52 protein-coding genes and 3 pseudogenes (2 of these 55 running past the window's edge) are annotated in these 56,519 nt (G+C 73.1%); 40 read left to right on the top strand and 15 right to left on the bottom strand.

All coding sequences use genetic code 11. From position 1 onward, the window contains the following. The 7 genes from ACQP0U_RS23655 to ACQP0U_RS23625 form a co-directional block, all read left to right on the top strand. A protein-coding gene (locus ACQP0U_RS23655; protein ID WP_433310881.1) for a potassium/proton antiporter crosses the window boundary here: on the top strand, positions 1 to 456 show its 3' end. Its footprint begins 1,044 nt before the window's first position; the window shows 456 of its 1,500 coding nt (coding positions 1,045-1,500); its start codon lies off the left edge, out of view; the stop codon is at positions 454 to 456. Positions 457 to 682: 226 nt separating this feature from the next. After that, entirely contained in the window at positions 683 to 1,102 is a 420-nt protein-coding gene (locus tag ACQP0U_RS23650; protein ID WP_184177075.1) for a TraR/DksA family transcriptional regulator, read from the top strand. A 64-nt stretch (positions 1,103 to 1,166) separates the two neighbouring features. Beyond that, positions 1,167 to 1,781 carry a signal peptidase II gene (lspA, locus tag ACQP0U_RS23645; RefSeq protein ID WP_433310876.1) on the top strand — a complete coding sequence of 205 codons (615 nt, stop codon included), beginning with the start codon at positions 1,167 to 1,169 and terminating at the stop codon, positions 1,779 to 1,781. Continuing rightward, positions 1,778 to 2,722, top strand: a complete 945-nt coding sequence (locus tag ACQP0U_RS23640; protein WP_433310873.1) for an RluA family pseudouridine synthase — start codon at positions 1,778 to 1,780, stop codon at positions 2,720 to 2,722. The genes lspA and ACQP0U_RS23640 overlap by 4 nt, the downstream gene beginning before the upstream one ends. 42 nt (positions 2,723 to 2,764) lie before the next feature. Then, positions 2,765 to 3,790: a hypothetical protein gene (locus ACQP0U_RS23635; protein ID WP_433310869.1), complete on the top strand. Its 1,026-nt coding sequence runs from the start codon at positions 2,765 to 2,767 to the stop codon at positions 3,788 to 3,790. A 74-nt stretch (positions 3,791 to 3,864) separates the two neighbouring features. Beyond that, positions 3,865 to 5,523 (top strand): AAA family ATPase, encoded by a 1,659-nt coding sequence (locus ACQP0U_RS23630; RefSeq protein WP_433310866.1) that lies wholly within the window; start codon positions 3,865 to 3,867, stop codon positions 5,521 to 5,523. A gap of 56 nt (positions 5,524 to 5,579) precedes the next feature. Then, a complete protein-coding gene (locus tag ACQP0U_RS23625) occupies positions 5,580 to 6,410 on the top strand; it encodes a DUF2567 domain-containing protein (protein WP_433310863.1) in 831 nt (276 codons plus the stop codon). On the opposite strand, the gene ACQP0U_RS23620 is transcribed toward ACQP0U_RS23625, so the two are convergent. Continuing rightward, positions 6,325 to 7,029, bottom strand: a complete 705-nt coding sequence (locus tag ACQP0U_RS23620; protein ID WP_433310860.1) for an LON peptidase substrate-binding domain-containing protein — start codon at positions 7,027 to 7,029, stop codon at positions 6,325 to 6,327. The genes ACQP0U_RS23625 and ACQP0U_RS23620 overlap by 86 nt on opposite strands. 106 nt (positions 7,030 to 7,135) lie before the next feature. Here ACQP0U_RS23620 and hisD point away from each other — a divergent pair, with 106 nt between their 5' ends. The 12 genes from hisD to hisF all read left to right on the top strand — a co-directional run bounded on the left by hisD (position 7,136) and on the right by hisF (position 15,343). Continuing rightward, positions 7,136 to 8,458, top strand: coding sequence for a histidinol dehydrogenase (gene hisD / locus ACQP0U_RS23615; RefSeq protein WP_433310858.1), 1,323 nt, complete (start codon positions 7,136 to 7,138; stop codon positions 8,456 to 8,458). Then, positions 8,455 to 9,528, top strand: a complete 1,074-nt coding sequence (locus ACQP0U_RS23610) for a histidinol-phosphate transaminase (RefSeq protein WP_433310855.1) — start codon at positions 8,455 to 8,457, stop codon at positions 9,526 to 9,528. The genes hisD and ACQP0U_RS23610 overlap by 4 nt, the downstream gene beginning before the upstream one ends. Then, positions 9,525 to 10,136 carry an imidazoleglycerol-phosphate dehydratase HisB gene (gene hisB, locus ACQP0U_RS23605; RefSeq protein WP_433310852.1) on the top strand — a complete coding sequence of 204 codons (612 nt, stop codon included), beginning with the start codon at positions 9,525 to 9,527 and terminating at the stop codon, positions 10,134 to 10,136. Before ACQP0U_RS23610 ends, hisB begins: the two co-directional genes overlap by 4 nt. 58 nt (positions 10,137 to 10,194) lie before the next feature. Further along, on the top strand, positions 10,195 to 10,365 hold the full coding sequence (locus ACQP0U_RS23600) for a hypothetical protein (protein WP_167362522.1): 171 nt from the start codon (positions 10,195 to 10,197) through the stop codon (positions 10,363 to 10,365). Between the two features lie 13 nt (positions 10,366 to 10,378). After that, the gene (gene hisH / locus ACQP0U_RS23595) at positions 10,379 to 11,011 is read left to right on the top strand and encodes an imidazole glycerol phosphate synthase subunit HisH (RefSeq protein ID WP_433310849.1); all 633 of its coding nucleotides are present in this window, start codon (positions 10,379 to 10,381) and stop codon (positions 11,009 to 11,011) included. Between the two features lie 36 nt (positions 11,012 to 11,047). Further along, positions 11,048 to 11,371 (top strand): hypothetical protein, encoded by a 324-nt coding sequence (locus ACQP0U_RS23590; protein ID WP_433310847.1) that lies wholly within the window; start codon positions 11,048 to 11,050, stop codon positions 11,369 to 11,371. A gap of 14 nt (positions 11,372 to 11,385) precedes the next feature. Further along, a complete protein-coding gene (gene priA, locus ACQP0U_RS23585; RefSeq protein WP_238661682.1) occupies positions 11,386 to 12,111 on the top strand; it encodes a bifunctional 1-(5-phosphoribosyl)-5-((5-phosphoribosylamino)methylideneamino)imidazole-4-carboxamide isomerase/phosphoribosylanthranilate isomerase PriA in 726 nt (241 codons plus the stop codon). Then, complete coding sequence (locus ACQP0U_RS23580) at positions 12,108 to 12,497, top strand: RidA family protein (RefSeq protein ID WP_433310843.1); 390 nt, start codon at positions 12,108 to 12,110, stop codon at positions 12,495 to 12,497. The genes priA and ACQP0U_RS23580 overlap by 4 nt, the downstream gene beginning before the upstream one ends. 79 nt (positions 12,498 to 12,576) lie before the next feature. After that, positions 12,577 to 13,023, top strand: coding sequence for a MarR family winged helix-turn-helix transcriptional regulator (locus ACQP0U_RS23575; RefSeq protein ID WP_433310840.1), 447 nt, complete (start codon positions 12,577 to 12,579; stop codon positions 13,021 to 13,023). Between the two features lie 5 nt (positions 13,024 to 13,028). Next, positions 13,029 to 13,460 (top strand): organic hydroperoxide resistance protein, encoded by a 432-nt coding sequence (locus ACQP0U_RS23570; protein ID WP_433321067.1) that lies wholly within the window; start codon positions 13,029 to 13,031, stop codon positions 13,458 to 13,460. Positions 13,461 to 13,506: 46 nt separating this feature from the next. Continuing rightward, complete coding sequence (locus ACQP0U_RS23565; protein WP_433310837.1) at positions 13,507 to 14,502, top strand: NADP-dependent oxidoreductase; 996 nt, start codon at positions 13,507 to 13,509, stop codon at positions 14,500 to 14,502. Positions 14,503 to 14,575: 73 nt separating this feature from the next. Further along, positions 14,576 to 15,343, top strand: a complete 768-nt coding sequence (gene hisF, locus ACQP0U_RS23560; RefSeq protein WP_433310834.1) for an imidazole glycerol phosphate synthase subunit HisF — start codon at positions 14,576 to 14,578, stop codon at positions 15,341 to 15,343. A gap of 5 nt (positions 15,344 to 15,348) precedes the next feature. Here hisF and ACQP0U_RS23555 read toward each other — a convergent pair whose 3' ends face one another. Continuing rightward, positions 15,349 to 15,810, bottom strand: coding sequence for a hypothetical protein (locus ACQP0U_RS23555; RefSeq protein WP_091407765.1), 462 nt, complete (start codon positions 15,808 to 15,810; stop codon positions 15,349 to 15,351). 101 nt (positions 15,811 to 15,911) lie between these two features. Continuing rightward, positions 15,912 to 16,583 (bottom strand): YczE/YyaS/YitT family protein, encoded by a 672-nt coding sequence (locus tag ACQP0U_RS23550; protein WP_433310829.1) that lies wholly within the window; start codon positions 16,581 to 16,583, stop codon positions 15,912 to 15,914. Between the two features lie 59 nt (positions 16,584 to 16,642). On the opposite strand from ACQP0U_RS23550, the gene ACQP0U_RS23545 reads away from it, so the two are divergent. Beyond that, positions 16,643 to 18,097, top strand: a complete 1,455-nt coding sequence (locus ACQP0U_RS23545) for a PLP-dependent aminotransferase family protein (RefSeq protein ID WP_433310827.1) — start codon at positions 16,643 to 16,645, stop codon at positions 18,095 to 18,097. Positions 18,098 to 18,162: 65 nt separating this feature from the next. Here the strand turns inward: ACQP0U_RS23545 and ACQP0U_RS23540 are convergent, their stop codons facing one another. The 3 genes from ACQP0U_RS23540 to ACQP0U_RS23530 all read right to left on the bottom strand — a co-directional run bounded on the left by ACQP0U_RS23540 (position 18,163) and on the right by ACQP0U_RS23530 (position 21,831). Then, positions 18,163 to 19,989: an AMP-dependent synthetase/ligase gene (locus ACQP0U_RS23540; RefSeq protein ID WP_433310824.1), complete on the bottom strand. Its 1,827-nt coding sequence runs from the start codon at positions 19,987 to 19,989 to the stop codon at positions 18,163 to 18,165. Positions 19,990 to 20,126: 137 nt separating this feature from the next. After that, positions 20,127 to 21,002, bottom strand: a complete 876-nt coding sequence (locus tag ACQP0U_RS23535) for a terpene synthase family protein (RefSeq protein ID WP_433310821.1) — start codon at positions 21,000 to 21,002, stop codon at positions 20,127 to 20,129. 199 nt (positions 21,003 to 21,201) lie between these two features. Continuing rightward, entirely contained in the window at positions 21,202 to 21,831 is a 630-nt protein-coding gene (locus ACQP0U_RS23530; RefSeq protein ID WP_433310818.1) for a TIGR03085 family metal-binding protein, read from the bottom strand. 173 nt (positions 21,832 to 22,004) lie between these two features. Between ACQP0U_RS23530 and ACQP0U_RS23525 the strand changes: the two genes are divergently transcribed. From ACQP0U_RS23525 to ACQP0U_RS23515, 3 genes are all read left to right on the top strand, one after another. Next, positions 22,005 to 23,888: an ABC transporter ATP-binding protein gene (locus tag ACQP0U_RS23525; RefSeq protein WP_433310815.1), complete on the top strand. Its 1,884-nt coding sequence runs from the start codon at positions 22,005 to 22,007 to the stop codon at positions 23,886 to 23,888. Between the two features lie 55 nt (positions 23,889 to 23,943). Continuing rightward, complete coding sequence (locus ACQP0U_RS23520) at positions 23,944 to 25,731, top strand: ABC transporter ATP-binding protein (protein ID WP_433310812.1); 1,788 nt, start codon at positions 23,944 to 23,946, stop codon at positions 25,729 to 25,731. A gap of 84 nt (positions 25,732 to 25,815) precedes the next feature. Further along, the gene (locus tag ACQP0U_RS23515; protein ID WP_433310809.1) at positions 25,816 to 26,565 is read left to right on the top strand and encodes a DUF2470 domain-containing protein; all 750 of its coding nucleotides are present in this window, start codon (positions 25,816 to 25,818) and stop codon (positions 26,563 to 26,565) included. A gap of 36 nt (positions 26,566 to 26,601) precedes the next feature. On the opposite strand, the gene ACQP0U_RS23510 is transcribed toward ACQP0U_RS23515, so the two are convergent. The 3 genes from ACQP0U_RS23510 to ACQP0U_RS23500 form a co-directional block, all read right to left on the bottom strand. Next, entirely contained in the window at positions 26,602 to 27,198 is a 597-nt protein-coding gene (locus tag ACQP0U_RS23510) for a TetR family transcriptional regulator (protein ID WP_433310807.1), read from the bottom strand. A gap of 90 nt (positions 27,199 to 27,288) precedes the next feature. Further along, positions 27,289 to 28,044, bottom strand: a complete 756-nt coding sequence (locus ACQP0U_RS23505) for an ABC transporter permease (protein ID WP_433310804.1) — start codon at positions 28,042 to 28,044, stop codon at positions 27,289 to 27,291. Further along, positions 28,041 to 28,796 carry an ABC transporter ATP-binding protein gene (locus ACQP0U_RS23500; protein ID WP_433310801.1) on the bottom strand — a complete coding sequence of 252 codons (756 nt, stop codon included), beginning with the start codon at positions 28,794 to 28,796 and terminating at the stop codon, positions 28,041 to 28,043. The genes ACQP0U_RS23505 and ACQP0U_RS23500 overlap by 4 nt, the downstream gene beginning before the upstream one ends. A 598-nt stretch (positions 28,797 to 29,394) precedes the next feature. Between ACQP0U_RS23500 and ACQP0U_RS23495 the strand changes: the two are divergent. The 4 genes and pseudogenes from ACQP0U_RS23495 to ACQP0U_RS23480 form a co-directional block, all read left to right on the top strand. After that, positions 29,395 to 29,631: pseudogene (locus tag ACQP0U_RS23495) on the top strand (phosphoribosyl-AMP cyclohydrolase); the annotation flags it as partial. Positions 29,632 to 29,886: 255 nt separating this feature from the next. Beyond that, positions 29,887 to 30,321 (top strand): phosphoribosyl-AMP cyclohydrolase, encoded by a 435-nt coding sequence (hisI, locus tag ACQP0U_RS23490; protein ID WP_433321064.1) that lies wholly within the window; start codon positions 29,887 to 29,889, stop codon positions 30,319 to 30,321. Next, the gene (locus ACQP0U_RS23485) at positions 30,318 to 31,871 is read left to right on the top strand and encodes an anthranilate synthase component I (protein ID WP_433310798.1); all 1,554 of its coding nucleotides are present in this window, start codon (positions 30,318 to 30,320) and stop codon (positions 31,869 to 31,871) included. The genes hisI and ACQP0U_RS23485 overlap by 4 nt, the downstream gene beginning before the upstream one ends. A 114-nt stretch (positions 31,872 to 31,985) precedes the next feature. Beyond that, positions 31,986 to 32,573 carry a Trp biosynthesis-associated membrane protein gene (locus ACQP0U_RS23480; RefSeq protein WP_433310796.1) on the top strand — a complete coding sequence of 196 codons (588 nt, stop codon included), beginning with the start codon at positions 31,986 to 31,988 and terminating at the stop codon, positions 32,571 to 32,573. Between the two features lie 21 nt (positions 32,574 to 32,594). On the opposite strand, the gene ACQP0U_RS23475 is transcribed toward ACQP0U_RS23480, so the two are convergent. After that, positions 32,595 to 32,864: a hypothetical protein gene (locus ACQP0U_RS23475; protein WP_433321062.1), complete on the bottom strand. Its 270-nt coding sequence runs from the start codon at positions 32,862 to 32,864 to the stop codon at positions 32,595 to 32,597. Between the two features lie 487 nt (positions 32,865 to 33,351). Here ACQP0U_RS23475 and trpC point away from each other — a divergent pair, with 487 nt between their 5' ends. From trpC to trpA, 3 genes are read left to right on the top strand one after another with little or no spacing between them, the layout of a single operon-like run. Further along, a complete protein-coding gene (gene trpC, locus ACQP0U_RS23470; RefSeq protein ID WP_030334428.1) occupies positions 33,352 to 34,155 on the top strand; it encodes an indole-3-glycerol phosphate synthase TrpC in 804 nt (267 codons plus the stop codon). 38 nt (positions 34,156 to 34,193) lie between these two features. Continuing rightward, positions 34,194 to 35,432, top strand: a complete 1,239-nt coding sequence (gene trpB, locus ACQP0U_RS23465) for a tryptophan synthase subunit beta (protein ID WP_433310793.1) — start codon at positions 34,194 to 34,196, stop codon at positions 35,430 to 35,432. Between the two features lies 1 nt (position 35,433). Continuing rightward, a complete protein-coding gene (gene trpA, locus ACQP0U_RS23460; RefSeq protein ID WP_433310791.1) occupies positions 35,434 to 36,237 on the top strand; it encodes a tryptophan synthase subunit alpha in 804 nt (267 codons plus the stop codon). 42 nt (positions 36,238 to 36,279) lie between these two features. Here the strand turns inward: trpA and ACQP0U_RS23455 are convergent, their stop codons facing one another. Beyond that, positions 36,280 to 36,531: a hypothetical protein gene (locus ACQP0U_RS23455; protein ID WP_433321360.1), complete on the bottom strand. Its 252-nt coding sequence runs from the start codon at positions 36,529 to 36,531 to the stop codon at positions 36,280 to 36,282. A gap of 74 nt (positions 36,532 to 36,605) precedes the next feature. Beyond that, positions 36,606 to 36,899, bottom strand: a pseudogene (locus tag ACQP0U_RS23450) (NUDIX hydrolase); the annotation flags it as partial. A gap of 102 nt (positions 36,900 to 37,001) precedes the next feature. On the opposite strand from ACQP0U_RS23450, the gene lgt reads away from it, so the two are divergent. Continuing rightward, positions 37,002 to 38,180, top strand: a complete 1,179-nt coding sequence (lgt, locus tag ACQP0U_RS23445; protein ID WP_433310788.1) for a prolipoprotein diacylglyceryl transferase — start codon at positions 37,002 to 37,004, stop codon at positions 38,178 to 38,180. Between the two features lie 15 nt (positions 38,181 to 38,195). After that, a complete protein-coding gene (locus ACQP0U_RS23440) occupies positions 38,196 to 39,401 on the top strand; it encodes an FAD-dependent oxidoreductase (protein ID WP_433310785.1) in 1,206 nt (401 codons plus the stop codon). Here the strand turns inward: ACQP0U_RS23440 and ACQP0U_RS23435 are convergent. Then, on the bottom strand, positions 39,391 to 40,236 hold the full coding sequence (locus ACQP0U_RS23435; RefSeq protein WP_433310782.1) for a GNAT family N-acetyltransferase: 846 nt from the start codon (positions 40,234 to 40,236) through the stop codon (positions 39,391 to 39,393). The genes ACQP0U_RS23440 and ACQP0U_RS23435 overlap by 11 nt on opposite strands. 144 nt (positions 40,237 to 40,380) lie before the next feature. On the opposite strand from ACQP0U_RS23435, the gene gltB reads away from it, so the two are divergent. The 4 genes from gltB (at position 40,381) to ACQP0U_RS23415 (ending at position 48,748) form a co-directional block, all read left to right on the top strand. Next, positions 40,381 to 45,084 (top strand): glutamate synthase large subunit, encoded by a 4,704-nt coding sequence (gene gltB, locus ACQP0U_RS23430; RefSeq protein ID WP_433310781.1) that lies wholly within the window; start codon positions 40,381 to 40,383, stop codon positions 45,082 to 45,084. Next, positions 45,077 to 46,612: a glutamate synthase subunit beta gene (locus ACQP0U_RS23425; protein WP_433310778.1), complete on the top strand. Its 1,536-nt coding sequence runs from the start codon at positions 45,077 to 45,079 to the stop codon at positions 46,610 to 46,612. Before gltB ends, ACQP0U_RS23425 begins: the two co-directional genes overlap by 8 nt. 174 nt (positions 46,613 to 46,786) lie before the next feature. Beyond that, positions 46,787 to 48,184: an MFS transporter gene (locus ACQP0U_RS23420; RefSeq protein WP_433310775.1), complete on the top strand. Its 1,398-nt coding sequence runs from the start codon at positions 46,787 to 46,789 to the stop codon at positions 48,182 to 48,184. A gap of 69 nt (positions 48,185 to 48,253) precedes the next feature. Further along, positions 48,254 to 48,748, top strand: coding sequence for a hypothetical protein (locus ACQP0U_RS23415; RefSeq protein WP_433310772.1), 495 nt, complete (start codon positions 48,254 to 48,256; stop codon positions 48,746 to 48,748). Positions 48,749 to 48,853: 105 nt separating this feature from the next. On the opposite strand, the gene ACQP0U_RS23410 is transcribed toward ACQP0U_RS23415, so the two are convergent. Together ACQP0U_RS23410 and ACQP0U_RS23405 are read right to left on the bottom strand one after the other, a co-directional pair. Then, positions 48,854 to 50,386, bottom strand: a complete 1,533-nt coding sequence (locus ACQP0U_RS23410; protein ID WP_433310769.1) for a M1 family metallopeptidase — start codon at positions 50,384 to 50,386, stop codon at positions 48,854 to 48,856. Between the two features lie 193 nt (positions 50,387 to 50,579). Further along, positions 50,580 to 51,449 (bottom strand): hypothetical protein, encoded by an 870-nt coding sequence (locus ACQP0U_RS23405; protein ID WP_433310766.1) that lies wholly within the window; start codon positions 51,447 to 51,449, stop codon positions 50,580 to 50,582. 49 nt (positions 51,450 to 51,498) lie between these two features. On the opposite strand from ACQP0U_RS23405, the gene ACQP0U_RS23400 reads away from it, so the two are divergent. The 4 genes and pseudogenes from ACQP0U_RS23400 to ACQP0U_RS23385 form a co-directional block, all read left to right on the top strand. Further along, positions 51,499 to 53,229 carry a hypothetical protein gene (locus ACQP0U_RS23400; protein WP_433310763.1) on the top strand — a complete coding sequence of 577 codons (1,731 nt, stop codon included), beginning with the start codon at positions 51,499 to 51,501 and terminating at the stop codon, positions 53,227 to 53,229. Between the two features lie 98 nt (positions 53,230 to 53,327). Continuing rightward, positions 53,328 to 55,880 (top strand): annotated as a pseudogene (locus ACQP0U_RS23395) (FtsK/SpoIIIE domain-containing protein). A gap of 2 nt (positions 55,881 to 55,882) precedes the next feature. Then, on the top strand, positions 55,883 to 56,398 hold the full coding sequence (locus tag ACQP0U_RS23390; protein ID WP_433310761.1) for a hypothetical protein: 516 nt from the start codon (positions 55,883 to 55,885) through the stop codon (positions 56,396 to 56,398). Then, positions 56,395 to 56,519 carry the 5' end (the start) of a hypothetical protein gene (locus tag ACQP0U_RS23385; protein ID WP_433310759.1) on the top strand. 337 nt of this gene lie beyond the right edge of the window, so the window shows 125 of its 462 coding nt (coding positions 1-125); it begins with the start codon at positions 56,395 to 56,397; the stop codon falls past the right edge of the window. The genes ACQP0U_RS23390 and ACQP0U_RS23385 overlap by 4 nt, the downstream gene beginning before the upstream one ends.

Here is a 56,519-nt window from a genome sequence, read left to right as displayed (position 1 = left end):
CTCTCCGAGCGGGTGCCCGGCGCGGAGCGGCTCTTCGACGTGGTCTTCGTGCTGGTGGTGATCTTCACGCTGGTGCAGACCGGGACGCTGGGGCCGTTCGCCCGTCGGTTGCGGGTGACGGCGCCGGCCGAGGCCGCCGAGATCCACGTGGAGACCGCGCCGCTGGAGCGGATGCGCGCCGACCTGCTCCAGGTGGAGGTGCCGCCGGGCTCGCGACTGGCGGGCGTGCACGTCGACGAGCTGCGGCTTCCGCTGGGCGCGTCGGTGACCCTGGTGCTGCGCGACGGCGTGGGTTTCGTGCCCGCGCCGGACACCCGGTTGAAGACCGGCGACAGTCTGCTGATCGTGGCGACCGCCGGGGTGCGAGATGCCGCGGAACGGCGGTTGCGGGCCGTCAGTCGGCGGGGTCGTCTGGCCCGATGGTTTGGTGAGTACGGGGATGAGGTGGTCAATTGATCTGCTAGCGTTCCCTTTGCCCCAGTTAGGCAGGGCTAGGGGCTGTTAGACGGTGCGACGGTGCGGCACGTTGTCGGACGCCTGTACGTTCCGTATTCTTGCCAACCTCCGGAGTGCGCGGCCAACGTCGCCGCGCGCCCCTTTTCGTACATAGGGGACGCCCTGGTCGGCGCCCCCTGACCAGGCGCCGCGGACCGCGCGGTTCCGCCGGCCGAGGGAGCGACCCATGGCGAAGCCAGCCGACACCAGGACCGCCGGGCGCAAGCCGGCGGCCAAGGCCACCCGCAGCACGGCGGAGACCGAGAAGATCCGGGCGGCGCTGGCGGCGCGGCGGGACGAGCTTCGTGCCGAGTACGATCAGACGCTGAGTGAGATCACCGAGCTGCAGCGCGATCGGCTGACCGACTCGGCCGGGGACGACCAGGCCGACACGGGCACCAAGACGCTCGAGCGGGAGCAGGAGATCTCTCTCGCCAACAGCATTCTGGAACGGATCACGCAGGTGGAGCGCGCTCTGGAGCGCCTCGACGAGGGTGGTTACGGCTGGTGCGAGCGGTGCGGCAACCCGATCCCGGTCGAGCGCCTCGCCGCCTTCCCGTCGGCCACCCAGTGTGTGACGTGCAAGCAGCTGGAGGAGCGGCGCTGAGGTCCGTTCCCCGGCGGCGATGAGACGGTGAGCGATCACCGCCAAGACTGTCGATGGGGAGCGCATGACCGCAGTACCGTCCGCCGAACCCGGCCGCACCGACCCGGGCGGCGGCACACGCCGGCCCCGGGCCGTCGCGATTCTCGCCGGGGTCGCCCTGGTGGCCCTGCTGGCCGACCTGGTCACCAAGCACCTCGCGCTGGCCGCGCTGACCGACCGGGAGCCCGTCAAGCTGCTCGGCGGGTTCGTCTACCTGAGCCTGACCCGCAACAGCGGCGCGGCCTGGAGCATCGGCGCCGACCACACCTGGGTCTTCCCGCTGATCACCATCGGTGTGGTCGGCTGGATCGTCTGGATGGCACTGCGCCTGCGCTCGCTGCCCTGGGCGATCTCCCTCGGCCTGGTGCTGGGTGGCGCGTTGGGCAACCTCGTCGACCGGATCTTCCGGGCGCCGTCCCCCTTCCACGGGCACGTGGTCGACATGATCAGCCTCTTCGACCCGTACGGTCAGGTCTGGCCGGTGTTCAACCTGGCCGACAGCTCGCTGGTCTGTGGCGTGCTGCTGGCCGTCCTGTTGGAGCTGACCGGCCGCCAGCGTGACGGCCGGCGGGCGGGTCGCGACGGCGACCCGGCCACCACTGACGCCGCGTCGGGCGCCGAACAGAGGGAGCGGGCATGACCTCCGCGTTCGCCGCTGGCGGCGACCACCGTTCCCTTCCGGTTCCGGACGGCCTCGACGGCATGCGCCTGGACCAGGCGGTGTCCCGCCTGTTCGGGCTCTCCCGCACCGCCGCCGCAGCCCTCGTCGACGCCGGAGACGCGCTTGTCGACGGCTCCGTCCGGCCCAACTCGCACAAGGTCAAGGCCGGCTCCTGGCTGGACGTCACGCTGCCCGCCCCGGTCGCACCGCCGACTGTGGTGCCGCAGGCGGTGCCCGGCCTGCGGGTGGTCTACGCCGACGACGACATCGTCGTGGTCGACAAGCCGGTGGGGGTGGCAGCGCACCCCAGCCCTGGGTGGACCGGGCCGACGGTGATCGGCGCGCTCGCCGCGATCGGGCACCGCATCTCCACGAGCGGCGCCGCCGAGCGCCAGGGCGTGGTACACCGGCTCGACGTGGGCACCACCGGGATCATGGTGGTGGCCAAGAGCGAGCAGGCGTACACGGCGTTGAAGCGGGCCTTCAAGTACCGCGAGGTCGACAAGGGTTACCACGCGGTGGTGCAGGGTCACCTGGACCCGCTGCGCGGCACCGTCGACGCGCCGATCGACAGGCACCCCACCCACGATTACCGGTGGGCGGTGGTCTCCGGCGGCAAGCCGAGCATCACCCACTACGACACCCTGGAGGCGTTCCCGGCGGCGAGTCTGGTCGACGTCCGGTTGGAGACCGGCCGGACCCACCAGATCCGGGTGCACTTCTCCACCCTGCGGCACCCCTGTGTGGGTGACCTCACCTACGGCGCCGATCCCACCCTCTCGGCCCGTCTCGGCCTGGCCCGACAGTGGCTGCACGCCCGCGAACTGAGCTTTTTGCACCCCCGAACGGGGGACGAGGTCCGGTTCGTCAGCGACTACCCTGACGATCTGGACCGTGCGCTCCAGATCCTGCGTGACTGAGCGGCGACCGCCCGACACCGATCCACAGAGGGGATCCCGCCCGTGCGCGCCGGCAACCTGCTGCGGCAGCTGGACCAGCGGCTGCTGCCGCCGCTGACCCGGGCCGTGGCCCGGCTGGGCGACAGGTCGGCGCGGTCCGGCGTGCTCAGCTGGGCCGCTGTGCTCTCCGCGGCTGCGGTGCTGGGCACCGCCGTCTGGGCCGTCGACGACACGCCGGTCGGCGACCGGACGGTGGGCGAGGTGACCCGGGTCGGCGTTGCCGACGGCGACTCCGTCCCCGGCTACCTGCGGTCGGCCGCGGCCGACCTGGCCGCGCTGCCCGCTCCGGCCGCCGAGGGCGGCACGTACGCCCTGGTCACGCTCGACGCGTACCTGCCACCGCAGCGGCTGGCGACGGTGCTCGGCGACGTCGGGGTCTCGACCGTCTTCGGGCGGGTTCCGCTGCCCGGCCGGCAGACCGAGATCGTCAGGATCCCCGCGCTGCGGGTGCCCGACGATGTGGTCGCCGGGATGGGTGAGGTGGCGGTCCGCAAGGAGACCGAGGCCGCCGACTACCGGGCCAGGGCCGCCGCGGTCAACGGCGACGGGGTGGGCGAGCGGGAGCTGCGGGAGCAGTACGCCAGCGGCGCCGAGGTGGCCGCCGCCGAGGCGGCCGCGTACCGCACCGGCTGCGCCTGCGTCTACGCGGCGGTGGTCCGCGCGACGCCGGTGGCGCTGCGCGGTGTCGCGGCCCGGCCGGACGTGCGGGCGGTCGACCCCGCTCCCGAGGTGTACCGGCTGGACCGCACGGTCTTCACTCCGCCCCTGCCCGAGCAGCGCGACGTGGTGCGTCCGCCGGCCGACACCGGGCCGAGCGCCGTACCGACGCAGGGCGAGCGGCCAGCGCCGGCGATCAGCGCACCGGCGCCCTCGGCGTCCGTGGGCGAATCGTCGGAACCTGCACCAGTCGTGACGATTCCGTCACCCGAACCGTCGACGCCGGAGCCCACCGAGTCGGTGCCGCCGAGCGTCACCACCTCGCCGGACGCCACCGTCGCCGAGCAGTCGTCGCCACCGCCGTCGTCGTGATCTGCGCCGGCTGGTGTGCGCTCTGAGGTGTAGTCCGAATAGGGTTGGGTTCGTAGCCTGTCAGACGGAGATCGATGGCGCTGGGAGGGCGGGCCGTGGAGGGCAGTGAGACCGGCTGGGGCCGGCCGGCCGAACCAGCGCCGCGGTGGCGCGCGTTGTTGGACCGCGCCCGGCTGGGCGGTCGCGGCGCGGAGCAGACCGAGCCGGAACGGCGCGCCGACGAGCCACCACCGGACCCGCTGCCGCGGCGTGCGGCCCCCAACGGCTACGCCGGGCGGGCACCCGCCATCGGGCATCCGGCCGACCTGACGTACGGCGCGGAGCCTGGTTACCGGGCCGAGGCGACCTACCGGGTCGACCCCGCCTACCGGGCCGAGCCGGCGTACCGGGCCGAGCCGGACTATCGAGCGGAGCCGGCGTACCGGACCGAGCCGGGATATCGGGCCGAGCCGGACTACCGGGCCGAGCCGGCGTACCGGTCCGAGCAGCCCGGCTATCGCGCTGAGCCCGGCTACCGGGCCGAGCCGGGCTACCGTGCGGAGCCGGACTACCGCGCCGCGCCCGGCTACCGCGCCGAGCCGGACTACCGCGCTGAGCCGACGTACCGGGCCGAGCCTGAGCCGCCGCCACGCGGCCCCGACCCGGTCCCGTCGCGTTACGCGTTGCTGGACAACGGCTACCGGCCGGGCGACCCGCCGGTCGAGTCGCGGTACGCGCTGCTGGAGACCGGCTACCAGCCGGAGACCGGCTACCCGGCGGTCGCGCCACCGCCACCGCCTCCGCCGGTCGCCCCGCCGCCCGCGCCGCCGGTCGCCGCGCCAGTCGTGCCGCCCGTCCCGCCGCCGCCCACCCCGACGGTCGGCTCGGCGGTCGCCGAGCGTGCCTACCCGGCCCGCATCGAGTGGCGGCCACAGGCCGTCGACCAGGAGCAGGAGCGCGCCAACGGAGTGCTCCAACGGGACCTGGGCACGCCCCGGGTGTTCGCCTTCGCCAACCCCAAGGGCGGGGTGCACAAGACGACCGCCACCGTGCTCGCCGCGGCGACGGTCGGCAGCGTCCGCGGCAAGGGCGTGCTGGCCTGGGACGACAACGAGCTGCGCGGCACCCTCGGCCTGCGCGCCGGCAGCGCCCGGCACGCCCGGACGATCCGGCACCTGATCAGCGACCTGGCCCAGATCGAGATCCTGGAGGACGCGACACTGCTGGACCGGCTGGACGACTACCTGCGGCACGCCTCCGACGGCTCGTACGACGTGCTGGCCGGCGAGGAGAGCCCGCGCTTCGCCCAGCGACTGGACCAGTTCACCGTCCGACGTGTGCTGGAGCTGCTGCGGCGTACCCACGACGTGGTCTGCGTGGACACCGGCAACAACGTGGAGAGTCCCAACTGGCGCACGGTGATGCAGGCCGCCGACCAGCTGGTGGTGACCACCGTGCCCCGGGAGGACGCGGCGTTCAGCGCGGACTGGATGCTCGACCTGCTGCACGAGGAGGGCATGGGCGAGTTGGCGGACAACGCGATCACCCTCATCTCCTGCCCGACCCCGGGCCGCTCGACGCTCCAGGACGACCTGGAGCGGCACTTCGCCACCCGTACCCGTGGCGTGGCCGTCGTGCCGTACGACCCGGCGCTGGAGACCGGATCGTCGATCGAGTACCACCAGCTCCAGCCGGAGACCCGGCAGGCGTGGCTGCGGGCCGCGGCGATGATGGTGGAGCCGTTCGCCCGGTGAGCTGGTCTGCCGCCACCGGAGCCCCGCTCTCGCGCCGGGCCTGAGAGGATCATCGGGTGAGCCCGGACAACCCCGATCCTGAGCGGCCCGTCGACGAGCCCGACCAACCCGCGCCAACCCGTACGCCGGGCGCGCAACCGCCGGAGGTCGACCCGTCGGCCGGGACAGCGCCGGGCGGGTCCGACCCGGGCCAGGTGCCGCCCTCGGCGGCGTACCAGAGCTCGTTGGACCTTCGGTTCGACGAACCGCGCCGTCCGCTGCGTGCCGTGGCGACGGTGCTGGGCGCCGTGCTCGCGCTGGCCGCGCTGGGTGTCCCGCTCGGGCTGCTCTGGGCCGCGCTCGCGCCGGACACTCCGGTGCTCAAGACTGCCGAGGGGGCGATCTACGCCGAGCCGCAACCGGAGCAGCCGATCGCGGCCGATGGCTGGTTCAGCCTGCTCGGGCTCGCCTTCGGGCTGATCGTGGCGCTCGCCCTGTGGTTCGTGCTGCGTCGGCGGCGCGGCCCGATCGGGCTGCTCGCCGCGGTGCTCGGCGCCCTGGTCGCCGCGCCGGTGGCCTGGCAGGTGGGGCGGCGGATCGGCCTGGCCACCTTCGACCGGTTGCTGGACACCGCCCCGGCCGGGCAGGCCTTCAGCAAACCCGCCGACCTGCGGGCCGGTGGGGTGGACTGGCTGCTGGGCGTGCTGCCGGTGCCGCACGGCAACCTGCTGTTGCCGGCGTTCGGGGCCGCTGTCATGTACACACTGCTGGCCGGCTGGTCACGGTGGCCGGGCCTACGCCCGGAGCCCGAGCCGGCGGATTTCAGTTGGGTGTCGGCGGGGACGCCAGCTCCGCCAGCGGCACCGGAACCGCCCGCACCTGACGCAGCAGAGCCGCCTCGCGGTTGAGCAACCGCAGCTCGGCGCGGAGCCGGGAGGCGGTGTCGTCGATCGCCAGCAGCCGTTGCCGGTCGTCGACGGTGAGCGCCGCGGTCGCCGCCACCAGGTGCGAGAGCACCGTCGGGTCCTCCGGCAACTGCTCGGAGATCTCCTCCGGGTCGGAGCGGATCAGGCCGAGGTACTGCCGGAACACCGCGATCACCCGGGCGGCCAGCAGATCGGCCACCTCGTCCGGGCCGCCCGGGTCGGGCAGCCACTCGACGTCGGCGGTCAGGTAGGGCTGCGCGCTGTCGTCGACCTCGGCGATCCGGAAGCGACGGCGGCCGACCGTCACGATGTCGAAACCACCATCGGCGAGCTCGGTCACCTGGCGCAGCTCGGCGGTGCAGCCCACCTCGTGCAGCGTGACCTCGCCGACGCTCGGCGTCGCCCGCCCGCCGGGGCCGGCGGGCGCGACCTCCCAGCCGGCCTGAATGGCCACCACGCCGAACTCACGCGGGGCACCCTCGGGCAGGTCGACCAGGTGTCGGACCAGCGCCCGGTAGCGCTCCTCGAAGATGTGCAGCGGCAGCACCAACCCGGGAAAGAGCACCGTTGCGAGCGGGAACACCGGCAGCCGTGCGGTCACATGGTCGAGCCTAACCAATCCCGCCCCCGGGGGCGTGGCCCGGCTCACCGTCCCGGCGGACGGGCGGCTCGGGTGGACGTCGGGCCGGCCGCCTAGACTCGCAAGGGTGCTGAATCGGATCGACCTGCGCGACGGTCTCGGTGACCCGCGCCGCCTGCTGCCCCGTGCCCAGCTCGACGTGTCCGTCGCCGTCGAGCGCATCCGGCCGCTGGTGGAGGCGGTCCGTGCGCATGGGTACCCGGCGATCCGGGAGGCCAGCGAGCGATTTGACGGCATCTCGCCGGAGGTGCTGCGGGTGCCGGTCGAGGCGATCACCGAGGCGGAGGGGGTGCTCGACCCGGCGGTGCGTGAAGCGCTGCTGGAGTCCATCGCCCGGGCCCGTCGGGTGCACGCCGACCAGCGGCGCACCGACCACACCACCCAGGTGGTGCCCGGCGGCACAGTCACCGAGCGGTGGCTGCCGGTCGACCGGGTCGGCCTCTACGTGCCGGGTGGCCTGGCGATGTACCCGTCGACAGTGGTGATGAACGTGGTGCCCGCCCAGGCTGCCGGGGTGCGCTCGCTGGTGGTGGTCAGCCCGCCGCAGAAGGACAACGGCGGCCTGCCCGACCCCCGGGTGCTCGCCGCGTGCGCACTGCTCGGCGTCGACGAGGTGTACGCCGTGGGCGGGGCCCAGGCGGTGGCGATGCTGGCGTACGGCGCTGCTGTGGACCCAGCAGGTGACCTGCGGTGCGACCCCGTCGACCTGATCACCGGCCCGGGCAACATCTGGGTGACCGCCGCCAAGCGGCTGCTGCGCGGCGTGGTCGGCATCGACGCCGAGGCCGGGCCGACCGAGATCGCCATCCTGGCCGACGACACGGCCGACCCGGCGCACGTGGCCGCCGACCTGATCAGTCAGGCCGAGCACGACCCGCTCGCCGCGAGCGTGCTCGTCACCCCGTCGGTGGCGTTGGTCGAGGCGGTCGAGGCGGAGTTGGCCCGGCAGGTGCCGGCGACCAAGCACACCGAGCGGGTCACCACCGCGCTGACCGGTGAGCAGAGTGGCGTGGTCCTGGTCGACGACCTTGAGGCGGGGCTGCGGGTGGTCGACGCGTACGCGGCCGAGCACCTGGAGATCCAGACTGTCGACGCCCGGGAGTGGGCGCTGCGGGTCCGCAACGCCGGGGCGATCTTCGTGGGCGCCTGGTCGCCGGTGTCGCTCGGCGACTACTGCGCCGGGTCCAACCACGTGCTGCCCACCGGCGGCTGCGCCCGGCACTCGTCCGGCCTGTCCGTGCAGTCTTTCCTGCGCGGCGTGCACCTCATCGAATACACCGAGGCCGCGCTGCGCGACGTGGCCCCGCACGTGGTCACCCTGGCCAACGTGGAGGACCTGCCCGCGCACGGCCAGGCGGTCCAGGCCCGTTTCCCGGGAGGGGCGGCGTGAGCGGCTGGGACGACCTGCCGGTCCGCGATGATCTGCGCGGGCTGTCGCCGTACGGGGCGCCGCAGCTCGACGTGCCGGTGCGGCTCAACACCAACGAGAATTCCCACCCGGTGCCGGAGCCGGTGGTCGAGGCGATCAGCAAGGCGCTCGCAGCCGAGCTGCGCGAACTGAACCGCTACCCGGACCGGGACGCGGTGGCGCTCCGCGCCGACCTGGCCGACTATCTCGGGCACGGGCTCACCGTCGAGCAGGTGTGGGCGGCCAACGGCTCCAACGAGATCCAGCAGCAGCTGCTCCAGGCGTTCGGCGGGCCGGGGCGCAGCGCGCTCGGCTTCGTTCCGGCGTACTCGATGCACCCGCTGCTGGCCCTCGGCACCAGCACCCGGTGGGTGCCCGCCGAGCGCGGCGTCGACTTCGGTCTGACCGCCGAGGAGGCGGTCGCCCAGGTCCGCGAGCACCAGCCGGACGTGGTCTTCCTCTGCTCGCCGAACAACCCCACCGGCACGGCACTGGATCCGGCGGTGATCGCCGCGGTGCTCGACGTCGCGCCCGGCATGGTGGTCGTCGACGAGGCGTACGCGGAGTTCGCCCGACCGGGGACGATCAGCGCCCTCGCGGTGCTGCCCGGCCACCCGCGGTTGGTGGTCACCCGGACGATGAGCAAGGCGTTCGGCTTCGCCGGCGGCCGGCTGGGTTACCTGGCCGCCGGCCCGGCGGTGGTCAGGGCGGTGCAGCTCGTCCGTTTGCCGTACCATCTCTCCGCGCTCACTCAGGCCGCCGCGCGCGCGGCGGTGGCCCACCGCGATGCCCTTCTCGGTACGGTGAGCGCGATCATGGCGCAGCGGGACCGGATCGTGGCGACGCTGCGCGAGCGGGGGTTGCGGGTCGCCGACAGTGACGCCAACTTCGTGCTCTTCGAGGTGGGCGGCGACCAGACCATCGTCTGGAACGCCCTGCTGGCGCAGGGGGTGCTGGTCCGTGACGTCGGCCTGCCCGGCTGGCTGCGGGTGACCGCCGGCACCGCCGCCGAGACCGACGCCTTCCTTTCTGCAATGGAGACTTCGCAATGAGTCGGATCGCCCGGGTGGAGCGGATCACCAAGGAGACCAAGGTCCTTGTCGAGATCGATCTCGACGGCACCGGCGCCGCCGAGATCAGCACCGGCGTCGGCTTCTACGACCACATGCTGCACCAGATCGCCAGGCACGGCGGCTTCGACCTGACCGTGCGCACGGTGGGTGACCTGGAGATCGACGCGCACCACACGATCGAGGACACCGCGCTCGCCCTGGGTGCGGCGTTCGACCAGGCGCTCGGCGACAAGGCCGGCATCCGGCGGTACGGCTCGGCGACGGTTCCCATGGACGAGGTGCTGGTCCGGGCCGCTGTGGACCTTTCCGGTCGGCCGTACGTGGTGCACGACGAGCCGGTGCTGGCCCCCTACATCGGGCCGGTGTACGCGACAAGCATGACCCGGCACATCTGGGAGTCCTTCGGCCAGGCGGCCCGGGTCACGCTGCACGTCGATGTGCTGCGGGCGGCCCGGCCGGGCGGTCACCCGGACGCGCACCACGTGGTGGAGGCGCAGTTCAAGGCGGTCTCCCGCGCGTTGCGCGAGGCCACCTCGATCGACCCGCGTTCCGCCGGGTCGATTCCGAGCACGAAGGGCGCGCTCTGATGAGCGCGAGGAGTGCAGCGCGGCGGAGCCCCGCAGTCGCGAATGGAAGGGTGCTCTGATGGGTGCCGCGTTGCCGACGTTGCTGCTGATCCTGGCCGGGGTGCTGGTGGGTGGCACCTGGTCGCTCTACCGGCAGGGCGCGCCGAAGGCCGCCGTGCTGATCACCGCGGCGCTCGCGGTTCTCGCCACTGTCGCCGGGGTTCTGCGGCTGCTGCCGGAGAACGGGTGATCGGGGTGACGACATGAGTGATGTGGTGGTGCTCGACTACGGCTCGGGCAACCTGCGCTCGGCGGAGCGGGCGTTGGCCGCCGCCGGGGCGGATGTCCGGGTGACCGACGACCTGGCCGCCGCGGCCGCCGCCGATGGTCTGGTGGTGCCGGGTGTGGGCGCGTACGCGGCGTGCATGGCGGGGATCGAGGCGCTGGGCGCCGGCCCGGTGATCGCCGAACGGGTGGCTGCCGGCCGGCCGGTGCTCGGCATCTGTGTGGGCATGCAGGTGCTCTTCGAGCACGGCGACGAGCACGGCGTGGTGACCAAGGGGCTGGGGCTGCTGCCCGGCGGGGTGACCCGGCTGGCCGCCACCCGGTTGCCGCACATGGGCTGGAACACGGTCCGGGCTCCCCGGGAGTCGGTGCTGTTCGCCGGGTTGACCGAGCAGAGCCGGTTCTACTTCGTCCACTCGTACGCGATGGGCGACCCGGCGGCGCTGGCGGCCGCCGGTGCCACGGTGACCACCGCCCACCACGACACGGATTTCGTCGCGGCGGTGGAGCGTGGCCCGTTGTCGGCGGCCCAGTTCCATCCGGAGAAGTCCGCCGACACCGGTGCCGCGTTGCTGCGCAACTGGCTCGCCACGTTGTCCAACGGTGACTGAGGGTCGTCGCGCGGTGCCCGGCCAGCGGGTGTCGCGGTGAGCCGGGAGCGCGCCCGCCGACGGGCGGAGCGGGAAGCGGAGCAGGCCCGGGAGCGGGCGGTCCGGCAGCGCCAGGTCGCTCGCCTGCAGCGCCGTCGCGCGGTGGTCCGGGGCTTGACGCCGCGGCTGCGGCGGGGTCGTTCCGGGCGGCTGGCCCGGCACACTCGGGGTGAGCGGGCCGCGATCGTGCTGCTCACCGGCGCGGCGTTGATCCTGATCTGGACGTTCGTCGACAACCTGGCGTTGCGTATCGCGCTGATGGTGCTCTTGCTGCTCGTACTGCCGGCGATCGTCGTGATCGCCCTGGACCGTCGTACCTGATCGAGGAGAAGACCTTGAGCCTCACCCTGTTACCCGCCGTGGATGTCGCCGACGGCCGGGCCGTCCGGCTCGTGCAGGGCGCTGTCGGAAGCGAGAGCATCTACGGCGAGCCGCTGGACGCGGCGCTGGCCTGGCAGCAGGACGGCGCGGAGTGGATCCACCTGGTCGACCTGGACGCGGCGTTCGGTCGGGGCACCAACGCGCACCTGCTCGCGGAGGTGGTGCGCCAGTTGGACGTGAAGGTGGAGCTCTCCGGGGGCATCCGTGATGACGAGTCGCTGCGCGCGGCGCTGGGCACCGGGGCGGCCCGGGTGAACATCGGGACCGCCGCCCTGGAGGACCCGGTCTGGTGTGACCGGGTGGTCGCGGAGTACGGCGACCGGGTGGCCATCGGGCTGGACGTGCGGGGTCACACCCTGTCGGCGCGGGGTTGGACCCGGGACGGCGGTGACCTGTACGAGGTGCTGGAGCGGCTGGACAAGGCCGGCGCGAGCCGGTACGTGGTCACCGACATCACCAAGGACGGCACGATGCGCGGGCCGAACCTGGATCTGCTGCGCGAGGTGTGTGCCCGTACCGACCGGCCGGTGATCGCCTCCGGCGGGGTGTCCACCCTGGACGACCTGCGGGCGTTGGCGACCCTGGAGTCGGCCGGCGTGGAGGGTGTGATCGCCGGGAAGGCGCTGTACGCGGGTGCCTTCACGGTGGCCGAGGCGCTGCGGACACTGGCCGAGGCGTGACGACGACCCGGCTCGGGTCGGGTGGGCCGTGGGAGCAGCTCTACGGGTACTCCCGGGTGGTCCGGGCTGGTGAGCGGGCCTGGACGGCGGGTTGCACGGCGACGGTGGACGGCCGGGTGGTGCACGTCGGTGACGCCGCCGCGCAGACCGCGCAGGCGCTGCGGATCGGGCTGGCAGCGCTCGCCGAGGTGGGTGCGGAGCCGGGCGATGTGGTCCGGACCAGGATGTACGTGACGGACCGGCGGTACGCCGACGAGGTGGGCCGGGCGCACAACGCGGTCTTCGGCGCGGTTCGGCCGGCGGCGACCATGGTGGTGGTGGCTGGTCTGCTGGATCCGGAGCATCTGGTCGAGGTGGAGTTGGAGGCGTACCTCGGCGATCGCTGAGGGCGCGTCCGGGCGGCCTGCTGGTCGTCCCGCGGCCCGATAAGTTGTGCACAATCTAATTGTGGGCTACGGTTCAGCGGTGACCGATGACCTGGTGCTGCGCCGGCAGGTGTGCTTCGCGCTCTACGCCGCGTCGCGCGCACTCACCGACGTCTACCGGCCGATCCTCGACGAGGTCGGGTTGACCTACCCGCAGTACCTGGTGCTGCTGGTGCTCTGGGAGCGTCCCGACGACGCCCCCACGGTGTCCGAGTTGGGCGCCGAGCTGCGACTGGACTCCGGCACGCTCTCCCCGCTGCTCAAGCGGCTGGAGGGGGCGGGCCTGGTGGTGCGGCGGCGGTCGGCCCTCGACGAGCGGCGGGTCGAGGTCGGCCTCACCGAGCAGGGTCGGGCGCTGCGGGAGCAGCTCTGCGACGTCCCGCTGCGGATCGCGCAGGCCACCGGGCTGGGCCTCGGCGAGCTTGTCGCGCTGCGCGACACCCTCACCCGGGTCACCGACACCATCCACCGACAGAAGGAGCAGTGACCACCATGCAGGTTCTCTACACCGCATCCGCGACCGCCAGCGGCGATGGCCGGGACGGCCATGTCGAGACCTCCGACGGCACGTTCACGCTCGACCTGGCCGTGCCGAAGGAGATGGGCGGCGCGGGCGGCGCGGCCAACCCCGAGCAGCTCTTCGCCGCCGGCTACGCGGCCTGCTTCCACGGCGCGCTGCGGCTGGTGGCCCGCCGGGCCAAGGCCGACGTGACCGGCTCCGTGGTCGGTGCCGAGGTGGGCATCGGCCCGAACGGCAGCGGCGGCTTCGGGCTCACCGTGCAGCTCGTCGTCGACCTGCCCGCCGTGCCCCGCGAGGCCGCCGAGCAGCTGGTCGAGCAGGCCCACCAGGTCTGCCCGTACTCGAACGCCACCCGCGGCAACATCGACGTCACGCTGACCGTCCGCGAGACCCTGCCCGCGTGACATCGCGGCCCCAGGCCCCACCCGCGGACGAGAGGACGACCACCCCGTGACCAGCAACCGCGAGATCCACCTGGCCAGCCGCCCCCAGGGCTGGCCCACCGAAGACACCTTCCGGCTCGTCAAGACCGAGGTCCCGACGCCCGGACCGGGCCAGATCGTGGTCCGCAACCAGTTCATGTCCGTCGACCCGTACATGCGCGGACGGATGAACGACGTCAAGTCGTACGTCGCGCCGTTCGCGCTCGACGCGCCGCTCGACGGCGGCGCGATCGGCGAGGTGGTGGCCAGCGAGGCGGCGAACATCGCCGTCGGGGCCACCGTCCTGCACGGGCTGGGTTGGCGGGAGTACGCGCTGCTCGACGCCGCCGCGGCCCGCCCGGTGGACCCGAGCATCGCCCCGGTCAGCGCGTACCTGAGCGTGCTCGGCATGCCCGGGCTGACCGCGTACGCCGGGCTGCTGGAGGTGGCCGCGATGAAGCCCGGCGAGACGGTCTTCGTCTCCGCCGCGGCCGGCGCGGTGGGCAGCCTGGTCGGTCAGATCGCCAAGCTCAAGGGCGCCGGCCGGGTGATCGGCAGCGCCGGTTCGCCGGCCAAGGTCGAGCGGCTGCGGGCGCTGGGCTTCGACGCCGCCTTCGACTACCACGACGGGGTCCGCGAGTCGCTGCGGACGGCCGCCCCGGACGGCGTCGACGTCTACTTCGACAACGTCGGTGGCGACCACCTGGAGGCGGCGATCTCGGCCATGAACCTGCACGGCCGGGCCGCCATCTGCGGAATGATCGGGCAGTACAACGCCACCGAACCGCCGGCCGCTCCGCGCAACCTGGCGCTGGTCATCGGCAAGCGGCTCACCCTGCGCGGCTTCCTGGTCAACGACCACAACAACGTGCGGACGGCGTTCGTCCGCGACGTCGCGGGCTGGCTGCGCGACGGCACGCTGTCCTACGACGAGACGATCGTGGACGGCATCGAGAACGCCCCGGCCGCGTTCCTCGGCCTGCTGCGCGGCGACAACCTCGGCAAGATGCTCGTCAAGGTGTGACGCAGACCTCGTGTACGGCGGTCGACCCGATCGGGTCGACCGCCGTCGCGGGTGCGGAGGATAGGCTCGCGGCATGACGGTGGCGGTACGGGTGATCCCCTGTCTGGACGTGGACGCCGGGCGGGTGGTCAAGGGGGTCAACTTCCTCGACCTGCGGGACGCCGGTGACCCGGTGGAGCTGGCCGCCGCGTACGACCGGGCCGGCGCGGACGAGTTGACCTTCCTCGACGTCACGGCGTCCTCCAGCGACCGGGGCACCATGCTCGACGTGGTGCGCCGCACCGCCGAGTCGGTGTTCATCCCGCTGACCGTCGGCGGCGGGGTCCGGCAGGTCGCCGACGTGGACACGCTGCTGCGTGCCGGGGCGGACAAGGTCGGCGTGAACACCGCCGCCATCGCCCGCCCGGAGCTGATCGCCGAGATCGCCGACCGGTTCGGCCGGCAGGTGCTCGTGCTCTCCCTCGACGTGCGTCGGTCGTCGAACGGCGGCACGCCCAGTGGCTTCGAGGTCACCACGCACGGCGGTCGGCGCGGCACCGGCATCGACGCCGTGTGGTGGGCACACCGGGGCGCAGAGTTGGGCGCGGGGGAGATCCTGCTCAACTCGATGGACGCCGACGGCACCAAGGCGGGCTTCGACCTGGAGCTGATCGCCGCGGTGCGAGCTGTCGTGGACGTGCCGGTGGTGGCCAGTGGGGGTGCCGGCGAGGTGGCCCACTTTCCGCCCGCGATCGGCGCCGGCGCGGACGCGGTCCTCGCCGCCAGCGTCTTCCACTTCGGCGAGCTGACTGTCGCCGAGGTCAAGGACGCGCTGCGCCTCGGCGGCCATCCGGTGCGCTGAGCCGGTCAGCGCTCGCCGGAGTGCCCCTCCGGTGACCGGCGCGGGGTGGGGATCGAACGGACCGCGTACTCCTGGACGGCAGCCGCGTGGTCGGCCTCGTCCAGGATCCAGTCGGCGCTGCCGGGCGCGTGCCGGCGGGTCAACACACCCTGCACGGTGTCCACCATGGTCGCCACACCCGCGCGCGGGCGGGTACGCCACAGCTGCTCACCCTCGGCGGTGATCCGGAACCAGCCGTCGGCGACGCTGACCAGCCCGGCGCCGACCAACCGCTGGACCGCGGCCTCCACCTCGTGGCGCTGCGGGATCGCGTGGTTGAGGTGGTCGGCGGTGGAGAGAACGTCGGTCAGGCGGACGCCCTCCGGCCGCCGACTTGTCGCCGATCGACGGTGCCGTCCGGCCCCGCTCGCGATGACGAGCGACACGAAGATCCAGGCGTCGTTCCAGCGCCAACCGTTCTCCCCCATGCAGAGATGATGACGGCGCGCGTCGCGGAAGGGAACACCCACCCTCCAACCGGTACGCAGCACCACCACCACGTACCGGTTCGCGGACGGTCGGTGAGGGTTCAGCCGGTGGGGGTGGCCGGCGCGGCGCTGGCCGGCGGTGGTGTGGTGCTGTCGGGTGCGGGGCCCTCCGGCACGGCGAACAGCGGGATGAAGAACTGGGCCAACGGACCGATGGCCAGCGCGTACGCGACGGTGCCCACGCCGACCGTGCCGCCGAGCAGCCAGCCCAGCGCCAGCACGGTGACCTCGATGACGGTGCGCACCAGCCGGATCGACCGGCCGGGCCGGCGGGCCACGTACCCGGTCATCAGGCCGTCGCGGGGGCCGGGCCCCAGCCGGGCGCCGAGGTAGAGAGCGGTGGCGGCGCCGTTGGCGACGATCCCGGTGATCAGCAGCGCGATCCGGACGCCGAGCGGGCCACCCGTGGGCAGCAGGGCCAGTGTGGCGTCCACGACCAGGCCGATCACCACGACGTTGCTGACAGTGCCGATGCCGGGGCGCTGTCGCAGTGGGATCCAGAGCAGCAGGACCAGCGCGCCGACGCCGATGGTGACCGTGCCGAAGGTGAGCCCGGTCAGCTCGGAGAGCCCCTGGTGGAACACGTCCCACGGATCGAGGCCCAGGTGGGAGCGGATCATCAGGGCCATGCTGACGCCGTAGAGCGCGAGCCCGAGGTAGAGCTGGACCAGCCGTCGGACCGGCCGGTGTCGCAGATTGCCAAGCAGTGCCATGCATGCCACCCTAGGTGCCAATCCTCGTTGAGGAAGAAGCCAATATCCGGGGAGTGGCTATGAACGGGCAGGTGCGCGGCGTCCAATTGGCCCGTCTGCTCGGGCAGTGGCACGCGTTGCCGGGCCGACGACGCAGCCCTGACTACGCCGCTCTGGCCGGCTCGGTGCGCGGTCTGCTCGCCGACGGCCGGTTGCCGCTGGGCGTCCGCCTTCCGGCCGAACGGGAGCTGGCCGAGGCGCTGCGGATCAGCCGGACCACTGTCACCGCCGCCTACCGGCAGCTACGCGAGACCGGGCACCTGGCCAGCCGTCGGGGCGCCGGCAGCTGGACGATGCTGCCCGGCAACCACCGGGTGGCCAGCACCGGCCTGTGGACCCCACTGGACGACCGGGAGATGCTCGACCTCGGTGTCGCGGCGCTGGCCGCCCCGCCGCAACTGCTGTCGGCGGCCCGGGCCGCCACCGAGGACCTGCCCCGCTACCTGGGCGGGGCCGGTTACCACCCGACCGGCATCATCGAGCTGCGCGAGGCGGTGGCCGACGCGTACACCGCGCGGGGTCTGCCCACCTCGGCCGACCAGATCATGGTCACCAGCGGCACCCAGCACGCGCTGGATCTGGTGCTGCGGCTCGCCCTGGCCCCGGGCGGCACCGTGCTCGTCGAGTCCCCGACCTACCCCAACGCCCTCGCCGCGCTCGCCGGCCGCCGGGCCCGGATCACCACCCACGGCCTGGCCGCCGACGCCGGCTGGGAACCCGACCTGCTGCTGGGCAGTCTCCGGCAGACCCGACCCAAGCTGGCCTACCTGATTCCGGAGTTCCAGAACCCGACAGGGCACCTGATGCCCGCCTCGCTGCGCGAGCGCGTGGTGGCCGCCGCGCACGCGGTCTGCACCGATCTGATCATCGACGAGTCCTTCGTGGACCTGTCGATGGACGGCACCGAGGTGCCACCCCCGGTCGCCACCTACGACCGGCACAGCCGGGTGGTCAGCATCGGGGGGATGAGCAAGCCCTACTGGGGTGGCCTGCGGATCGGCTGGGTGCGGGCGTCCGCGCCGCAGGTGCAGCGGCTGGCCGCCGTGCGGGTCGGGGTCGACATGGCGAGCCCGGTGCTGGACCAACTGGTCGCGGTGCACCTGCTCGCCGACGCCGAGGACATCGTCGCCGACCGCCGCGTCCAGTTGGCCGTCCAGCGGGACGCCCTGCTCGGCGCGCTGGCGCACCGACTGCCGGAGTGGCGGGTCACCGTGCCACGGGGCGGCGTGACGCTCTGGGCCGAGTTGGACGGCCCGGTCTCCAGCGCGCTGGCCCGGGCCGCGGAGGAGGTCGGCGTACGACTGGCGCCCGGCCCCCGGTTCGGCCTGGACGGCACCATGGAGCGTTTCCTGCGGCTGCCGTTCACCCTGCCCGCGGCGGACCTCGTGGAGGCCGTCGGGCGGATCGCGGCGATCCGCTACGACCTGGACCGGGCCGGCCGGCAGCGGTGGAGTGAGCCGGCCGTCATCGCCTGAGCGCCCCGCTGCCACGAGTGCCGGTGGTCCCGCACCCGAGCGGGTACGGGACCACCGGCGACGCGTCAGAGCTCGGCGAGGGTGCCGGCGTACATCTTGTCGATCTCGGCGGCGAAGTTGCTCTCCACACCACGCCGCTTGATCTTCAACGACGGGGTGATCTCGCCGTCCTCGATCGTCAGGTCGCGCGGCAGGATGGCCACCTTCTTGATCGTCTCCCAGCGGTTGAGCTTGGAGTTGAGCTGGGCGACGTACTCCTCGACCATCGTCTGGGCCTCGGCCGAGGCGACGATCTCGGTGTAGCTGCGCCCTTCGAGCGGGCCGCCGGCGACCCAGCCCCGGATCGCGTCCGGGTCGAGGGTGACAAGCATCGTGCAGAAGTTGCGGGCCTGACCGACGACGACCGCCTGCGAGGTGTACGGGCAGATGGCCTTGAACATGCCCTCGATGTGCGACGGCGCGATGTACTTGCCGCCCGAGGTCTTGACCAGGTCCTTCTTGCGGTCGGTGATGCGCAGGTAGCCCTGCTCGTCGAGGGTGCCGATGTCACCGGTACGGAAGAAACCGTCCTCGGTGAACGAGGCGGCGGTCTCCTCCGGCAGGTTGTGGTAGCCGCGCATCACCGGCCGACCACGTACCAGGATCTCCCCGTCGGTGTCGATCTTGCACTCCAGGTCGCCCATCGCCCGGCCCACGGTGCCGATCCGCAGCCCGGCCGGCGGGTTGACGAAGTTGCCGGCACTGGTCTCGGTCAGGCCGTAGCCCTCGGAGATCGGCAGGTTCGCGGCGGCGAAGAAGGTGGCGATCTCCGGGCTGAGCGGTGCGGCGCCGGACACCAGCACCCGCATCCGGCCGCCCAGTCGGGCCTGGAGCTTGCTGAACACCAGCTTCTCGGCCAGCCCGTAGCGCAGCTTCAGCCCGGCCGGCACCGGCTTGCCGGCCTGCTCCAGGGTGACCTTCTCCTTGCCGACGCCGACGGCCCAGCCGAATATCTTCGCCTTCGCGCCACCGGCGCTCTGCGCGGTGGTCACAGCCTTGTTGTAGACCTTCTCGAACACCCGGGGAGCGCCACACATCAGCGTCGGACGGATGACCGAGAGGAGGTCGACGAGCTTGTCCACCCGACCGTCGACGTAGGTGGGCAGGCCGACGTGGATGGCGCCGCAGAGCAGGGTCTTGCCGAACGAGTGAGCCAGCGGCAGCCACAGGTACTGCAGGTCGTCGTCGCGCAGCAGCCCGACCTCCGCCTGCGCCACGGCCTCCCAGCACCAGCCGCCGTGCAGCAGCTCGACGCCCTTGGGCTGGCCGGTGGTGCCGGAGGTGTAGATCAGGGTGGCCAGGTGGTCCGGGCCGATGCCGGCCACCAGCATGTCGATCAGATCCGGCTCGGCGGCCAACGCCTGGGTGCCGCGTTCCTCCAGCTCGGCGAGCGTCAACTGGGTAACCGCGGCGTTCGGGTCGACGGCGCCGTCAAGGAGCACCACATGGGTGAGCGCGGGCAGGGTCGCCCCGGCGATCTTCGCTGCCTGGGCCGGATTCTCCGCGAACAGCACTGTCGACCCGGAGTCGGCGATGATGTACGTCGCGTCCGCCGGCTCGGTGGTCGGGTAGACGGTGGTGGTCGCGCCGCCGGCGCACATGATGCCGAGGTCGGCGATCACCCACTCCAGCCGGGTGTTGGCCAGGATCGCGACCGGGTCCTCCTGGCCGACGCCCAGGCCGTGCAGGCCGGCGGCGACCGCCTTGGCGCGCTGGCCGACCTGCGACCAGGTCAGCCAGACGGGCCCCGAGTTGTCGGGGTTCGGGGACGCGAACGCGTTCCGGTCGGGGGTGGCCGCCACGCGCTTGAGGAACATGTCCGGGATGGAGCGGTACGGTACATCGAGAGCCATCGCTGTAGCCGCCTTCGGGGGTGGTGGCGTGACGGTCGTCACGTCATGATGGTTACCGAAGGGTATTGCCTGTCGCCGTGCATCGGCTAGCCCTGGTGATCGTCCGGCCGTCCCGTCCCACCAACCGGTACGGCTGATCAGGCGTACCGGGCGGCCACCACTGACCAGTCGTAGGTGGCCCGGACCCAGTTGCGTCGAGCGGTCAACGCGTTGCGGATCCCGTCGTCGCCGACGGCCAGGAGCGCCTCCTCCGCGTCCAGGTACGTCGCCAAGCCCTGGTTGAACCGGTGGGCCGCACTGCGGAGCGCTGTCATCTCGTCCGCGTCGCTGTCCTGGGCGATCACCGTGACCAGGTTGTGCGCGTCCGGGTCGGCCTGGCTCTCCTTGCCGTAGGAGAAGAGGTCGTTGCACCAGCAGACGAGGTCCACCGCCAGCAGGTCCAGGGCGACCAGCCCCGGGTCGGCGCGCTGGGTCGGCCCGGAGGGCCGCGTCGACGCCAGGTCGGTCAGGGTGAGGCAGGGGTGCACGCCGCCGATGTGCCGGCGCAGCTGGACGTACTCCGCCACCTCGGGTACGCGCCGACGTTCCCGGTTGCCCGCCTCCCAGAGCAGCGCCAACAGGTACTCCCGCATCTGGCTGACGAACCGCAGCAGCAGTGCCGCGTGGTCGTGCAGCCGGGTCCGGCGGCAGAGGTCGTGCAGCGCGTCACCCAGTGGCCCGACGGCGGGCGGTACGACGTCCGGGTCGCCGCAGCGGTCCAGCACGTCGAGCAGGGTGCTGATCGCCGGGCCCAGTCGGACCGGGTCCGCGCCGAGGCCGTCCTCGTCGCACGCGTCGTCCATCACGAAGAGCCAGCTGATCAGGTCGGTGAGCAGCCGCAGCCCCTCCAGCGAACCGTCCGGACAGGCACGGCCGGCCAGTCCGGCGGCATCGGCCCGTTCCAGGCGGTGCACGCGATGGCTGGAATCGACCAGCCCGAACGCGCGCGCCCACTCGACGCTCTCGCTCGCCACCTGCTCCGTGGCACCATGGCGCCCCGTGGGAAACGGGGGTTCCCGCAGCGCCGAAATCGCGAAGTCCCGCACAATGCGCCCCCACTTCGTGCCGCCCGGCGCGGAGCGGCGCGGTGAAGCGTACGGGAGGAGGTATCAGCGTGTTTCGCTGGGTGTGGGAAATTCCACAGTCGTTTGGTGACCGTTTACGTACACACAGTCACATGCCCAGGTCGGCGGCGCGCAGCCGCCGAGCCGCCTCCACCGAGCCGTTCACTTGGACCCGGGCCACCCGTTGTCGGCCGGAGAAGAACAGCACCAGCTCGGCCGGGGCGCCGACCAGGCGTAGCGGCTCACCACCGCGACCGACGGAGATCTCACCGTGGCCGGGCGCCTGCACGTAGAGGTCCGCCGGAAAGCGGCGCAGTGCCAGCCGGGCCATCGGGGCCGCGCGTTTCCAGAGGGCGTTCTGCAGGCCGGTGGGCAGGTCGCGCGGCTGCCACCCGGAGCCGGCCCGCCGGACGTCCTCGTGATGGATGAAGAACTCCATCGTGTTGGCCAACTCGTCGGTCACCGGGTTGCTGACCGGGCTCCACAGCGGCGGTCGCCGCACCTGCGCCACCAGGTCGGGGTAGGGCCGTGCGGCGATCCGCCGACGGACCCGCTCGGCGTAGCCGCGCAGCGGTGGCAGCACGATCCCACCCGCCGCGTCCGGACGGCGCTCGCGCAGCACCAGGTGCGCGGCGAGGTCACGGGTCGCCCAGCCCTCGTTGATCGTCGGGGCGGCCGGCCCGAGGGCCAGCAGAAGATCGGCCAGCGCCTCGCGCTCGGCTCGGGCGTACCGCGGCATGGCCCGATCGTAGGCCCGGTGGCCCATCGGCGCGCGACGGCGGACGCCGGTCGGCGCTCGCGGCCCACCGCCCGTCCGGTACGTGACGGTCGACATATCCGGTCAGGCTCGGCGGCGCTGGCCCCGACCGGTAAGGATGAGGGAGATAATTGTGGCTTACGGCGGGGGAGAGCGTGGCGAGCAAGACAAGTCGGGACGTTCTCAGTCGAGGGCTGGGGGTCCTGCGGCAGGCGATCCGTGAGCAGCCGCGGATCTTCGCGGTGGCGGTCGTCGGCAGCGTGCTCTTCGGCGGGATGATCATTGTCAGTGCACGGGTCGTCGGGTCGGTCATCGGTGAGGTGGCACTACCGGCCATCGAACGCGGCGAGGTGGGCGCCGGCACCCTGGCGCTGGCCGCGGCCGCGCTGTTCGGAATCAGCGTGCTGCGCGTGGCGGGCATCTTCGGCCGTCGGCTCGGCGCCGGCTACATGCAGTACCGCCTCCAGGCCTCCTACCGCCGGCGGGTAACCCGTCGGTACCTGGAGCTGCCGCTGTCCTGGCACCACCGCAACTCCACAGGCACCCTGCTGTCCAACGCCAACTCCGACGTGGAGGCGGCCTGGTACCCGATCGCGCCGCTGCCGTTCGCCGTGGGCACGCTGGTGATGCTTGTCGGCGCGATCGTGTCGCTCTTCGCCACCGACTGGGCGCTCGCCCTGGTCGGCCTGGCGGTCTTCCCCGCGCTGTTCGCGCTCAACGTCGTCTACTCCCGCCGGATGGCCCCCCGGCAGGCGCGGGCGCAGCGGCTGCGCGCCGAGGTCAGCGGGATCGCCCACGAGAGCTTCGACGGCGCCCTGGTGGTCAAGACGATGGGCCGCGAGGCCCAGGAGACCGCCCGGTTCGCGGGCCGTGCCGGTGAGCTGCGCGACTCGCTGATCGCGGTCGGCCGGCTGCGCGGCATCTTCGACCCGCTGCTGGAGACCCTGCCCAGCCTCGGCACCCTCGCCGTGCTCGTGGTCGGGGCGTTCCGGCTGCGCCAGGGCGCGATCAGCGTGACCGAGCTGGTCAGCGTGGCCTTCCTCTTCACCGTGCTGGCCTTTCCGGTGCGGGCCATCGGTTGGGTACTGGCCGAGCTGCCGCGCAGCGTCGCCGGCTGGGACCGGCTCCGCCGGGTGCTCGACGCCACCGGCGAGATGCCGTACGGGCAGCGGGTGCTCGACCCGGCCGACTCCGGCCCGGCCAGCCTCACCTTCAACGACGTGCACTACTCCTACCCGCCGGCCGAAGCGCACCCGCCGGGCGCGCAGGTCCTCGGCGAGGTCGGTTTCACCGTCCCGTCCGGTCGGACGGTGGCCCTGGTGGGGCCCACCGGGGCCGGCAAGTCCACAATCACGTCGCTGGCGGCGCGCCTCGTCGACCCGGACTCCGGCACGGTGAGCCTGGACGGCGTGGACGTGCGCGAGCTGACCGCCGCGTCGCTCGCCGGCACGGTGGCCCTGGTCGCCCAGGTGCCCTTCATCTTCGACGACACGGTCCGCGCCAACATCGCCCTCGACCGGCCCGGTGTCGACGACGAGATGGTCTGGGCGGCGTTGCGGCTGGCCGAGGCGGACGGCTTCGTCGCCGCGCTCCCCGACGGTCTGGACACCATGGTCGGCGAGCGGGGCACCTCGCTCTCCGGCGGTCAGCGGCAGCGGCTCACCCTGGCCCGCGCGCTGGCCGGTCGGCCGCGCCTGCTGGTGCTCGACGACGCGACAAGCGCTGTCGATCCTCGAGTGGAGGCGGCCATCCTGGCGGGACTGCGGTCGTCGACCGCCGAGGCGGGGGTTCCGGCCGCGTCGATCCTGGTGGTGGCGTACCGGCGGGCCACCATCGCGCTCGCCGACGAGGTCATCTACGTGGAGCAGGGACGTGTGGTCGCCCGGGGCACCCACAGCGAGTTGCTGGCCACCGTGCCCGGGTACGTCGACCTGGTGACCGCCTACGAGCAGGCCGAGGTCGAGCGTGCGCAGGAGAGTTCGTACGGCGACGACGTGGCGCCGCTGCCGTCGGGCCTGGAGATCGAGGTGGACCGGTGAGCGCGAGGAGTGCGGCGCAGCGGAGCCCCGCAGTCGCGAACGAAAGGCGGGCCCGGTGACGTCGACGGTGAACGGTGACACGCAGGAGGCGCGGGAGGAGACGACCTGGCAGACCCTGCGTCGGGGCCTGGCGCTGTCGCCGGAGCTACGGATCGGGCTGGCCGGCACGTTGGCCCTGGCGTTGGTCTACATGGTCGGTCGGGTCGCCGTACCGGTCGCCGTGCAGCAGGGCATCGACAAGGGTCTCGTCGGCGGTCTGGATCTGAACGTGGTCTGGTCGGTGGTGGCGATCACCGCGGCGATCCTGACGATCACCACGATCTGCGGCTACCTGATGATGCGCCGGCTGTTCACGGTCAGCGAGACGGCACTGGCCAACGTCCGGACTCGGGCGTTCCGACACGTGCACGACCTGTCGATGTTGCACCAGCAGTCGGAGCGACGGGGTTCGCTGGTCTCGCGGGTGACCAGCGACGTCGACCAGATCACCCAGTTCCTCCAGTGGGGCGGGGTGATCCTGCTGGTCAACCTCGGTCAGCTGGTGGTCACCACCGCCGTGATGCTGGCGTACTCCTGGCAGTTGACCCTTGTGGTGTTGGCCGCGTTCGCGCCGGCGGTGTTCGTCATCCGGCAGTTGCAGCGTCGCCTCGGCACGGCGTACGCGACGGTGCGCCAACGCACCGGGACGCTGCTCGGCGCGATCGGCGAGAGTGTGGTGGGCGCGCCGGTGATCCGGGCGTACGGGATCGCCGCGCGCACCGAGCGGCGGCTGGACGAGGCGATCGATAGGCAGCGTCTGGCGCAGCAGCGGGCGATCCGGATCAGCATCGTGGGCAGCTCGGTCGGCGAGTTGGCGGCGGGGTTGGCGCTGGCCGGCGTGGTGGTGCTCGGCGTGCTGCTGGGGGTGGACGGCACGCTGTCGATCGGCCAGCTGACCGCGTTCCTCTTCCTGGTGACGCTCTTCATCCAGCCGGTGCAGATCGCCACCGAGGTGCTCAACGAGGCGCAGAACGCGATCGCCGGCTGGCGTCGGGTGCTGGACGTGCTGGACGTCGCCCCGGATGTGGCCGACCCGGGGGAGCAGGGGCGGGAGCTGCCGGGCGGGCCGTTGGACATCCGGTTCGCGGGTGTGCGGTTCGCCTATCCGGGTGGTCCGCCGGTGCTGCACGACATCGACCTGGAGATCCCGGCGAAGAGTCGGGTGGCGGTGGTCGGTGAGACCGGCAGTGGCAAGACCACGTTCGCGAAGTTGCTGACCCGTCTGATGGATCCGTCGGCCGGGGCGGTGCTGCTGTCCGGGGTGCCGTTGACGGACGTCCGGTTCGACTCGCTGCGCTCCCGCGTGGTGATGGTGCCGCAGGACGGGTTCCTCTTCGACGCGACGGTGGGGGATAACGTCCGGTTCGCCCGGCCGGAGCTGACCGACGAGCAGCTGAGCGCCGCCTTCACCGAGCTGGGCCTGTCGGACTGGCTGGAGGGTCTGCCGGCGGGCCTCGACACCCCCGTCGGGGAGCGTGGTGAGGCGTTGAGCGTCGGGGAGCGGCAGCTTGTCGCGTTGGCCCGTGCGTACGTGGCGGACCCGGACCTGCTGGTGCTCGACGAGGCGACGAGCGCGGTGGACCCGGCGACGGAGGTGCGGTTGCAACGCACGCTGGACGCGGTCACCCGAGGTCGGACGACCCTCGCTATCGCGCACCGGCTCTCCACGGCGCAGGCCGCCGACGAGGTGATCGTGGTGGACCGGGGTCGGGTGGTCCAGCGCGGCCCGCACGACGAGCTGGTCCGCGACGCCGACTCGGTGTACGGCCTGCTCTACGCCTCCTGGCTGGAGCAGACCCGGTGAGGTGCGGCGGTGTGGTGGACGACGACGGGCGGGTGCTCTAGGCTCCGGGTTAGGTAAGCCTAACCTCTGAAGGAGGTCGCGCCCATGCGGCCCAACTCCGCCGAGATCGTCCGTACCCTCGTCGCCGGCCGCCTGCCCGGTCTCGTGCACCTGGCCCACCGGCCGGGCCCGCACCACGCCCGGCACGTCACCGACTCGGACGGGCGGGTGCTGCTGCTGGTGCCGGTGGCCAGCCACCTGGCCGCCGCCCTGCAACCGACCGCCGGGGGCAGCGACGTCGCGGTGGTGCTCGACGTGCTCGACCTGCCGCCCGCCGCCGGCGCGCCCGGTCTGGGGCGTGCCTGGGTGTCCGGCTGGGCGGCCGAGCTGCGCGGCGACGAGGCCCGCCGCGCGGCTGTCGACTTTGCCGAGGTGGAGCCGACAGGTGACCTGCTCGACCTGGGCACCCGGTTCCGGCTGTTCCGGTTCGAGGTGGTCGAGGTCCGCTGGGAGCGGGCCGGCGTCGTGCACCGGATCGACCCGGTGCAGTACGCCGAGGCCGAGCCGGACCCGGTGCACCCGGTCGAGGCCCGCCTGCTCGCCGACCTCGCCGAGTGCCACGGCGCCGAGGTGACGGAGTACCTGCGCCGGCAGCTCGGGTTGACCGAGCAGACCCCGGACGGGCCGCCCCGGGTGGTGCGCATCGACCGCTACGGGCTGGTGGTCGCCCTCGGCCGTCCCAATGCCCGGCGGCGGGTCCGGCTGGCCTTCCCCGGCCCAGTGACCGACCCGGCCGAGCTGCCCCACCTCCTGCCCCCGCTCCACCCAACAGCCGAAGCCCGCCCGCCCCGCTGACCCCCGCCCCCGGGTTGGGCGGGGCCCGGCGTCGGGTCAGGTTGGCAGTGGGCCGGTCAGGTAGCGCTGGATCGTGGGGCCGATCGCGGCCACCAGGGTTTCCGGGTCGGCCGAGGCGACCGGCTCCAGGCGCACCACGTGCCGCATCATGGCCAGGCCGATCATCTGGGTGGCCACCAGGGAACCCCGCAGCGGTAGCTCGGCCGGATCCACGTCGAGGTTTTCGAGCACCCGGCGCAGCACCTGGGTCGTGACGAACTCACGCAGCAGTCGGGCGGTCCACTCGTTGCTCACCGCGGAGCGCAGCAGTGCCTGTGCGGCGCTGCCGGCCGGAGAGTCCCAGACCCCGAGGAAGAGGCGCACCATCCGTTCACCGACGGCGTCCCGGTCGCCGGCGAGCACCTTCGGCACCAGCTGACCGGGGTCGACCGGAAAGTTCATCGCGGCCAGGAAGAGCTGGTCCTTGCTGCCGAAGTAGTGGTGCACCAGCGCCGGGTCGACCTCCGCCGTGCCGGCGATGGCCCGGATCGAGGCGGCGTCGTAGCCACGGTCGGCGAACGCCGTCCGCGCCGCGTCGAGAATCGCCTCCCGGGTGCCCGGTTTGCCGGGTCGCCGGCCGGTTCGCCGCGTCATCGCCGCCCTTCGTTCGTCCGCCCGGCCCGTCGTGGGCCCGGACCGGCCCACGACTGGGCCGGGGTCAGTCACCGGCCCCGGCGTTGGCGGTCAGCCGCTGCGACGCCGCAGGGTGGCCGCCGCGAGCACCAGCGCCAGCACCACCGCGCCGAGCACCACCGCGACATCCCGCCACATCCGGCCGGTCGGCTCGGCGTGGGCGCCGACCTCCTGCAACGCCTCGATGGCGTACGACAGGGGGAAGGCGTCACTGAGCGCCTGGAGCCAGCCGGCCATCTGGTCGCGGGCCACGAACAGCCCGCAGAGCAGCAGTTGGGGGACCACCACGACTGGCAGGAACTGTACTGCCTGGAACTCGGTGCGCGCGAAGGCACTGCACAGCAGCCCGAGGGCGACGCCGAGTACGGCGTCGAGCACCGCGATCCCGATCACCAGCCCGATGCTGCCCGCCGTTTCCAGATCGAAGATCCAGTACGCCACGGCGGCGGCGACGGCTGCCTGCACGGCGGCGGCCAACCCGAACGCGATGCCGTAGCCGAAGAGCAGATCGAGCTTGCCCAGCGGAGTGGTGAGCAGCCGCTCCAGCGTGCCCGACGTGCGTTCCCGCAGCATGGCGATGCTCGTCACCAGGAACATGATCACGAAGGGGAAGATGCCGAGCATGACCAGCGCGATCCGGTCGAAGGTCGTCGGTTGGCCGGGCGGGGTCGGCTGGTCGGCGTACATGAAGTAGACCAGGGTGAGCAGGACGGCCGGCACCACCACGAGCAGCCCGATGGTCCGCCGGTCGTGCCGGAGTTGACGCAGGATGCGGCCCGTGGTGGCGGCGAGGATTCGCGCGTTCATGCTGTCTCCCGTGCGGCTGTCGCGTCGGTGCTGGTGGAGGCGGCCTCGCCGGCCCGGATGAGCCGTAGGAACGCCTCGTCGAGGTCGTCCACGCCGGCGGCGGCGCGGATCGCGGCCGGGCTGTCGTCGGCGATCAACCGCCCCTGGCGGATCAGCAGCAGTTGGTCGCAGCGCGCCGCCTCGTCCATCACGTGGCTGGACACCAGCAGGGTGGTGCCGGCGGCGGCCATGGCGTGGAACCGGGCCCACAGGTCGGCCCGCAGCACCGGGTCCTGACCGACGGTCGGCTCGTCGAGGATGACCAGCTCCGGCTCCCCGACCAGTGCACACGCCAGCGAGGCTCGGCTGCGTTGACCGCCGGAGAGGGTGCCGACGAGTTGACCGGCCGCCTCGGCCAGCCCGACGTCGCTTATCGCCCGATCGGCCTCGACGTGACCACGCCCGTACAGGGCCGCGAAGTAGCGGGCGTTCTCCCGGACGGTCAGGTCGCCGTAGACGCTCGGCGCCTGGGTCAGGTAGCCCACCCGGTGCCGCAGCGCGGGCGTGCCCGCCGGTTGGCCGAGCACGGTGACCGTCCCGCCGCTGACCAGCTGCACCCCGACCACCGCGCGCATGAACGTGGTTTTGCCGCTGCCGCTGGGGCCGAGCAGCCCGGTGACCGCGCCCCGCGGGACACGGCAGCTGATGCCGTCCAGCACCCGCCGCCCACCCCGGTCGACGACCAGGTCTCGGACGGCTATCGCATCGTCCATAACGCACCTCCACGAAAAACTCATCACCTGTTGAACTCAACGCTAGATGAAATCCTGTGCCGGGCGCAACGGCCCGAAGCGTTGTCCGGCGGTCGACCGTCGCGGGGAGTGTGAGAACGGGCAGTAGGCTCCGGACCGGACACGAAGTCCGCCAACGGGCATTGCGCGCTGATCGGACGTGCGGCACGATGGCGCGGTGGGTCACGCTCCGTTACCGGATAGCGGTTTTCTCGAGGATTGGGCCGCGCGGTTGCGGCAGGCGGCCGAGCGGCCGGTCGTCGGCATCCTGTTGCGCGGCAGCCACGCCCGCCGCGCCGCCACCGCGCACAGCGACGTCGACCTCGACGTGTTGGTCGGCGGTGCCCCGTACGCGGCCCGCCGGGCCTACCTGGCCGAGTCCGCGGGCCAGGTCACCCACGTCTCGGTGGCCGCCCGCGACGTCCGGTCCTGGGTGCACCGACTCGGCGAACCGGCCGACTGGGCGTTCGGGCTGCCGGTCACCGCGCCGGCGCGGCTGCTCTGGGCCGACCCGCACTGGCGTCCCCGGATCGACCTGCCGGTGCTCTGCCAGCCCGCCGAGCCACCCCGACTGGAAGAGATGATCGCCACTCTGGGTAAGGCCGCCGCCGCCCGCGCGGCCAGCGACCGCCTCGGGGTCCGGCTCGCCGTCGCCGACCTGGCGCGGCTCTGCCCCTCGGTGCTGCGCCCGGCCAACCCGTCCGTACGGGTCCACTCCCGCCGGGCGGCTTTCGCGGCGGCCCTGGAACTGCCGGTGGCCCCACCCGGCTACCGGACGGACATGCTGCTCTGCCTCGGGCTGCGTCCGGGCGCCACCGGGCAGCTCTGGGCCGCCGCCGTCCGTCTGGTCGCCGGCACGCTGCCGTTGATCCGGCCGTACGCCGAGGAGATCGCCGACACGGCCGGCGCGGACCTGGCCGCCGCCCTGGTCGACGGCCGGCTGGACAGCTATGTCGCGCAGCTGGCCCGACCGGCCGGACCCTCGCCGCAGCCCCGCCCCTCGGGGCCGGTGTCGCAGCCCTGGCGGGAGCGGTCGGCGGTGCCCGCGCCGCGTGCGGGAGAATTGCTCACTGTGCCCGTACCTGACCCGCCGGTGACCGGCGTCCCCAGCGATCCGAACGAGCTGGCCGCGACAGCGCCGGCGCGCCCGTCTCGGCTCGACCCGGCCATCGCGGCCCTGCTGCGCCGCTCCGCCGACGGTCTGGTCGCCGCCGTGGTGCGCGCGCACGACTCCGGTGAGGTGCTGATGGTCGCCTGGATGGACGACGAGGCGTTGCACCGCACCCTCACCACCGGCCGGGCCACCTACTGGTCGCGCAGCCGACGCGAATACTGGGTCAAGGGCGCCACCTCCGGGCACCACCAGTACGTGCGGTCGGTCGCCCTGGACTGCGACGGGGACGCGCTGTTGGTGAGCGTGGACCAGGTCGGCGCGGCCTGCCACACCGGCCACCGGACCTGCTTCTTCACCGAGCTGCCCGTCACCGGGACGGAGGCACACCAATGACCGACGGCACCCTCAGCCCTGACCTGGCGACCTTCACCGAGCTGGCCGCCGACTGGCGGGTGGTGCCGGTCACCCGGCGGCTGCTGGCCGACGCGGAGACCCCGGTCGGGGTCTACCGGAAGCTGGCCGGTGGACCGGGCACGTTCCTGTTGGAATCGGCCGAGCAGGGCGTCGGCTCGGCCGGGATGGCCTGGTCGCGGTATTCGTTCATCGGCGTACGCAGCAGCGCGACCCTGATCGAACGCGACGGCGTGGCGACCTGGCTCGGCCAGCCGCCGGCCGGGCTGGCCACCGAGGGTGACCCGGTGCGGATGCTGCGGGAGACGGTGGCGGCGCTGGCCGGCCCGGTCGGGCACCCGTCCGACGGTCTGCCGCCGCTGACCGGGGGCATGGTCGGTTACCTCGGCTACGACCTGATCCGGCGCTTCGAGCGGTTGCCCGAGCTGACCGAGGACGACCTGGGTGTCCCGGAGCTGGGCATGATGCTCGCCACCGACCTGGTGGTGCTCGACCACTACGACGGCTCGGCGATCCTGGTCGCCAACGCGGTGCTGCCGCCGTTGGACGCCCCGGACCGCGCCCCGCAGGTCGCCGCCGCCTACCACCACGCGGTGGGTCGGTTGGACGCGATGACCACGGCGCTGTCCCGGCCCATCCCGCCGATGATCTCCACTGTCGAGAGGCCGCCGGCCGGCGAGGTGCTCTGCCGTACGCCCGACGGCGGGTACCCGAAGGCGGTGGAGGCGGCCAAGGAGGCGATCCGGGCCGGTGAGTGCTTCCAGATCGTGCTCTCCCAGCGCTTCGAGCGGACGACCCACGCCGACCCTTTGGACGTCTACCGGGTGCTGCGCACCAGCAACCCCAGCCCGTACATGTACCTGCTGCGCTTCGACGGGTTCGACATCGTCGGCTCGTCCCCGGAGGCGCATCTGAAGGTCACCGGGGCCGCGGACGGGCAGCGCAAGGCGTTGCTGCACCCGATCGCCGGCACCCGGCCGCGGGGCGGCACCCCCGCCGCCGACGCCGCGCTCGCCGCCGAGCTGCTCGCCGACCCGAAGGAACGGGCCGAGCACGTGATGCTCGTCGACCTCGGCCGTAACGACCTGGGTCGGGTCTGTCAGCCGGGCAGCGTGGAGGTGCCCGAGTTCGCCACCATCGAGCGGTACAGCCACGTCATGCACATCGTCTCCACAGTCACCGGCACGCTGCGTGACGATCAGAGCGCCTTCGACGCGCTGGCCGCGACCTTCCCGGCGGGCACGCTCTCGGGTGCGCCCAAGGTGCGCGCCATGGAGATCATCGAGGAGTTGGAGCCGGTCCGTCGTGGGCTCTACGGCGGCACCGTCGGCTACTTCGGCTTCGGTGGCGACCTGGACATGGCGATCGCCATCCGGACGGCGCTCATCCGCGACGGCCGCGCCTACGTCCAGGCCGGGGCGGGAGTGGTCGCCGACTCGGACCCGGCCGCCGAGGACCAGGAGACGCGGAACAAGGCCGCGGCCGTGCTGGCCGCGATCGCGGCCGCCGAAACCCTCCGGCCGGCTCGGTGAGCGCGAGGAGTGCAGCGAAGCGGAGCCCCGCAGTCGCGAACGAAGGGCTAGCTCGGTGAGCGCGAGGAGTGCAGCGAAGCGGAGCCCCGCAGTCGCGAACGAAAGGGCGAATTCGTGAGCGGGGAACGGTCCGTCGTGGGTCGGCGTGCCCTGACGTACGCCGTGTTGCTCTGTTTGGCCGGTGCGGGCCTGGCGCTGTGGGCCGCGACGCGCAGTTGGTCGGTCGAGTTGACGGTGCGGCCGGCGCCGCTGCCGCCGGTGCGTGACACCCGTAGCGGTGCGAGCCTGCTGCCCTGGCTGCCGGCGCTGGCCCTGGTGACCTTGGCCGGGGGTGGCGCGGTGCTCGCCACCCGGGGCCGCCTGCGTCGCGTGCTCGGTGTGCTGCTCGGTGTGCTCGGTCTGGCCGTGGCGGCCGGCGGCGGGTATGGGCTGGTAGCCGACGTGAGCGGCGCGGTGAGCCGGCAGTGGCCGGCGCTCTGCCTGCTCGGCGGCCTGCTGGCCGCCGTGGGCGGCTGGTGGACGGCGTTGCGTGGCGGTGACTGGCCGGCGATGGGCGCACGGTACGAACGTCCGGCGCGGACCGTTCCGGAGGCTTCGTCGGCGCGGAGCGACCCGGCCGAGCCGCCGACGCCGTTGACGGGGCGGCGGACCACCGAGGCGTGGGACGCGCTGGACCGGGGCGAGGACCCGACGGCCGGTTGACGCGGTGGCCGGCGGGCGCTGTCAGCCGACCGGCTGGCGTTCCCACTCGGCGCGGTGACTGGCGGCGCGGGCGGCGGTCAGTTCGGCGACCAGGCGGTTCAGCTCGGCGCGCTGGTCGGCGCGGGCCCGGTCGGCGCAGACCGCCTCCCAGGCGTTGCCTCGTGCTGTCCGCATCCGTCCCTCGCCCACCACGGCACGTTCCACGGTGTGCACCACTCCGACGGCGAGCGAGGCCACCGTCCGCGAGATGGTGGTCAGTCCGATGGTCGGGTGCGGCTCGGAAATGCTCACGGTCACCTCGCAGGAGGAGTTGCGGCGGTCGGGGCAGGCGCGCCATCGAGTCTGCCCGAGGACGATGCTCGCCGGTCGACGTTTCGCCGCGGTGACCGCCCGGTCAACTGTCGCCCCTCGGCCGTGACCAGGGACCGTCCGTTCGGCCTTGAGCTTGCTCACAGCATCGATCGACATCGCTGCCGTCCGGCGCGGAGCGGGAACTGGTGGCATGATCGATGCATCGGCCCGGTCTGACGGCGGCCGCCAGGCTCCATACCGCGTGACGGTGGTCGATACCGGAGGTGGCGCTGCGTGACAACCTCTTCACGGCAAGTCGGCCATTATGCCGCAGGCCTTTTCGTGAGCAGCGCCATACCCCCGGCATTCGGCGTCGGTCGGCTGCCCCTAGCATCGGCCCATGACGCCCGGAGAGGGGAGTCCGTTCGTGACTGCTGAGCATGCGCACGCGGAGGGGGACGAGGCCGGCCAGGCAGCGTCCGTAAGCGTGCTCGACGAGATCCTGGCCGGCGTACGTGAGGACGTCGCCCGACGCCAGGAGCAGGTTCCGCTGGAGCGGATCCGTGAACTGGCGGCGGCGGCGCCGCCGCCCATGGACGCGTACGCGGCGCTGCGTAAGCCCGGCGTGGCCGTGATCGCCGAGGTGAAGCGCTCGTCGCCGTCCAAGGGTCGGTTGGCCGAGATCGCCGATCCGGCCGACCTCGCTGTCGACTATGCGGCCGGTGGGGCGCGGGCGATCAGCGTGCTGACCGAGGGGCGCTGGTTCGGTGGTTCGCTCGACGACCTGGCGGCTGTCCGCGCCGCGGTCACCGTGCCGGTGCTGCGCAAGGACTTCGTGGTCTCCAGCTATCAGATCCACGAGGCCCGCGCGCACGGCGCCGACCTGGTCCTGCTGATCGTCGCCGCACTCGAGCAGAACGTCCTGATGGGTCTGCTGGAGCGGATCGAGTCGTTGGGCATGACCGCTCTGGTCGAGGTGCACGACGAGGAAGAGGCCGACCGTGCGCTGGAGGCCGGCGCGCAGGTGATCGGGGTGAACGCCCGTGACCTGCGTACCCTGGAGGTCGACAGGTCGGTGTTCGAGCGGATCGCGCCCGGCCTGCCCAGCAGCGTCGTCAAGATCGCCGAATCCGGCGTTCGTGGCCCGCACGACCTGATCCGGTACGCCTCCGCGGGCGCCGACGCGGTCCTCGTGGGCGAGGGCCTGGTCACCCAGAAGAGCCCCCGCGAGGCGGTCGCCGAGTTGGTCAACGCCGGCAACCACCCGGCAACGCCCCGGCCGGTGCGCTGACCCCGCGCCGGTCTGACGTCCCAGCGAGAGGATTCCCGATGAGCGCCGACGCGCTGGCCCCGGTGGCCGGCCCGCAGCCCGACTCCGCCGGCCACTTCGGCCGCTTCGGCGGTCGGTTCGTTCCCGAGGCCCTGGTGGCCGCGCTGGACGAGCTCGACGGGGCATGGCGTACGGCGATGGCGGACGAGTCCTTCCGGGCCGAGTTCGGTGCCCTGCTGCGCGACTACGCCGGTACTCCCTCGCTGCTCTACGAGGCCCGGCGGTTCTCCGCGAAGGTCGGCGCGCGGGTGCTGCTCAAGCGGGAGGACCTCAACCACACGGGTGCGCACAAGGTGCGCAACGTGCTCGGTCAGGCGCTGCTCACCAAGCGGATGGGCAAGACCCGGGTGATCGCGGAGACCGGCGCCGGCCAGCACGGTGTCGCCACCGCTACCGCCGCCGCGCTGTTCGACCTGGAGTGCGTGGTCTACATGGGCCAGGTCGACACCGAGCGGCAGGCGCTCAACGTGGCGCGGATGCGGATGCTCGGCGCGACAGTCGTCCCGGTCACCAACGGTTCACGCACCCTGAAGGACGCGATGAACGAGGCCATGCGCGACTGGGTGGCCAACGTCGACGAGACGCACTACCTGATCGGCACCGCCGCGGGCCCGCACCCGTTCCCGGCGATGGTGCGCGACTTCGTCCGGGGCATCGGTGACGAGGCCCGCCAGCAGTGCCTGGACCTCACCGGAGCGCTGCCGGACGCCGTCACCGCCTGTGTCGGCGGCGGCTCCAACGCGCTCGGCATCTTCCACGCGTTCGTGGGCGACGAGGCCGTGCGGCTGTACGGCTTCGAAGCCGGTGGCGACGGGGTGGCCACCGGCCGGCACGCGGCGAGCATCACCGGCGGGTCCACCGGGGTGCTGCACGGCACCCGCACCTTCGTGCTCCAGGACGCCGACGGGCAGACCCTGGAGTCGCACTCGATCTCCGCCGGCCTGGACTACCCGGGCGTCGGGCCCGAGCACGCGTGGCTGCACGACACCGGCCGGGCGAACTACCTGCCGGTCACCGACGACGAGGCGATGGCCGCGTTCGAGCTGCTCTGCCGCACCGAGGGCATCATCCCGGCGATCGAGAGCGCACACGCGCTCGCCGGCACCGTCGCGCTGGCCCCGAAGCTCGCCGCGGAGCTGGGCCGCGAGCCCACCATCGTGGTCAACCTCTCCGGGCGGGGCGACAAGGACGTGCACACCGCCGGCGACTACTTCGGCATCCTCGACAAGGAGCGGTGAGATGAGCCGGATCGGGGTGGCCTTCGACAAGGCCCGCGCCGACGGACGGGCACTGCTGGTCGGCTGCATGCCGGCCGGGTTCCCCACCGTCGAGGGCAGCATCGCGGCGATGACCGCCATGGTCGAGGCCGGTGTCGACGTCATCGAGGTGGAGATTCCCTACTCCGACCCGGTGATGGACGGGCCGGTGATCCAGCGGGCCAGTGACATCGCGCTCGCCGGCGGCGTACGCACCGCGGACACGATGCGCATCATCGAGGCGGTGGCGGCCACCGGCGCTCCGGTGGTCACCATGACCTACTGGAACCCGGTCGAGCGGTACGGCGTGGACGTCTTCGCCCGTGACCTCGCCTCGGCCGGCGGCACCGGCCTGATCACCCCGGACCTCATCCCCGACGAGGCCGACGAGTGGTTGGCCGCCTCGGACGCGCACGGGCTGGACCGCACGTTCCTGGTCTCGCCGTCGTCCACCGACGCCCGGCTGGCGATGACCGCGCAGCACTGCCGTGGCTTCGTCTACGCGACAGCCGTGATGGGGGTGACAGGTGCCCGGGCGCGTACCTCGGACGCCGCCCCGACGCTGGTCTCCCGGGCCCGCGCGGTCACCGACCTGCCGATCGGTGTCGGCCTGGGTGTGGGCACCGGCGCGCAGGCCGGCACCGTCGCCGGTTACGCCGACGGGGTGATCGTGGGCAGCGCGCTGGTCCGTTGTGTGCTCGACGCGTCCACCGAGGCGGAAGGGCTCGCCGCTCTGCGTACCCTCAGTGCCGAACTGGCCGAGGGCGTCCGCAACCCCACCCGCTGAGTCCGTTCGCGACGGAGGCCGCCCAGGACAATCGCGGGCCGGTCAGGGGTGCAGGGACGGGTCCGCGGCCTCGCCGCGTTGCTCCGGTGGCTGCCCCGCCACCGGGTGCCCGTCCTTGCTGGTCGCCGGCCGCTGCCCGTCCTGGGTGGTCGCCGGCCGCTCCTCCTCGATCGGGCGAGCCGGTGGCGGTGGCGCGGTGTCGACGGTGCCGGGCCGCCAGGGGACGTCGCGGAGCACGCCGGAGCGGCCGGCGGTCGCGTCGGTGACGGCGGCCCGGGTGAGCGGGGTGACCACCTCGGGCAGCGCGGCGGGGAGTGCCAGGACAACCGGCAGCCCGGCGGTGGGTCGGTGGCGGGTCGGACCCCGGCCGCGCGGGCGCGGAACACGTGCACGAGGACGTCCGGCAGTGGCCCGGCGCGTCCGGCCGCAGCCTCGCCCGAAGGGCCGGTCAGGTGGTAGACGCCGACCAGGTCGATCAGCTCGATGTCCCAGCCGGTCTCCGCGCGGATGTCCCGTAGCGCCGCGCGCACCGGGCCCTCGGCCGGGCGCAACCGCCCGCCGGGCAACGCGTATCGGCGCGCACCCCGGCCCTGCTGGCAGAGCAGCACCCGACCGGTGTCGTCGGTGACGACGGCGGCGACCGCCCAGGTGAGCGCGCTCATGGACAAAGAGCCTACGGTGGTGCAAACCAGAAGTCACCGGGATGCGCCCTCCAGCGGCCCGGGGTGCCGCTGCAGGGGTGTGCAGCGGTAGCGTGTGCACCCGTGACCCTCGCCTCGCTCTCCCCCCAGGCGGCCCTGCCCAGTCCCAGCACCGCGGTCTGGCAGCTCGGGCCGGTGCCGATCCGGGCCTATGCGCTCTGCATCATCGCCGGCATCGTGCTGGCCTGCTGGGTGACGGAGCGCCGGCTGCGGCAGCGCGGCGTCGCGCCCGGCGCGACGCTCGACATCGCCGTCTGGGCGGTGCCCGCGGGCATCATCGGCGCTCGGATCTACCACGTGCTCACCTCACCGGAGAAGTACTTCGGCGCCGGTGGGGACCCGATGAAGGCGTTCGCCATCTGGGAGGGCGGTCTCGGCATCTGGGGCGCGGTCGCCGGTGGCGCGGTCGGCGCGTGGATCGCGGCCCGACAGCTCGGCATCCCGCTGGGTGTGGTGGCCGACGCGCTGGCCCCCGGGCTGCCGCTGGCCCAGGCGGTCGGGCGGGTCGGCAACTGGTTCAACAACGAGCTGTTCGGTGGCCGGACCACCCTGCCGTGGGGCCTGGAGATCCATCGGATGGACCCGGACAACCCCGGGCACGCGCTCCGGGACGACGCCGGGCAGCCGATCCTCGAGCCGGGCTTCTACCAGCCCACCTTCCTCTACGAGTTGCTGTGGAACCTCGGCGTCGCGGCCCTGGTCCTCATCCTCGACCGCCGGCTCAAGCTGGGCCGGGGCCGGGCGTTCGCGCTCTACGTGATGGGTTACACGGTCGGCCGGTTCTGGATCGAGCTGATGCGCACCGACGAGGCCAACCAGATCCTCGGCGTCCGGCTCAACGTCTGGACGGCCGCCCTGGTCTTCCTCGGCGCGTTGATCTACTTCGTCCGGGTGCGCGGCCCTCGGGACTATCTGATCCCGCTCGGCCCGGCGGCGACGACCCCGCTCCCCACGTCCGACTTGTCGCAGGTCGACCTCTCCGAGCGGGAGACCCCCACCCGCGCCGCCGCGCCGGAGGGCTACCGGGTGGTGAGCGAGGAGCAGTACGCCGCCTGGCAGGACACCGGCGTCGTACCGCCGGCGACCGACGACGACTCCCGTCCGGAGGACGATGAGCCGTCCGACGACGCGGCAGCCGTCGACCTCACGTCGAGCGACGACGAGCCGGGGGACGAACCGTCCTCCGCTCGCACCGACCGGGCCGACGCCACGGGCGCGCGTCCCGCCGACCGGGACAGCTGAGCGGGGGCGGCACCGATGCGAAGCGCGGTGGTGGTCGGCGCAGGGGTCGGAGGCCTCGCGGTGGCCGGCGCGCTGGCCCGTTCCGGCTGGCAGGTCACCCTGTTGGAACGCGCCGAACGGGTCCGCCCCGAGCCGACCGCAGTGGTGCTCTGGCCCAACGGCGTCCGCGCGCTACAGGCCCTCGGCCTCGGCGCGGGCCTGGCCGCGATCGCCACCCCGTTGCCCGACGGAGGGGTCCGGCGCCCGGACGGGCACTGGCTCGTGCAGCCCCGGCCCGTCCCGGCCGACCGGATGCCCGTGGTGGTGCACCGGGAGGACCTGCACGACGCGCTGATCGCCGGGCTCGGCGACCGGGTCGAACTGCGTACCGGGGTGACAGTGCGGCACGTCCGCGTCGAACCGGGCGAGCGACCGGGAGTCAGCGACGGGCGGCACACCATCGAGGCCGATCTGGTGGTCGCCGCAGACGGCACGGACAGCGGCATCCGCCGTCAACTCGCACCCGAGTCCCGGGTGGTCAGCTCAGGGTGCGCCGCCTGGCGGGCCGTCATTCCCTGGTACCAGGCACCTCGACTCCCCGACGATCAGCCGATGGCCGGCGAGATTCTCGGCGCGGGTTACCGGTTCGTGGCCGCGTCGCTGGGTGAGCGCGGGTCCTCGGGCGGGTCCACCCGGGGCGGCATCTACTGGGTGGCCACCGCTGCCGGCGCGCCACGCCCGGAGCCACCGGAGACCCAGCTCGCCCTGCTGCGCCGCTGGTACGCGGGCTGGCCCGCGCCGGTCGGCGCGCTGCTCGAGGCCACCGACCCGGCCGACCTGGTCCAACAGGAGGTTCGCGAGCTGCGCCCGCTGCCGCGCTCGTACGGCTTCCCGGTCGGGCCCGGCGGGGTGGTGCTGCTCGGTGACGCGGCGCACGCCATGCCGCCGCACCTCGGGCAGGGCGCCTGCCTCGCGTTCGAGGACGCCGCCACGCTCGCGTCGCTGCTGCGGGAGGCCCGGCTGCCCGACGCCGTCCAGGCGTACGACCGGGTGCGTCGCCCCCGAGCCACGACAGTGGTCCGGCAGACCCGGCGGATGTCGGCGGTGCTCCAGACCCGGGGCCGGTTGGCGCTGCGCGCCCGGGACGCCGCACTGGGCACGATCAACTCGCGGCTGCTCTCCAGCGCCGCCACCAGCGCCGCCCAGTGGCGTCCTCCGGCCGGACCTGCGGTCAGGGGATGAGGGCGGCGGGTTCGGCGATGCACGCGGTGCCGATTCGGCGGAAGCCGACCCGCAGGTAGACCCGCGCGATCTCCTCGCTGCCCGCGGAGAGGAAGACCAGTTCGGTGCCGGCCGCCAGCAGTTCCCGGGCCAGGGTGGCGGTGAGCGCGGCGCCCAGTCCGCGTCGCCGGGCGGACGGCAGGGTGGCCACCCCGGCGATCTCCGCGACGTCGTCCACCCGCATCGCCATGCCGCTGGCCAGCGCGCCCTCGGTCGGTGTGCCGGCCAGCGCGGAGATCCGTCGGCCGTCGGCGATCCGGGCGCGCTCCTCGTCGAGCGCGGCCAGTTCGAGTTCGGTGACGGCGGCGTCGCGTTCGGCCGGTCCGGCCTCTCCGGTCGCGGTGCCGGCGGCGGCGAACGACACCGCTGCCACCGCACGCCGGGCGGCGACATCGGCGGCGAGGCCGGGGGAGTCCGCTGCCAGCACCCGCACCGCCGCCTCGGACAGTGTCGCCGGGTCGGGCAGCGCGCTCGGGTCGAGCACCATCAGCGGCGCCTCCAGCACGCTGAGCCCCGCCGAGCGGGCCACCGCCAGCAGTTCGGGGGTCGTTTCGTGCACCCACTCGAAGGCCTCCGGCAGGCCCAGCTTCCGCTGGCGCTCACGAACCGAGGTCACGTCGGACAGCGACGGCGGCTCGGTGGCGTCGAGCCGGGGGCGGGCGTAGAACGGCCAGCCGGCACCTTCGCGGACGAACAGCACCAGCGCGCCATGCTCCTCCGCACCGGCGACGTCGCGGGGCACCGCGTCGTAGAAGCGTTCCAACCGGTCGAAGACGTGCTTGTGTAGCGGATCCACCGCGCGAGACTACACGTCCCAGCCAGTGGACGGTGTGATCAATCTCGGGTGGCCGTGTGGCCCCGGCCCTAACGTAGACTCAATAGACCCACGGGCCGACGTCGTCCCCACCATGAATAAACCTGAGTGACGACAGGAGGCCCGGTGGCTCAGCCGTACGCGGACACAGAACAGCCGCACCCGCACAGCCCGCAGGCGTCCCCGACGCCCCACCCCCGTCCGACCGCCCAGGGCCTCTACGACCCAGCGCAGGAGCACGACGCCTGCGGCGTGGCCTTCGTGGCGGACCTGCACGGCCGGCGTTCACACTCGGTCGTCGCGAACGGGCTCGGCGCGCTCTGTCGGCTGGACCACCGGGGCGCCCGTGGCGCGGAGCCGAACACCGGCGACGGCGCCGGCATCATGATCCAGGTGCCCGACGCGTTCCTGCGCGCGGTGGCCGACGTCGCGCTTCCCCCGGCCGGCGAGTACGCCACCGGGCTGGTCTTCCTGCCCGACGACGACGCCGCCGAGGCGCGTGCCCGCCGGGTGGTCGAGAAGTACGCGCTGGTCGAGGGCGCTGACCTGCTCGGCTGGCGGGATGTGCCGGTCGACCCGAGCGACCTGGGCGAGACCGCCCTGGCGGCGATGCCCCGGGTCCGGCAGCTCTTCCTGGCCGCGCACCGCCTGACCGACGCGCCCGAGGGACCGGCCGGCTCCCCGCTGCACGGCATCGAGCTGGACCGGGTGGCGTTCTGTCTGCGTAAGCAGGCCGAACGGGAGACCGCCGAGCGGGGTGTCCCGGCGTACTTCCCGTCGCTGTCCAGCCGCACGATGGTCTACAAGGGCATGCTCACGCCCGACCAGTTGCCGGCGTTCTACCCGGACCTGCGCGACGAGCGGGTGGACAGCGCCATCGCGCTTGTGCACTCCCGCTTCTCCACCAACACCTTCCCGTCCTGGCCGCTGGCGCACCCGTACCGGTTCATCGCCCACAACGGCGAGATCAACACGATCCGGGGCAACCGCAACTGGATGCAGGCCCGCGAGGCGCTGCTGCGCTCGCCGAACGTGCCGGGCAACATCCGGCGGGTCTTCCCGGTGTGCACTCCCGCCGCCTCCGACTCGGCGAACTTCGACGAGGTCCTGGAGCTGCTGCACCTGGCCGGGCGGAGCCTGCCGCACGCGGTGCTCATGATGATCCCCGAGGCCTGGGAGAACGACCCGGGGATGGACCCGGCCAAGCGCGCCTTCTACCGGTTCCACGCCAGCCTGATGGAGCCGTGGGACGGCCCGGCGTCGGTGGCCTTCACCGACGGCGAGATCGTCGGCGCGGTGCTGGACCGTAACGGGCTGCGCCCGGGGCGCTGGTGGCAGACCGACGACGGGCTCGTGGTGCTCGGCTCCGAGGCGGGCGTGCTCGACCTCGACCCGGCCCACGTGGTCGCCAAGGGGCGACTCCAGCCGGGCCGGATGTTCCTGGTCGACACCGTCGCCGGGCGGATCGTGCACGACGAGGAGATCAAGTCCGAGTTGGCCGCCGCCCAGCCGTACGGCGAGTGGCTGCACGCCGGGCTGATCGAGCTGAACGACCTGCCGGCCCGCGAGCACACCGTCTACACGCACGACTCGGTGCGCCGCCGGCAGCAGACCTTCGGCTACACCGAGGAGGAGCTGAAGATCCTGCTCGGGCCGATGGCCCGCACCGGGGCCGAGCCGCTCGGCTCGATGGGTACGGACACCCCGATCGCGCCGTTGTCCACCCGGCCGCGGCTGCTCTACGACTACTTCCACCAGCTCTTCGCCCAGGTCACCAACCCGCCGCTGGACGCCATCCGCGAGGAGCTGGTGACCAGCCTGGCGTCGACCATCGGGCCGGAGGGCAACCTGCTCGACCCGGGTCCCGCGAGCTGCCGGCAGATCGTGCTTCCGCACCCGATCATCGACAACGATGAGCTGGCGAAGATCCTCTCCATCGACGAGGACGGCGATCTGCCCGGCTTCAAGGCGGTCCGGGTCTCCGGGCTGTACCGGATCCGGGAGGGCGCCGCCGGGATCAAGGCACGGCTGACCGAGATCTGCCGGCACGTCTCCGAGGCGATCGAGGACGGCGTCCGCATCCTGGTGCTCTCCGACCGGGACTCCAACGCCGACCTGGCGCCGATCCCGTCGCTGCTGCTCACGGCCGCCGTGCACCAGCACCTGGTCCGCGAGCAGACGCGTACGCAGGCGGCGCTGATCGTCGAGTCCGGCGACTGCCGGGAGGTGCACCACGCGGCGGTGCTGATCGGCTACGGCGCGGCGGCGGTCAACCCGTACCTGGCGTTCGAGTCGGTCGAGGACATGATCCACACCGGCGCGCTGGCCGGTGTGGAGCCCGCCGCCGCGGTGCGCAACTACGCGAAGGCGCTCGGCAAGGGCGTCCTGAAGATCATGTCCAAGATGGGCATCTCGACGGTCTCGTCGTACTGCGGGGCGCAGGTCTTCGAGGCGGTCGGCCTGGACAGCCGGCTGGTCGAGCGCTACTTCCGGGGCACCCCCAGCCGCATCGGCGGGGTGAGTCTCGTGGGCGTGCACACCGAGGTGGCCGCCCGGCACGCGCTGGCCTGGCCACCGGCCGGCACCGCCGTCTCCGACCGGTTGGAGGTCGGTGGGGAATACCAGTGGCGTCGCGAGGGTGAGCTGCACCTGTTCAACCCGGAGACGGTCTTCCTGCTGCAACACGCCACCCGCACCCGGCAGTACGACGTCTTCCGGCAGTACACAGCCAAGGTCGATGCGCTGGCCGCGCAGGCCGGCTCGCTGCGCGGGTTGTTCACCCTGCGTACCGGGGTCCGCCCGGCGGTGCCGATCGAGGAGGTCGAGCCGGCCACCGAGATCGTCAAGCGGTTCGCCACCGGCGCCATGTCGTACGGGTCGATCTCGGCCGAGGCGCACGAGACGCTCGCCATCGCCATGAACCGCCTCGGCGGCAAGTCCAACACCGGTGAGGGCGGCGAGGACGTCGAGCGGCTGCACGATCCGGCCCGCCGTTCGGCGGTCAAGCAGATCGCCAGCGGCCGGTTCGGTGTGACGAGCGAATACCTGGTCAACGCCGACGACCTGCAGATCAAGATGGCCCAGGGCGCCAAGCCGGGTGAGGGTGGTCAGCTACCCGGCAACAAGGTCTGGCCGTGGATCGCCCGGACCCGGCACGCCACGCCCGGGGTGGGTCTGATCTCCCCGCCGCCGCACCACGACATCTACTCCATTGAGGACCTCGCCCAGCTGGTGCACGACCTGAAGTGCGTCAACCCGGCGGCCCGGGTGCACGTCAAGCTGGTCAGCGAGGTCGGTGTCGGCACCGTCGCCGCCGGGGTGGCGAAGCTCAAGGCGGACGTCATCCTGATCTCCGGCCACGACGGGGGCACGGGTGCCTCCCCGATGAACTCGCTCAAGCACGCCGGCACCCCGTGGGAGCTGGGGCTGGCCGAGGCGCAGCAGACGCTGCTGCTCAACAAGCTGCGCGACCGGGTCACAGTGCAGGTCGACGGCCAGCTCAAGACCGGCCGGGACGTGCTGATCGCGGCGCTGCTCGGTGCGGAGGAGTTCGGCTTCGCGACCGCGCCGCTGATCGTCGAGGGCTGCGTGATGATGCGGGTCTGCCACCTGGACACCTGCCCGGTCGGCATCGCCACCCAGAACCCGGTGCTGCGGGAGCGTTTCACCGGCAAGCCGGAGTTCGTGGAGAACTTCTTCCTCTTCCTCGCCGAGGAGGTCCGGGGTTACCTGGCCGAGTTGGGCTTCCGGTCGATCGAGGAGGCGATCGGGCAGTCCGAGCTGCTCGACGTGGCCCCTGCGGTGACGCACTGGAAGGCGCACGGGTTGGACCTGGCGCCCGTCCTGCACCTGCCGGAGCTGCCCGCCGGTGCGGCGCGACGCGGGGTCCGCGCGCAGGATCACGGCCTTGAGCAGGCGCTCGACAACGAGCTGATCGCGTTGGCCCGTCCGGCTCTGGCTGATGGCGCTCCGGTGCGGGTCGAGGTGGCGGTGCGCAACGAGCACCGCAGCGTCGGCGCGATGCTCGGCGGTGAGGTGACCCGTCGCTTCGGCGGCGCCGGCCTCCCCGAGGACACCATCGAGTTCGTGCTGCACGGCACGGCTGGGCAGTCGTTCGGCGCGTTCCTGCCGCGCGGGGTGACCCTGCGCCTGCACGGCGACGCCAACGACTACGTGGGCAAGGGCCTCTCCGGGGGACGGCTCATCGTCCGCCCGGACGCCGCCGCGCCGTTCCTCGACCCGGACGCAGAGCCGGGGCAGCGGGCCGAGGATCAGATCATCGCCGGCAACACCATCCTGTACGGGGCCACGGCGGGCGAGGTCTTCCTCCGCGGCCGGGTGGGGGAGCGGTTCGCGGTGCGCAACTCCGGCGCGATCGCCGTGGTCGAGGGCGTCGGCGACCACGGCTGCGAGTACATGACCGGCGGCACGGTGGTGGTGCTCGGCGCGACCGGCCGGAACTTCGCGGCCGGCATGTCCGGCGGCACCGCCTTCGTGCACCACCTGGACCGAGCCCGGGTCAACGCGGAGCTTGTCGACCTGATGCCGCTCGGCGAGCAGGAGCAGTCGCTCCTGCACGAGCTGGTCCAACGGCACGTAGCCGAGACCGGCTCAGCGGTCGCCGAGGAGCTGCTCAAGCGGTGGCCGGAGGCGGTTGCCGAGTTCACCGCTGTGGTACCCCGCGACTACCGCCGGGTGCTGGAGATCATGCGGGCCGCCGAAGCAGCCGGCCGCGACGTCGACGACGCGGTGATGGGCGCGCTCAGCGCGCCCGCCGCGCCGGTGCCGCCCGCCCCGCGGGTGGCTGCCCAGGAGGTGGCACGTGCCTGACCCGAACGGTTTCCTGCGCTACGACCGGCGGTTGCCGGCCCGCCGTCCGGTGCCGGTGCGGATCAGCGACTGGCGGGAGGTGTACCCGCCGGCCGGCGAGGAACTGGTCCGTGAGCAGGCCACGCGATGCATGGACTGCGGCATCCCGTTCTGCCACGACGGCTGCCCGCTGGGCAATCGCATCCCGGACTGGAACGACCTGGTGCGTACCGGCAACTGGGACGCCGCTGTGGAGTCGCTGCACGCCACCAACAACTTCCCGGAGTTCACCGGCCGGCTCTGCCCGGCGCCCTGTGAGGCGGCGTGCGTACTCGGCATCTCGGGCGGTCAACCGGTGACCATCAAGCAGGTCGAGGTGGAGATCGCCGACGCCGCCGCGGCGCGTGGTTTCACCCCCCGCCCGGTGCCGGCGCCAACGGGCCGGTCGGTCGCCGTCGTCGGTTCCGGGCCCGCCGGCCTCGCCGCCGCCCAGCAGTTGGCCCGCGCCGGTCACGCGGTGACTGTGTACGAACGCGACGACGCGATCGGGGGCCTGCTCCGGTACGGCATCCCCGACTTCAAGTTGGAGAAGCGGCACATCGATGCCCGGTTGGCCCAGCTCACCGCCGAGGGGGTGCGCTTCCGCACCGGTGTGAACGTCGGGGTGGACGTCACCGCCGAGCAGTTGCGCGCCGAGCACGACGCGGTGTTGCTGGCCGCTGGGGCGTTGCAGGGCCGGGACACCCCGGAGACCCCGGGGCGGGCGCTTCGGGGCGTACACCAAGCGATGGCGCACCTGGTCGCGGCGAATCGCGCGGTCGCCACTGCGGCCACCGACCAGGCCGGCGTGGTGGCCACCGGCGAGCGTCGGCTGCCGCAGGCGGTGCTGCCGGACGGCACCCCGATCGACGCGGCCGGCAAGCACGTGGTGATCATCGGTGGCGGTGACACGGCGGCCGACTGTCTCGGTGTCGCGCACCGCCAGGGCGCCGCGGGCGTGCACCAGCTCGACCTGTACCCGCAGCCGCCGCAGGAGCGTGACGAGGCACGGGACCCGTGGCCGACCTGGCCGTGGGTGCTGCGCAGCTACCCGGCGCACGAGGAGGGCGGCGAGCGCGTCTTCGCCGTGGCGGTGCAGGAGTTCGTGGACGACGGCACCGGCCAGGTGCGGGCGGTGCGGATCGCCGAGGTGACAGTGGAGAAGCGCGACGGTCGGCGGGTCGTCACCGTGGTGCCGGGCTCCGAGCGGGAGTTGCCGGCCGATCTGGTGCTGCTGGCGATCGGCTTCGAGGGCACCGAGCAGCAGCCGCTGCTGGCCCAGTTCGGCGTGGCCCGCAACCCTCGGGGCGCCATCGACGCCCGAGACGACTGGCAGACCGACGCCGACGGGGTGTTCGTGGCCGGTGACATGCACCGGGGCGCCTCACTGATCGTCTGGGCCATCGCCGAGGGGCGGGCGGCCGCCGCCGCCATTCACGGCTATCTGGGCGGTGTCGGCGCGCTGCCGGCCCCGGTGGGCCCGGCCGCCCAGGCTCTCGCCGCTCGCTGAGCTGCGGGTGTCCGGTCGGCGCGGCGGTTCTGCTGCCGCGTCGACCGGACATTCCCGCTGGTGAAGCCGCTCACAAACATGGGCAAAAAGGTTTAAGTCGGCAAGACTTGTCGGCTGCCGAACCGCGCCGCGATCGGCCTGAATGATCATGCCGCCGATCGCTGGAGGTTCGTCGTGGCCACGGGTGCCACCTTCGCCGCGCTGCGCCACCGCAACTACCGGATCTGGGCGCTCGCCGGCTTCGTCTCCGTCATCGGCACCTGGATGCAGGTCCTCGGGGTCAACTGGTACGTCCTGAAGGAGACCGGCTCGGCGACGTCCATGGGCTTCGCCGTGCTGCTCCAGGCGGCGCCCACGCTGCTGCTCAGCGTCTGGGGCGGCGTCCTGGCCGACCGTCTGCCGGCCCGCCCGTTGCTGATCGCCGCCCAGGGCGCCCACGCGGCGCTCGCCGCCGGACTGGCGGCGGTCGCCCTGACCGGGTTCGGCGGCCTGCCGCTGATCTTCGCGATCTCCCTGGCCACCGGTGCCGTCTCGGCGATCGAAGGCCCGGTGATGGGGCGTTGGGCGTCCAGCCTCGTCGACCGGGAGACGCTGGGCAACGCCCTGGCGCTCGGTTCGCTCACCAACTCCGCCGGCCGCATCCTCGGCATGAGCCTCGGTGCCGTGGTGGTGGCCGCCGTCGGCCCCGCACTGCTCTTCGGCATCAACGCGGCAAGCTTCGGCGCCGTGGTGGTGGCGCTGTTCGCCGTACGCCCGGGAGCCATGCCCGGCCTCCCGGTCCCGGACGCCGGATCGAACCGGGGCGGTGTCCGGGCCGGGTTCGCCTACCTGCGGGGGCAGCCGGTGCTGCTCCTCGCGCTCGCCCTGGCGTTCGTGCTCGGCAGCCTGGGCCGCAACTACCAGGTGACAATGGCCGCGATGAGCGACGGTCCGCTGGACGCCGGCGCATCCGGGTACGGCCTGCTGTCGACCGTGTTCGCGGTCGGAACGGTGGTGGGTGCGCTCGTCGCGGCCCGGCAGCGATCCCTCGGCTACCGGACCCTCGTCGTCGCGGGCCTGCTCGCCAGCGCGTTGCAGATCGTCGCCGGCCTCGCCCCCGGCACCTGGAGCTTCGCCGCGGTGATCCTGCCGATCGCCGCCGCCGCGGTGGTCATCGACACCACAGTCGGCACCCGCGCCCAACTCGACACCGACGGCGCGATGCGGGGTCGGGTGCTCGCCGCCCTGGCGGTCACCGGCTCGGTCTCCGCCGCGGTCGGCGCCCCGCTGCTCGGCTGGCTCGCCGAACACGCCGGCCCCCGGCAGACGCTCGTCCTCGCCGGCTCGGCCGCGGCGATCGCCACGGCGGCGGCGGGCGTCGCCCTGGACCGCCAGCGCGGCCGCGCGACGACCCTCGCGCTTGTCGTCCCGCGGCCTCGCCATCCGGTACGACGAGCGGCGTTCCGGGCCGCCCGCATCGTCCGGCCCACCGGGGCGGTCTGTGTCATCGCGCCCGCCGAAGCCGGCGTGGCTCGACCGGAGTCGGGCCGACTCAGGGAGTTGGCCACCGCCGGGCCGGTGGCCAACCGCTGAGACAGCTGTCACCCCCGGCAGCCTGCTTCCAGGGCAGGACGACACGAAGATCATCGTTACGCTGCGATCATGGAGATCGAGGAGCGGCTACGGCGGACCCGCCGGTGGCTGTGGATCGTGCTGATCGGGCTCTTCCTGAGCGGTGTCACCGCGTTCCCGCTGGAGATCGAGGTGCGCTGGCTGCTTCGCCTGCTGGACCCGTTGGCCGGCCAACTGCCCGCGCTGGTCGCCTGGGTCGAGCGGGTGCACACCGGGCTCGTGACAGCAGGTGAGGACTACCCGTTCCTGCTCTACGGCACCGACTGGCTGGCCTTCGCCCACCTGGTGCTGGCGGTGGCGTTCTGGGGGCCGCTGCGCGATCCGGTGCGCAACGTCTGGGTGGTGCAGGTTGGCATGATCGCTTGCGCGGGCATCGTTCCGCTGGCGCTGATCTGCGGCCCGATCCGTGACATCCCCTGGTTCTGGACGCTCGTGGACCTGTCCTTCGCGGTCGGGGCGTTCCCGCCGCTCTGGTTCGCGTACCGGCACATCCGCGCCGTGGAGGCGAGCACTGCGTCTTCCTGAAGCCGGAGCCAGGATCCGCGCAACAACAGGGAAAGTGGTGCCTCGGGTGCTGCGGAGGCACCTGCATCCCTGAAGTTGCGCGGATCTTGAGCCCGGTCGGGAGTCCTAGTGGGACATCAGGTGGTGCGACTCGCGGATCTTGGCCCAGGACTTCGGCTCGGTCGGCGGGGCGGCCTTACGGGCGGCGCTGGCCACGTCGGGTCGGCCGGCGGTGAACAGCCAGGTGGTGAACAGGTCGTCCAGGTCCAGCCCGGAGATCCGCTCGGCCAGCGCCTGGAACTGCTCGATGGTGCCGTTGCCGTACCGGTGCTCGGCGGTCCAGGTCGGCAGGATCTCGAAGAACGCGTCGTCACCGACGGCCAGCCGTAGCTGGTGCAGGGTCATCGCGCCCCGGTCGTAGACGGCGTCGTCGAAGACCCGAGCGGCACCAGGGTCGCCGGGCAGCACCTGCCAGAAGTCGTCGTCGGCCGGGTAGCTGGCGTAGGTGAAGTCGAAGACCTCCTGCGCGGTGCCCTCGCCCTGCTCCTCCGACCAGAGCCACTCGGCGTACGAGGCGAAGCCCTCGTTGAGCCAGATGTTGCGCCAGTCGGCCACCGAGACCGAGTCGCCGAACCACTGGTGGGCCAGCTCGTGCGTCACCACGTACGTGTTGGCGCCGCGTCGCCAGAAGCCCGGCCCGTACACCGGTCGGGTCTGCGTCTCCAGGGCGAAGCCAATGCCGTCCACCGGCCCGGCCACGCCGCCCTGCGCCTCGAACGGGTACGGCCCGAAGATCCCGCTCTCCCAGTCGACGATCTCGGCGGTCCGCTCGATGCTGGCCCGCGCGGCCGGCCCCAGTGCGCCCAGCGAGGTGCTGTACGCGTTGATCACCGGCTGGCCGCTCGGGGTGGTGTCGGTGACGATGTCGTACTGACCGATGGCCATGAAGGCCAGGTAGGTGGCAGTGGGGGAGGTGGTCCGCCAGATCCACCGGGTGCGGTTGCCGGCCTCGGCCAGCGGCGGCCTCGGCTGCACGCCGTTGCTGATCACCTCGACGCCGGTGGGCACCGACACCGAGATGTCGTAGGTGGCCTTGTCCAGCGGGTGGTCGTTGCTCGGGAACCACCACCACGCCGACTCGGGCTCGTTGACGGCGAGGGCGCCGTCGTCGGTACGCGTCCAGCCGGTGTAACCGCCGACCAGGGTCTCCGACGGGACACCTGAGTAGCGCACGACGATGGTGAGCTGCTGACCCCTGGTCACCGTACGGGCCGGGGTCACCACCAACTCGTGTGTGCCCGCGGTGCTGGTGGTCGCCGCCCAGCCGTTGACCCGGACCGACTCGACGTCGAGCAGAAAGTCCAGATTGAACGTCGAGAGGTCCTGTGTGGCGGTGGCGAGGATGGTGGTGGTGCCGGTGAGCAGGTCGGTGGCCGGTTCGTAGCGCAGCCGGACGTCGTAGTGCTCGACGTCGTAGCCGCCGTTGCCGTAGTCGGGGAAGTAACTGTCGCCCAGTCCGGGCGCGCCGGGTTGCGGCGCGGCGGAGACGACAGGACGGCCCCAGGCCGTCGGCGCGGCCTGGCCGGGGGTGCCGGCGAGCATGGTGCCGGCGGTGGTGAGGGTCAGGGCGGTGGTGGCCGCCGTGAGGACTCGTCGCACGGGGTGGACTCCCTCCATCGGGTGTTCGCCACGCCAACCTAATCGACAACTGTGAACGTCGCCGGCCCGCCACACCCATGGTCGGCTACCGGCCTCTGGCGCGCCTTGCGCCGCAAGGTCACACTGAGTTGATCGGAGGTGACGCGTGCGGCGCTCGGAGTTGCCCAAGCGGGAGTTGATCGGCCCACGGCAGTCAACCGCCGGTCGAGAGCGGCTGCCGGCCGGCGGACTGGAGTTGTTCGCGCTGCTCGCCCGGCTGCTGCGGCGACCCCGCCGCGGTGACCGCCGGCTGCCGCTGCTGTGGCTGGTCCGCTCCGACACCGCGGATCTGATGGTGCCGCTGCGCCGGTTCCTCGGCCAGGGCCCCCGGCGGCGGGTCCCGCACGCCGTGCTGGACGCCGACATGCCGCCGGGTGCGGGGGACGTGCCGGCCCTGCTGCGTGAGCTGCACCGGCAGCTCTCCCTGGAGGCCTTCGGCGCCGCTCGACTCCGCTTCCGGCACTACCCGCTCGCCGACTGGCTGATGCAGCAGAGCCTGAGCTTGGGCATCGACGCCGACGACAGCCGCGCTGCCCTGGTCCGCCGGCTGCGCGACCGCAAGGGCCCGCGTACGCCGGAGGCGTTGCCCTCCGGCGGCGACGCGGTCAGCATCGTCTCGCAGGTGCTGCTCTGGCTGGTCCGTCGTGCCGTGCCGGGGGTGGTCTTCCGGGCTGCCGTCTCCGGTCGGGTGCCGGTACTCGGTCGCCACTACAACTGGTTCATGCGCCAGCAGTATCTGGCGCCCCGGCAGTCGGTCACCTTCCTCGGTTTCGCCGAGCGCCTCACCGCCGGCTGGCGCGACGGGGAGCAACCCGACCAGGTCAACAAGCTGCTGCTGCACGCGTTCCTGGAGGATCTGCGGCAGGCGTACCGGCGTCGGCCGTGGCGTCCGTCGGACTGGCGGCGCACCGCGTACCCGGCGCTGCTGCTCGATCACGTCGCCCCCCGGCAACGTCGGCGGGGAACTGGTCCGCCTGATCGGCGACGTCCGCACCGAGACCGGCCGCAACGACCCGCTGCTCATCGTCGCGTCCGGTGCGCAACCCCCACCGGCCCTGCCCGAACCGCACCCGTTGACCGAGGCCGACGAGGCGTACGACGAGTGGGCCGAGGCGCTGCCGGAGATGCGGCGGCTGCGCCGACCGGCCACCTGGCTGGTGGCGTTGCGTCCCGACGAGACCGACACCGGCCCACCGTCGCGTGGCGGCCTGCGGCCCTTCTCCGCGCCCGACCCGCCGTGGTGGTCACGGCGCTTCCTGCCGGCGGCGCTGTGTCTGGTGCTGGTGGCGTCGCTCGGCCTCTGGGCGGCCAGCCGGTGGGGGCTGGGCTGCCACCCCTCGCTCACCGGCCAGGTCTCGGTCGAGGTGGTCGGCAGCGGCGAGTGTGTCGGCTACAGCGACAGCGCCGCACAGGTGTTCAACAACGACCCCGGTCAGGACCGGCTGCGCACCGTCCAACAGCGCATCTTCGCGCAGAACCGCGCCGCCGAGGAGGTCTGGCAGCGCAGCGACCGACGTCGGCCCTTCCTCACCCTTGTCTACCTGGGCACCCTGACCGGCAACCGCACCCGCGCGGACGAGGAGTCGTACGTCTCCGAGCGCGAGGAGCTCGAAGGGATGGCCACCGCCCAGTACGCGTTGCTGAAGGAGTCGGCAGGCGCCGACGGTGCCGCGCTGCTGCGGATCGTGGTGGCCAACGGTGGCCGGCAGATGATCTACGCCGACCGGGCCGTGGCGATGCTGGCCGAGCTGGCCCGGGACGACCCCACGGTGCTCGGGGTGGTCGGGCTGGTGGAGAGCCGGACCAGCACCGCCCGCGCGCTGCGCGAGCTGAACCAGGTCGGGCTGCCGGTGCTGGCGCCCACCCTCTCCGCCGACAAGATGGACGCCAACTCCCGCCTCTACCTGCAGATCTCCGCGCCGAACACGGATCAGGTGAAGCTTGTCGACGCGTACGCCACACAGGTGCTGAAGGTCAACGAGGCGCACGTCTTCTACACCACCCTGGAGGGCAGCTCGCTCACCGAGGACCTCTACGTGGGCACCCTCGTCGACGGGCTCCGACAACGGTTCGGTTCCCGGATCACCCGTCTCGACGAGTGGCGCACCGGGCAGCGGCTGACCGACGAGTGCGGCTACCCCGGGCTGCTCTTCTACGCGGGCCGCTGGTCGGAGTTCGACGGTTTCCTGCGGGCGCTGCGCGAGTGCGGCGGCAACCCGCCCCGACACCTCGTCGCCGACGACTCGGCCAACCGGTACATGGCCAACCCGGGCCTGCGCGCCGCCGCGCCCGGCAACCTGCCCGTCACGTACGTCTCGAAGGCGGCCCTGGCCACCTGCGCGGCGCTGCGGGCCGCCCAGGACCGGCGCGACGACGCGCGGGCCAGCTTCCTGTCCTGGATCCAGGCCGACGACCTGCTGGACCCGCCGCGCTGCCGGCCGGGCTCCGCGGAGGAACAGGTCGGCGAGCGCGTCAGCCTCGCCTACGACGCGGCGATGATGCTGGTCCGGGCGGTGGAGAGCCTCGCCGCCCGGCTGCACCACGCCGATCCGCGGCAACGCTGGGAGCCGGATTCGGTCAACCCGGTGGGCGTGCACGCGGAGGTGCTCCGGCAGAACGCCGGTCAGGGCTACCCGGGGGTGGCGGGGCTGATCCGGTTCACGCCCGACTCGGGGGAGCCGGTCGACAAGCGGCTGGCCCTGATGCGGGTGGAGCAGGTGCCCGACGTGGCGAGGGCACCGGTGGAGGTGTTCCGCTGCGGGGTGGCTGACGCCTCCGGCCCGGCGGTGTGCGGCCCCGCCTGACCGGTCCGGCGTGACACGTCCTCGCAGGACTGTCCGGGTGCCGTCGGTGTCCGTTAGGGTTCCTGGGACCAGGCGGTCGTCGGCGTTGGGGGCAGAGGGTGGGCAGGCTCGCGTCGGCGTACGGGCAGGCGGTCAACTCCCACCGGGCGGCCCGGGCGCATCTGGACACCGCCCGCGGCGTCCTGGGGGCGGCACCGACAGTCGTCGCGCCGGGCGGCGCCAACGACCTCGTGGCCCACCTCGCCCGCCTCGGCGGCGCCCTGGCCACCCCCGCCCCCGGCGTCACGCCGCTGACTGACGAGCCGGCCGCGGTGCGGATCGGCGAGGCGTCCACAGCGGACGGCGGCTTTCCGGTGCTGGTCCCCTCGGCGGCGGCCACCACCTGGCCCTCGACACCGACGCTCGGGACCCGCAGGTCGCCGGGCTGCTGCGGGCGCTGGTGCTGCGGCTGGTCGCCACCGCGCCACCGGGTCAGGTCCGCGTCGCCGGCATCGACACCGCCGCGCTCGGCGCCACCTTCGGCCCGTTGCGCCCACTGCTCGACGCCGGGGTGCTCGATCCGTCGGCCACCGGTGAGGCCGAGGTGGCCGCGCTGCTGGACGCCGCCGAGCAGCACGCCCGCGCCGCGCAGCACGGCACGCCCGCCGCCCGTCGCCTGCTGGTGGTGGTCGCCACCGCCGCGCCGCCGCCGCGCGAGCTGGCCCGGCTCGCCGCGCTCACCCACGCCGGCCCGGCCGCCGCCGTGCGTGCTGCTCGCCGGCCACCCGTCCCGGCTGCCCGGCGAGACCGCGCCGCCGCTGGGCGGCACCACAGCGGTCCGACTCAACCAGGGGTACGCGCACGTCGGCGACCCGCCCGGCACCCCGTTCAGCGCCGACGGCAGCGGGCTCGCCGCACCCGTCCTGCTCGACGGCGACCCGCCGCCCGCCTCGGTACGCGCGCTCGCCGAACACCTCGGTGCCGCCACCCGTCGCGCCGACGCGTTGCCCTTCACCGACCTGCTGCCCGAACAGCGCTGGGCCGAGTCCGCCGGCAACGGTCTGCGTACGGTGATCGGCCGGGCCGCCGGCGGCGGGTCGACGGCGGCCCTCGACACCGCGCTGACGCTCGCCTTCGACGACGCCACCCCGCACTGGCTGGTCGGCGGGCGCACCGGCGCCGGCAAGACCGTCTTCCTGCTCGACGTCCTCTACGGGCTGGCCGCCCGCTACTCGCCTGCCGAGTTGCAGCTCTACCTGCTCGACTTCAAGGAGGGCGTGAGCTTCACCGAGTTCGTGCCCACCGGTCGGGACCCGTCCTGGCTGCCGCACGCCCGTGCCGTCGGCATCGAGTCCGACCGCGAGTACGGTCTCGCGGTGCTGCGCGAGCTGCGCCGGGAGGCACAGCGCAGGGCAACCGCCCTCAAGCGGCACGGCGTCACCAAGCTCGCCGACCTGCCCCGGGACAATCCGCTGCCGCGCATCGTGACGGTCATCGACGAGTTCCACGTGCTGCTCGCCGGCAACGACGCGCTGGCCCGCGAGTCCGTCGACCTGCTGGAGGAGTTGGCCCGCAAGGGCCGCTCGTACGGCATCCACCTGGTGCTCGCCAGCCAGAGCATGACCGGCATCGAAGCCCTCTACGGGCGGGCCGAGGCGATCTTCGGGCAGTTCGCGTTGCGGGTGGCGCTGCCCGGCGGTGGCGGGGTCCTCGACCAGCTCAACGACGCCGCCGCGGCCCTGCCGATCGGCTCCGCCGTGGTCAACACCGCCGCCGGCGCGGTTGGGGCCGACTCCGTGCTGCGCTTCCCCGACGCGCACGCCGCCGCTGCGGACCTCGCCGCCCTGCGCCACGAGCTGTGGCAGGCCCGCCCGCCGGGCTCGCGGGCACCAGCGGTCTTCAAGGGGTACGAAGCCGCACGGATCGAGGACGACCCCACGTTCGCCGGGCTGCGCCCCGGTGGTCGACGCCCGATGGCCCTGGTCGGCCGAACCGTCGACGTGCACGGCACCACCGCACTGTTCCTGATGGACACCACCCCCGGCCGGCACCTCGCCGTGGTGGGCACCGCACCGACAGGCGCGGACGTGCTGCGCGCCGCGACACTCAGCCTGGCCCGCCAGCACACCCCCGGCGACGCGCGGTTCCACATTGCCTGCCTGGTCGACGTCGCCGACCCGGTCGCCGACGACACCGACACGCTGCTGCGGGCCGCCGGCCACCCGGTGCAGCGCCTCGACGCGGCCGGGCTGCGCGACCGGATCGCCGCGCTGGCCGCCGAGCCCACCGGCCGCGAATACCTTGTGGTGTTCGGCATGGACGCCGCCGCACCCGTCCTCGGGGCCGCTGACCCCGGCACCTTCCGTTCCGGCCTGGACGACCTGCGTACCGTCCTGCGCCAGGGCCCCGGGCAGGGCGTGCACCTGCTCGGCTGGTGGCGGGGGCTCCGCCGGCTCGCCGACGACCTCGGCGGCACCCAGAACCGCGACGACGTCGCCTGCCTGGTCGCGCTCAACGTGCCCGGCGCCGAGCTGGCCCTGCACCTCGGAGCGCACGACCTGACCTACACGCCCCGCCCCGACCGGGCGCTGCTGATCGACAGGCACGACCAGCGCACCCGGCTGATCGTCCCGTTCGTCGGCGACGGGCACGACCCGGACGGGGAGCGGTGACAGTGTCCTTCGAGGAGTACGCGGCGCTGGCCCGACAACTCTCCGCGCAGCACCGTGCCGGGGAACAGCACGCCGCCGCCGAGTCCGCGCGCCGCCGTGACCTGCACGCCGCCGTCGACTATCTCCAGCAGCGGTTGACCGCCCAGGGGCAGCGCCTCGACCAGCTCGGCCGAGCCATCGGCGTCGACCAGCCACCCACCGCCCCTGCCCCGGGTCCGGAGCGTCCGGGCGAGGGTGCCTCCTGGCCCGGCCCACCATCCGGCGCCGCCCCGTCCACCGCTGCGGGGCCCGGCTCTTCCGCCGTCGCGGGGTCCGGTTCGGCCTTCGCTGCTGGGGCTGGGCCGGCTTCCGGTGCCGGGTCCGGCCCGTCCGCTGCTGGTGCCGGCTACCCGTCCGCCGCACCCGGATCGGGGGACGGGGAAGCCGCCGGCGCAGCCGGCGCGCCGGGGCGGTCGGGGGTCGGGGCGTACCCCCAGTTGCCGGCGGGGAGGCGCGGCTGGCACTGCCGACGGCGGTGAGCCCGGCGGGCGCCGGGGTGCCGGCGCAGCGCGCGGCGGCGGCCGACCCGGCGGTGGAGCTGGAGCTGGCCCGGCGGATGGCCGACGAGGCCGACCGGCACGGGCAGCAGGCGGAGTTGCT

The organism is Micromonospora sp. CA-269861, assembly GCF_050948505.1.
Lineage (GTDB): Bacteria > Actinomycetota > Actinomycetes > Mycobacteriales > Micromonosporaceae > Micromonospora.
The sequence above is the reverse complement of the archived record's forward strand: the minus strand, read 5'-3'. Positions and strand labels throughout refer to the sequence as shown.

Excerpts from the sequence above, each read along its gene's own strand:
- ACQP0U_RS23650 (WP_184177075.1), top strand. The coding sequence starts at position 683 with ATGGCGAAGCCAGCCGACACCAGGACCGCCGGGCGCAAGCCGGCGGCC.
- lspA (WP_433310876.1), top strand. The coding sequence starts at position 1,167 with ATGACCGCAGTACCGTCCGCCGAACCCGGCCGCACCGACCCGGGCGGC.
- ACQP0U_RS23640 (WP_433310873.1), top strand. The coding sequence starts at position 1,778 with ATGACCTCCGCGTTCGCCGCTGGCGGCGACCACCGTTCCCTTCCGGTT.
- ACQP0U_RS23630 (WP_433310866.1), top strand. The coding sequence starts at position 3,865 with ATGGCGCTGGGAGGGCGGGCCGTGGAGGGCAGTGAGACCGGCTGGGGC.
- hisB (WP_433310852.1), top strand. The coding sequence starts at position 9,525 with ATGAGTCGGATCGCCCGGGTGGAGCGGATCACCAAGGAGACCAAGGTC.
- ACQP0U_RS23600 (WP_167362522.1), top strand. The coding sequence starts at position 10,195 with ATGGGTGCCGCGTTGCCGACGTTGCTGCTGATCCTGGCCGGGGTGCTG.
- hisH (WP_433310849.1), top strand. The coding sequence starts at position 10,379 with ATGAGTGATGTGGTGGTGCTCGACTACGGCTCGGGCAACCTGCGCTCG.
- ACQP0U_RS23570 (WP_433321067.1), top strand. The coding sequence starts at position 13,029 with ATGCAGGTTCTCTACACCGCATCCGCGACCGCCAGCGGCGATGGCCGG.
- hisF (WP_433310834.1), top strand. The coding sequence starts at position 14,576 with ATGACGGTGGCGGTACGGGTGATCCCCTGTCTGGACGTGGACGCCGGG.
- ACQP0U_RS23555 (WP_091407765.1), bottom strand. The coding sequence starts at position 15,810 with ATGGGGGAGAACGGTTGGCGCTGGAACGACGCCTGGATCTTCGTGTCG.
- ACQP0U_RS23550 (WP_433310829.1), bottom strand. The coding sequence starts at position 16,583 with ATGGCACTGCTTGGCAATCTGCGACACCGGCCGGTCCGACGGCTGGTC.
- ACQP0U_RS23545 (WP_433310827.1), top strand. The coding sequence starts at position 16,643 with ATGAACGGGCAGGTGCGCGGCGTCCAATTGGCCCGTCTGCTCGGGCAG.
- ACQP0U_RS23540 (WP_433310824.1), bottom strand. The coding sequence starts at position 19,989 with ATGGCTCTCGATGTACCGTACCGCTCCATCCCGGACATGTTCCTCAAG.
- ACQP0U_RS23530 (WP_433310818.1), bottom strand. The coding sequence starts at position 21,831 with ATGCCGCGGTACGCCCGAGCCGAGCGCGAGGCGCTGGCCGATCTTCTG.
- ACQP0U_RS23515 (WP_433310809.1), top strand. The coding sequence starts at position 25,816 with ATGCGGCCCAACTCCGCCGAGATCGTCCGTACCCTCGTCGCCGGCCGC.
- ACQP0U_RS23510 (WP_433310807.1), bottom strand. The coding sequence starts at position 27,198 with ATGACGCGGCGAACCGGCCGGCGACCCGGCAAACCGGGCACCCGGGAG.
- ACQP0U_RS23505 (WP_433310804.1), bottom strand. The coding sequence starts at position 28,044 with ATGAACGCGCGAATCCTCGCCGCCACCACGGGCCGCATCCTGCGTCAA.
- ACQP0U_RS23500 (WP_433310801.1), bottom strand. The coding sequence starts at position 28,796 with ATGGACGATGCGATAGCCGTCCGAGACCTGGTCGTCGACCGGGGTGGG.
- ACQP0U_RS23485 (WP_433310798.1), top strand. The coding sequence starts at position 30,318 with ATGACCGACGGCACCCTCAGCCCTGACCTGGCGACCTTCACCGAGCTG.
- trpB (WP_433310793.1), top strand. The coding sequence starts at position 34,194 with ATGAGCGCCGACGCGCTGGCCCCGGTGGCCGGCCCGCAGCCCGACTCC.
- trpA (WP_433310791.1), top strand. The coding sequence starts at position 35,434 with ATGAGCCGGATCGGGGTGGCCTTCGACAAGGCCCGCGCCGACGGACGG.
- ACQP0U_RS23440 (WP_433310785.1), top strand. The coding sequence starts at position 38,196 with ATGCGAAGCGCGGTGGTGGTCGGCGCAGGGGTCGGAGGCCTCGCGGTG.
- ACQP0U_RS23415 (WP_433310772.1), top strand. The coding sequence starts at position 48,254 with ATGGAGATCGAGGAGCGGCTACGGCGGACCCGCCGGTGGCTGTGGATC.
- ACQP0U_RS23405 (WP_433310766.1), bottom strand. The coding sequence starts at position 51,449 with ATGAGCAGCGGGTCGTTGCGGCCGGTCTCGGTGCGGACGTCGCCGATC.